The sequence below is a fragment of the Amantichitinum ursilacus genome (assembly GCF_001294205.1).
In the GTDB taxonomy this organism is placed as follows: domain Bacteria; phylum Pseudomonadota; class Gammaproteobacteria; order Burkholderiales; family Chitinibacteraceae; genus Amantichitinum; species Amantichitinum ursilacus.
This window is the reverse complement of the sequence record NZ_LAQT01000028.1, coordinates 1-57671: the sequence shown is the minus strand read 5'-3', so window position 1 is coordinate 57671 and position 57671 is coordinate 1. Positions and strand designations below refer to the sequence as shown.

Below are 57671 nucleotides of genomic sequence, written 5' to 3'. Positions count from 1 at the left end.
AGCGCCACCTGGCGCATATACGTCGATTTACCGCCCATATTGGGGCCGGTAATCAATAGCAATTTGCGCGTGGCGCTAAAGTCCACGCCATTGGGAATAAAGTCGTCAATCTGCGCTTCCACCACGGGATGACGACCCGCTTCGATACGCACGCACATCTCGTCCACAAATCGTGGCGCTACATAATTCTGTTCCACCGCACGGCTTGCCAGACACGCCAGGGTATCGGCCGTCGCTACCGCATGCGCCGCCAGACGCAATGCGCCCAGATATTGCTGCAGCGATTCCAGCAAAGCTTCGTACAGTTGTTTTTCCAACGCCAATGCGCGATCTTGCGCCGACAACGCTTTGTCTTCGAATATCTTCAGTTCGGGCGTGATATAGCGCTCGCAATTCTTCATGGTCTGGCGGCGGCGATATTCCGGCGGCACCTGTCCCACATAAGAATTACTGATCTCGATAAAGAAACCTGCAACGCGGTTATATTCCACGCGCAAATTGGGAATACCGGTGCGCGCGCGCTCAGCAATCTCCAGTTGCGTTAAAAACTCGCCGCCGCCCTTTTGTATCTGGCGTAATTCGTCGAGTTCCGCATGGTACCCATCGGCAATGACGCCCCCTTCGCGCAATACCACCGAGGGTTCCGGCAATACCGCGGCCGTCAGCAATTGATGCAACGCGGGATCGGGTTGCAACGCGTGCGCCAGCCCGGCAAAGAATTCGGTCTGAGGCAACGCAGGCGGTAATGCGGTTAACGCGCCCAGACTATCGCGCAAACTGGCCAGATCACGCGGACGTGCGCTGCGTAATGCAATACGCGCCGAAATCCGCTCGATATCGGCGACATCATTCAATACCCGATGGATATCGACATAAGCGCCGCCTTCAATCAATGCGCCAATGGCGCTTTGGCGTTCCAGAATCGCGCCATGCTGGCGCAAGGGGTGATGCAGCCAGTGCCGCAGCAATCGCGAGCCCATCCCGGTGGCGCAGCGGTCTAACAACGAGAACAAAGTGGGCGACGCTTCGCCGCGTATGGTCTCGGTCAGCTCCAGATTGCGGCGGGTGGCGGCATCCAGCTCGATATATTGGGTATGGCTTTCAACGCGCAGGCCCGCCAGTTGCGGCACAGTGCCGCCTTGCGTGGCGCGCACGTATTCAAACAAGGCGCCAGCCGGGCCCAGCGCCAGCGTCTGTGCGGTCACGCCATAGCCTGCCAGATCGTGCACATTAAAATGCCGGCCCAGATTGCGTTCAGCACTGGCGCGATCAAATTGCCATGCGGCCAGGCGGCGCACCGGAATACTGATGGCGTCAATCAACGCCAGTTGCACGCCATCGGGCACCAGCACTTCGGCGGGGCGCAGGCGTTCCAGTTCGGAGTGCAGTTTTTCCGCGGTGCTGTCCATCAAGGCAAAATCGCCCGACGCCAACGACAGCCACGCCATGCCCAGCACGCCTTTTTCCAGCGTCAGCGCCAGGATGCGGTTTTCCTGCTTGTCGTCCAGCAAAGCGGCATCGCTGAGCGTACCCGGCGTCACCACGCGCACCACCCGGCGCTCGACCGGGCCTTTGCTGGTGGCGGGGTCGCCAAACTGTTCGCACAACGCCACGGATTCGCCCAGCTTGACCAGCCGCGCCAGATATTGCTCCACCGCGTGATACGGCACGCCACACATGCGGATAGGCTCGCCGGCCGACTGGCCCCGCGTGGTCAAGGTGATATCGAGCAAACGCGCGGCCTTGGCGGCATCGTCATAAAACAGCTCGTAAAAATCCCCCATGCGGTAGAACACAAACTTGTCGGGATGCTCAGCTTTGATCCGCAAGTATTGCGCCATCATCGGCGTATGGGTTAAGGCTTTGTTTTCACTGGATACTTTACTCAACGTCGCATTCCGTCCTGACCAATATTGGGCGGTATTGTAACGCGAGCTTATGCATTCGCCTGAACAACACGCAACGATGCGCGCAGCGCGCCGTTATAAAGCCGCTGCCCGCATTGTGCGCAATGGCTGCAGACGTTTATTACGCGGGCTGCACATTAAACCGATCAACCCGGTCGGGGTAAAACGCCATATGACTCTGGATTGCGGCCACGGCCGGATACGGTGTCTCGTAAGTCCAGATGGCATTTACCGCGCGACCGCCGCCCGCTGGAATACTGTAATAACTGCAGTCGCCTTTATAAGGGCAATAGGTATGGTGATCCGTACGCTGCAATGCGCCGACATCCACATCGGCACGCGGTATGTAATACACCGGGGGATAGCTGGCTTCTTGCAATACCAGCGCGCGCCGGGTATCGGCAATGATTTTCCCCGCCACTTCGACCACGATGTGGTCAGCGCTTTGCGTAATGTGAATGGGGTGGTCAGGCCCCGGTGTTTTGATTGCGCGATCAGTCATGCTGTTTACTCCTGAGGGTGGCGTCACCAGTATAGATAGCCGCGCGGCAACATTGCCGCCGTATATACCGATGCGGCAATTGGCCCGCCACATGTAACTCATTTGTTACGGCAATTAATTTGCGATTAATTGGAAGCCTTACGCTTTGCAGGCCGCCCGCGACTAAAGGCGCAATCAAGTCTGTTACGGCGCAACTATTACCGCCAGTGCGGTTCGCTGCAGGATTGCCCGGCTTAAAGCGTGTATTGGCAATGGATTAGCGGGCCGTCATTTGCAGCAAATGCTGATTAAGCGACCCCATTCAATCCGGAAAAATGCAAATCGGGCTTTCTAATTAGCGCTTTATCATGCATATTGACTACCTCGCACCCGTCTTGCTTATTGCAAATACAGCAGGACAGCGCAGCACACACAACAGACCCAACACATCAGGAGAATCAAGCAATGGCAGATTTTGATTTTAGCGGCTATACCTTGCCCCAACTGTTTCAACTGCAAAAAGATGTCGAAGCGCAGATCAACCATCGCAAAGTCAGCGAGCGTACCGATACGCTGGCGCAATTGCGCGAACTGGCGCAAGCGCGCGGTTTCAATCTTGATGAACTGGTAGGCGCGACCGGCGGCAAAGTAAAAGCCGTTAAAGCCGACAAAAAACCCAGCGAACCCAAATATCGCAATCCGGCTGACCATAGCGCTACCTGGTCGGGCCGTGGTCGTAAACCGCAATGGATTCTGGATGCAGTGGCCAAGGGCGGCAAACTGGAAGACTTCCTGATCTAAGGCCTGGCCTGATCAAGAACGCATTAAAACAGCAATAAAAAAATCCGACGCTTCAGTCGGATTTTTTTTGCGCTGCGTTTTACTGCGACAAGTGCAGGGTTAGGCCGCCAGTGCTACCACACCCGTGCTGGCACGCACAATACGCGTCAACGAAGATTCCAGCGCTTGCGCACGCGCTTTCAGCATCTCGTCCACGGGTCGGCCCTGCATTTGCGCCAGCGCCATGGCCGCCTGCATCGTGCGCAACAAGGCGGCAGATTCTTTGACGGATGGATTGGGCAGCGCAGTTTCTGGCAGGCGGCGCGACATGATGGTGATTCCCTAAGCGTGTTATTGAGCGCAAGAATAGGTAGGCATCAGAATATTCTCAACGTGCCTGCCTCACCCCTGTGAGCTGGCGCACTCGCCGCTGAAACCGCTTGCAGTGTGCACCGATCGCCCTCCAAGCGTTGATTGCCGTTTATCACACGCCAAACACCACCACTGGTCAGCGTGCGCGGTCAGCTGCACACGTGTGCAGAGCACCGCAGCATGATCGCGCGCCCCGAAGACCGCCAAGCGCAGCAGCGGCAATGGCGCGCTGCAGCAAGCGTCGCCGCTTGGCGCCACGTTGACGCGATACAAAACGGTACATAGGTTGAAATCGCTTTCAAGCTGGCGTTCTGCATAACTTGCTCAACCGCACACCGACCAAAACCCCGACCGGCATCACCGCTGGCGCCGCAGTCATCACCCACGCGGCAATTGGCCTGCAAGGCGCGCAACGTTACGCCACCGCCTGCCACAGAGCCAGGCAGGCCATGCCGGCCCGCCTGTTCCCGACTGTGTTGGAGGACAACGTGAAGCAATCCACCATCCGTAGATTTGGCCAGACGCTGGCCAATCTGGCGCTCGCCAGCGCCTTTTGCCTGGTGTTACCGATCGAGGCGGACGCCGCGCCCGTGGTTGGTTCTACAGTGCGCATCGTTAACCGCTGGCAAAGCAACTATCTGTATGACGCCGGCACCAACGCCGGCTATGGCACCGGTACCAGCGGGCTGTATAGCTGGGTCGTCGAAAAGACCAGCGACGGCTATTACGAATTCAGAAATACCCAGACTGGCGAATATCTGAATATTGAAAGCAATAACGGTCTGGTACAGGCCTCGCCGCGCCAACCCAGCTGGGAAAGCGCGATGTGGATCGTCGAAGACACCGGCGACGGTTATGTGCGCCTGCAAAGCCGCTGGCACCAAGGTCAATACATTCATATTCAGGATCTGGTGGGCTCGGCGCAGATTGGCGGGATTTATCCAGTGTGGGCCAGCGCGCAGTGGCAGTTGCAGACGGTCAGCGGACCGGCACCCACGCCAACACCAACGCCGGCCCCAACCCCCGCGCCGACACCGGTCCCCACGCCCGCACCGACTCCGGCGCCTACGCCCGTCCCCACACCGGCGCCGACGCCTGTACCGACACCCGTCCCTACCCCCGCGCCCACACCGGCTCCCACACCAGCCCCAACGCCGACCCCAACGCCGACGCCCACCAGCGGCCGCGGCATGGATGCGCCGTGGGTTGAATTCCAGGCCGAAGCCGCCGCCACCAATGCGCAAATCCTGCCGCCCAACCGCACCAAGTGGGATGCCGCTTATATCCAGGCCGAAGCCATCGGCCGCAGCGCGGTGCAATTAAACCGCACCGGCGATTACGTGGCGTTTCACACCAATGCCGCTGCCAATTCAATTGTGGTGCGTTATTCGATTCCCGATGCGCCCAGTGGCGGCGGCATCAACGCATCGCTCGGTTTGTATATCAATGGGCAACGCGTCAAATCGCTGGCGCTGACGTCGCATTACGCCTGGTCTTATCAAGGCGGATTAATTGGCGATCCCGTGGTCGATACCCCCGCCGCCCAACCGCATACGTTTTTTGATGAAGTGCGTTTATTGCTCGACACCCCGATTCCGGTGGGCGCTGAAGTCAAATTGCAACGCGACGCGCAAGACAACGCCGGTTTTTACGCGATCGATCTGGTTGATTTCGAAAACGTGCCTGCGCCATTAACCATGCCCGCGGGCTTTACTTCGGTGACCGCATTCGGCATTCAGCCCAATGACGGGATTGACCATGCCGACGATATTTTGCGGGCCATGCGCTCCACGCAAAAATTGTGGTTTCCGCCCGGCACTTATCTGGCCAACAAAATTACCGGCGGCAACGTGGGCCTCGATAATCCCGGCATTGAAATTCGCGGGGCCGGCATGTGGTATACCGTGCTGAAAGGCCCTAAAGCGATGTTCTTTTGCTATGGCGCCACGGCGAAATGCGTATTTGGTGATTTCTCGATTTATGGCGAAGCCACCGCACGCGCCGAAGAAACCCAAGGCGTACAAAAAGCCTTCGCCGGACCCATGGGGCTTAACTCGCTCATCGAAAACGTCTGGATCGAGCATGAAGTGGGCGCAATCTGGGTGGGCAATGACCCGCCGTATCAAACCCAACCTACCAGCGGTCTGACCATTCGCAATTGCCGTATCCGCAATACCTACGCGGACGGCATCAATCTCGATAACGGCACCTCCAATACGCTGGTCGAGAATTGCCATATGCGTAATACCGGTGATGATGCGGCCGTGGTGTGGTCGATTAAATGGACCAATTGGGTGCGTGATAAAACCTACCAGCTGGGTTCCGGCTTTATTGACCCCGCTGCGGTTAATGCGCCAGACCAGGGCATCGGGCATAACAACACGTTCCGCAAAATCACGGTGCAAATGCCGTGGCGCGCCAATTGTTTTGCCGCCTATGGCGGACAGGACAATACGTTTGAGGACAGCGTCTGCGAAGACGTGCTGACCTATCCGGGCATCCTGGTGGATAACGAGTTCTCGTCGTATCCATTCCAGGGCATGACCACCTTCCGCAATATTTCGCTGATCCGGGCGGGCGGGCAGATGTTCCTCGAAAACACGGCCAATCCGTGGAAGCACGGCGCGCTCAAGTTTTATATGCGCGAAGGCAGCGTGGCCAATGTGCTGGTGGATACCGTCGACATTATCGATCCGACTTACGCCGGTATCGAATTCCGCGGTTTTGGCACGGCGTATGTGCCGCCAGGCGAGAAGTTTTCGCCGCAATTGCTGCAAGCGGCGGACAGCGCCAGCTTCAGCAATGTCACGCTGCGCAATGTGCACGTGACCAATGCGGGCACCTACGGCATTCAGGTGCTGGATAACGGTGGGCGGGGCCAGGTTAATTTTGATGGCGTCACGGTATCGGGCTCGGCCATTGCACCGCTGGATAGTGGCGGCGCACCGGCCAGCTTCTTTAACAAGGTGCAAGGTAATAGCGGCTGGTAAGGCGGATGCAATAAGGCGCGCTCTCGCGGCACGCCTTGTTTGTTTTCAAGCACTTAAGCGTAAGCACGCCACCCAGGAGTCGCCCTGGCTGTTAGCTTTATCAGAAAAGCGCAATATTCTTTTCAACGCGCAGGCAGGCGCGTTGACTCCGTGGTTGGATTTGGCCCGCCCTCTTTGGCGGGCTTTTCTTTGCCCGCCACGAAATCCGATTAGACAGCGCAGGCTTTCTTTGCGCGCCGCGATCTCGATCAAACCGACGCGTGCGCACACATACTGGACACCTGCTGACAGCCCGGCGGCAACGCCTCAATCCACGATAAACAGCTTGGCCCCGGTCAGCGTCATCGAGCGATGCGGCTCCGCGCCATCGGCCACCTGGTAGCTCATCCCCGGCCGCAACACAAACTCGCGCCCGTCCGCCAGTTCGGTATGCAATTCGCCTTGCAGGCACAGCAACACGTGGCCTTTCTCGCACCAGTGGTCGGCCACATAGCCCGGCGTGTATTCCACCATGCGTACGCGCATCGCACCCATCTGCTGCGTGCGCCACAGCGCCTTGCCAAACTTGCCCGCGTGCTCGGTCGCGGCGACCTTGCTCCAGTCGGTGGTGCCAAACGGAATATGTTCGATCTGCATCGGTGCGCCCTCGCGTTAACAGGCGACCAGGATACCGCGCCCCGGCGTGCGGCCACAGATACAGGCACGACCGCAAATGCGCAAAAACTGCTGCGCATGGGTGGAGCTGGACGGGGGACGCCCAGTCCCACCGATCAATGCCATAGCAATGGGCTGTGATTTTGGCGTGCCACTTTGAGTGGTGGGGCTGGGCGTCGCCGTCCAGACCCACCCTATCTCAGCTGATCACCAACAAGCGTTGGCCAGCCACCACGCCAGTTCCCGCCTGGCACAGCACCTGCTGCACGGTACCGGCGCGCGGGGCAACGATGTTGATCTCCATCTTCATCGATTCAACAATGGCCACCACCTGCCCGGCCGTCACGGCCGCGCCCGCCTCCACGTTGATCTTCCACACATTGCCGGCCACCTGCGTGGCCACGGCGCTATGGCCTGCGGGCAGTTCGACTTCTTCAGCCGCGTTATCGGCCACGGCGGGTTCGCTGTTGTAGACATTGGCGCCAGTGGCTTCCCAATGCGCGCGTTCCGCCGCAAATGCGGCTTGTTGCGTGCGCTGGAATGCAGCAATCGATGCCGCATGCTCCGCCAGAAACGCCTGGTAATCGCCCAGCCGGAACACGCCTTCTTCAATGCGCAATTTAAAGCGGCCCTCAATAAAGTCCTCGCGCATTTGCAGCAGTTCGTCCGCGCTCACCGGATAAAAGCGGATCTGATCAAAAAAGCGCAGCAACCATGGCTTGCCTGCGGTGAAATCGGCAGTGGTTTTATGCCGGTTCCACATCTGCACAGTACGGCCAACAAACTGATACCCGCCCGGCCCTTCCATGCCATACACGCACAGATAAGCGCCACCGATGCCAACCGCATTCTCGGGCGTCCAGGTACGCGCCGGATTGTATTTGGTGGTTACCAGCCGGTGGCGCGGGTCCAGCGGCGTGGCCACCGGCGCGCCCAGGTACACATCACCCAGCCCCATCACCAGATAGCTGGCCTCAAACAAGATGCGCTGCACCGCGTCGAGATCGGGCAGGCCGTTAATGCGCCGGATAAATTCAATATTGCTGGGGCACCACGGCGCATCCGGTCGCACCGATTGCATGTATTTATCAATGGCCAGCCGCGTGGCCGCATCGTCCCAACTCAGCGGTAGCCACACCGTGCGCGACGGGATTTCCATGCTGGCGATATCCACCAACCCGGCTTGGGCGCGCTCGATGGCGGCCAGCAAACGCGGCAAGGGCAAAACGCGCGGATCAAAGTGGATTTGCAGGGAGCGGATGCCCGGCGTCAGATCAATAACACCCGCCAGCGCGGTATCGACAAACCATTGATACAGCGCCTGCACGCGCAAACGCAGTTCCAGATCGAGCACCAGCGGGCCGTATTCCACCAGCAGATAACGATCGCCCGCCTGGCGGCACACAATCTCGGGCTGGTCGGCCTGCGCCGCGATGCGGTGCACGATGGGCGAGGCGCGTTCCGCGCTGGGCAAAGGCAAGCGCGCATCGCCTTGCAGGCTAGCCACGCGTTGATCGAGCGCACTTTGCATCGCGGCCGCCTGCGTCCGATCCACGCATTTAAAGCGCACGGTATTGCCAGGCCGCAGCTGGCCCAGCTTCCACAATTCGGCATCCACCACCACAGCCGGGCAAACAAAGCCGCCAAGGCTGGGGCCGTCCGGGCCCAGTATCACCGGCATATCGCCGGTAAAGTCGATCGCGCCGATAGCATAGGCGTTGTCGTGGATATTGGACGGATGCAGCCCGGCCTCGCCGCCATCGCGCCGCGCCCACTCCGGCTTGGGGCCGATCAACCGCACGCCGGTACGGCTGGAGTTGTAATGCACCTGCCATTCGGCGTTAAAGAACGCGTCGATATCGGCATCGGTAAAAAAATCGGGCGCACCGTGCGGGCCGTACAGCACGCCAATATCCCAATGCGTGGGGTAAGCGGGGATGGCCGCGCTGGCCAGCTCGTTGACCACACAGGCGCTATCGTCACCCAGATGCAGTACATCGCCCACGCGCAAGGTGCGGCCGCCGTGCCCACCAAACTGGCCCAACGTAAAGGTGGCTTTGCTACCCAGATAATCGGGCACGGCAAAGCCGCCGCTGACGGCCAGATAACTGCGACAACCGCCGCCTTCAATCGCGCCGACACGTAACACGCTGCCCGCCGCCACCGGCACCGCGCGCCACAAAGGCATCGGCACATCGTCCAGCGTTGCCGCCATTGCCGCGCCGGTCAGCGCAATCACGCTGACGCGATTAAAGCGCAATGACGGGCCGGTGACGGTCAGTTCCAGCGCCGCGGCGCCTTCGGCATTGCCCACCAGTCGATTGGCCAGCCGCAACGCCTGGCTGTCCATCGGGCCGGACGGCGGCACGCCCACGCCCCAATAGCCCACTCGACCGGGCCAGTCCTGGATACTCGATTGCACACCCGCTTCCAGCACATCCACGGTGGCCGGACGATAGTTAAAGCCAGCCAGCGAACGCGTAATCTGGCGGCCACTGGCAAACACATCATCGGCCAGAATCTGGCGCAGATAATCCAGATTGGTCTCGATGCCAGCCAGGTCGGTCTGGGTCAGCGCCTGCTGCATACGGCGAAGCGCTTCGTCCCGATCCACGCCATGGGTGAGGATTTTGGCCACCAGCGGATCATAAAATGCGGGCACTTCGGTGCCGCTGCTCACCCAGCTATCCACCCGCGCCTCGACGGGCAGTTGCACATGCGTCAGCAAGCCCGCGGCGGGCTGGAATTGTTTGTTGGGGTCTTCGGCATACACGCGCACCTGCATCGCCGCGCCCTGCGGCTGCCACTGCCAGGCATTCAGATCCGGGCCCTCGCCTGCGGCGGCCAGCAGCATCCATTCCACCAGATCGACCTCGTTCACCAACTCGGTTACGCCGTGCTCCACCTGCAGCCGCGTGTTTACTTCCAGAAAATAAAACTGCTGGCTGCGCACATCGAACACAAACTCCACCGTGCCGGCCGACTGATAGCCCACTGCACGCACCAGCCGCACCGCGGTGTCGCACAATTGCTGGCGCTGCGTGGCGCTTAAATGCGGCGCGGGCGTTTCTTCAATCACTTTCTGGTTGCGCCGCTGCGTGGAGCAATCGCGTTCGCCCAGATGCACAATCTGCCCGTCGGACGCGCCAAAAATCTGCACTTCGATATGGCGCGCGTCTTCGACAAATTTCTCCAGATAGATGCCGCCGTTCTTGAAGTTGTTTTGCGACAAACGCTGCACGCCGGCCCACGCCTGTGTCAGGCCGTCGGCGTCGCGACACAACTGCATGCCGATGCCGCCCCCGCCCGCCGTGCTTTTCAGCATCACCGGATAGCCGATGCGTTCGGCCTGAATGCGCGCATCCGCCACATCCGCCAGCAAACCGCTGCCCGGCAACAGCGGCACGTTGTTCAGCTGCGCCAGTTCGCGCGCGGTGTGCTTCAGGCCAAAGGCGCGCATATGTTCCGGTCTGGGGCCGATAAACACGATGCCCGCGTCGGCGCAGGCTGCGGCAAAGTCGGCGTTTTCGCTCAGAAAACCGTAGCCCGGATGGATGGCTTGCGCGCCGGTATCCAGCGCGGCCTGCAGGATGGTTTCACTACGCAAATAGCTGAGTGCGGCTGCGGCCGGGCCGACGCAAACGGCCTCATCGGCCAGCGCCACATGCGCCGCATGGCGGTCCGCTTCGGAATACACCGCCACCGCGGCGATGCCCATGCGTTGGAGTGTTTTGATAATGCGGCAGGCAATCTCGCCGCGATTGGCGATCAGGACTTTGCTAAACATGGCTATGCACCAGCGGGTCGTCCCGCACGATTGCAACACCCAGCGGGCCGTCCCGCATGGGCTGGAATGCTTGAGGGGGATACAGCGCGCCGGCTAGTCCCAGATCAACAACCGCACCGGCGTCGGGTTCCAGCCATTGCACGGGTTGTTAAGTTGCGGGCAGTTGGAGATCAACACCCACACATCCATCTCGGCGCGCATTTCCACGTATTTGCCGGGACCGGACACGCCATCGTCAAACTTCAGATCGCCCGTGTGCGTTACCGGCACATTCATAAAGAAATTCACATTGGGCACCAGATCGCGCTTGGTGATGCCGACATCGGCGTGCTGGATGGCCAGCAGATAGTTGTCGCGGCACGAATGCATGTATTTCTTTTGCAAGGCGTAGCGCACGGTGTTGCTCTCGGCCGCGCAAGCGCCGCCCAGGGTGTCGTGGCGGCCGCAGGTGTCGGCCACGATGGTGAGCATGGCGTTGCCATCATTGCTGACCAGCACACTGTCGGTGGTCAGATAAATGCCGCCTTGCTGCAGCATGGTTTGTGTGGCGCTGTAGTGCTCGCTGATGTCGTGCTGGTTATAGAAGATGACATCGGCTGCCTGGTTGCCTTGCAGGTCTTCGATGCGCAGCGTCTGGCCCTGTTTGACGGCATGCAGCCACGGTTCGCCCGCAGGTTGATAGCGGTCGAGTACGGCGTGCGCGGGATTAAGCGCACTGGTTTTGAGGCGGATGGCCGTTGCGGTCATGGCGGGTTCCTCACATCAGATACAGTTGATCGGCGTTATGGATGGCCCGGGCGTTTTCCGGGCGGAACTGGCGGCAATAATCGTCGGCTGCCGCCACGCCCGAACGCCATGCCGCCAGGCCGATCTTGCCCGGCGCGTAGTCGGGGCGCGGATCGAGCGGATGCGGCGCGCTGCTATAGGCGACGAGCGTGTCCATATCAAAGCGCAACTCGACGTAATCCCCCGGTTGGGCGTGATTGGGCACAAAGGCAAAGCGGCCTTCGTCATCCACGGTGATCTTGCTGAACAGATTGACCGGCGCGGTCAGATCGCGCTTGCCCAGGCCGTATTTGCCAATTTCAATCAGCAAACCATCACGGCCGTTGCGGTACATGGCATTGCGCGCCGTCTCAAAATTGCGCTCGCCGTATTTGCGCGCCAGCGTCGGCGCATCCAGCAGCGCGCCCAAGGGATCGTGCCAGCCCAGCGTATCGGCGGTGAATGACGCCAGCGAGCGGCCCATATCGCTCATCAACACATGGCCGCGCGTGTAATGCGCGGTGTGCTGGGCTTTCAGGCTGTCGGGCATGCTGTAGCGCTCCAGCTTTTCGCGCGCTGAAAACAGCATTAGCGACAGATTGACGCCTGCATCCAGCGCCACAAAACGCAGCGTACTGCCGCGCGGCATCAGCGCAGACCAATGCGCGCCGCCGGGCAGGATGTCGGACCAGAGCACGCGGTCGGCAGCCAGGTCGGGCGCAAAGCGCTTCCAGAATTCGGGCACATCCACCGGCGCGTGCGCGGGCGGGTTATCCAGCGTTGCGGCAAAGTCGGTCATGGATTGGGTCTCCTGCTAAGCGTGCAACGCGGCCAGACCGGACAGCTTTTGCAGCTGTTCCAGATCGGTTTTCATGCCTGCGGTGTCACGGATGCGGTTAAGGATTTCGCGTTTGAGGCCGGTAAATGCCGGCGCCAGTTTCATGTCCTGATCGCGCGCGGCGGGCAACGGCACCGGGTAAATGGTGTCGATGCGGCCGGGGCGCGGCGCCATCAGCACCACGCGGTCGCCGAGGTAAATCGCCTCTTCGACGTCATGCGTGACGAAGACGATGGTGACTTGCTCCAGCCGCCGCACATGGCAGATCAGGTCGTGCATCACTTCGCGGGTTTGCGCATCGAGCGCGCCGAACGGCTCGTCCATCAGCAATACGCGCGGCTTGCTCATCAAGGCCCGCGCAATCGCGACGCGTTGCTGCATGCCGCCCGACAATTGCGCCGGATATTTATGCGCTGCGGCGGTCAGGCCCATCAGGCTGAGCAAGGCGTCGGCGCGACCGCTGGCGCGTTCCACATCGACCGAAGTGCGGTCTTTCTGGTTAACCGCCAACTGGCGGCTGAACTTGATGTTGTCCAGCACGGTAAGCCACGGGTACAGGCTGTAATGCTGAAACACCATGGCCCGATCCGCGCCCGGCCCGGTGACTGGCGCGCCGTCGAGCAAGACCTGGCCGCTGCTTTGCGTTTCCAGCCCGCCGATAATGCGCAGCAGCGTGGATTTGCCGCAGCCCGAAGCGCCGACAAAGGTGATGAATTCGTTGTCGGCCACATCCAGACTGGCGTGCTGCAGCGCCTGGACCGCTTGCGCGCCCTGGCCAAACTGCTTGTTGACGTCGCGGATGGCAATTTTGGGGGTCATCGTCAGGCTCCTCGATTAATGCCGCGCCAGCCACGGAAACGCTTTGCGGTGTAACAGGCGGAACAACTGGTCGATGACCAGGCCCATCGCGCCGATCAGCAAAATGCCGGCAAAGATCTTGTCGGTTTGCAAAAAGCGCTGCGCTTTCAGGATGGCGAAGCCGACGCCCGAATTGGCGGCCACCAGTTCGGCCACCACCAGATAAGTCCAGGCCCAGCCCATGGTGATGCGCAGCGTATCCAGCAAGGCGGGCCGCGCCGACGGCACGATCACCAGCTTGATGATTTCACCGCGCGTCGCGCCCATGGTTTGCGCGGCTTCGATCTGCATGGCCGGCACGCGGCGCACGTCTTCGGCCACCATCAACACCATCTGGAAAAACGTGCCGATAAAGATGACGGCCACTTTGGCGCCCTCATCGATACCCACCCACAACATCACCAGCGGTACAAACGCCACCGCGGGCATGTAGCGGATAAAGTCCGTCAGCGGTTCCAGCAACGCTTGCACCGGGCGGAACGTGCCGATCAGCAATCCCAGCGGCAACGCAACCACCACCGACAGTGCCCAGCCGGCGATGACGCGATAGCCACTGATGGCCATATCGCCACCCAGGTTGTCTTCGCTCCACCACTGCACCAGCCGTTGCAGCACGGTATATGGCCCTGGCAAAAACACTGGCGACACCCACTGGCTGGCCGAGAGCGCCCACCACAGCAGCAAGGGCAACAGCAGGCCCGCCAACGCAATCGCCAGATAAGCGCGCGTCGACAGCTCGCCACGGATGGCCCACACGCTGCGCCGGGGTGGCGCAACGTGGGCGGGAGCAATCATTTCAGGTGCGGACATGCGGTTCTCCGGCGTGCAGATCGGTGGAATGTAGCGCGCGCTTATTTGGCGGCTTCTTGTACCAGCGAACCATCAAGGCCCTTGGCGACATCGGGCTTGCCTTCCACCAGTTTGTTGTCCAGCAGAAAGCGGTTGATGGTGGGCGCGACGGCGCTAAGCGAGGTGTTGCTCTTGGGGTTGAAGGCGTCAGCGTTGTCTTTGGCGTTAAAGAAACGCGTGCCCGGCAAAAAGGCCTTGTATTCGTCCGGTTTAAGGCTGACCACCTTGCTCATGATTCTGGCGGCGTCGTCCGGATGCGCGGCGATAAAGGCTTGCGCGTCATACCAGGCCTTGATTATCCCCACCAGGTCTTTGCGCTTGCTCTGGATGGCTTTGTCTTGCGCCACCAGCAGATCGGGAATCAGCCCGGGCATATCGCGCGAGGTAAACAGCGCATGGCCCTTGCCCGAGGTCTGGATGGTGTTGACCCACGGGTTCCACACCACGGCGGCATCCACGCGGCCGGCCATAAACGCGGCGGCGGCGTCGCCTGCGGCCAGGTTGGTGACCTTGACGTCCTTGAGCGTCATGCCGTGCTTTTCCAGCGCGTTAACCAGCACGAAATGCGAAATGCTGTATTGCTCCAGCGCGATGGTTTTGCCTTTGAGATCGGCAAAGGTCTTGATTTTGGGGCCGACCATCAGCGCATCGTTGCCGGCCGAGTTGTCATTAACCAGCACCGCTTTAACCGGCACGCCTTTGGCCAGCGGGGCCATGGTGTCGGACCAGGTTTGCGAATTGGCGTCCAGCTGCCCGCTGCTCAGCGCCGCAATCGAATCGGTGTAGTTGGCAAACCAGACCAGCTTGACGTCGGCGCCGTATTTTTTGAAATAGCCGTTCTGATCGGCCACATACCAGGCAACCCAACCGGGCCAGTCCGAAACGCCCACTTTGACTTCGGCCTGGGCCAGCGGCGACCACGCGGACAATGCGGTAAGGGCGACGGCGGAGACGACGGCGAGCGTACGACGACAGCACAGCGATGCAGCGGAAGAAAGGACAGACATGGCATTGCTCCTGAGATGGGAATCCGGGCACGAGAGGCGGGCAGACCTTTCATTGCACTTGCAATGACTGACTGTCGCGACCTCCCGGGCTTTTGTCCCGCCGTGGAGCTGCCAAATGGATGGCGGCCGGAACGCTCTCGGACCAGACGTTTCATGTAATGAAAATTACAAATGAAACCGGAACCCTAGCTTTCCTGAAAGACGATGCGACTTCAGCCGCACCTCTCGTACTTCCATCTAGAGCAAAAGCGATGCCAGGCTGACATCGAGCGTGGGTTTTACCTCAGATTAATGGCGCAGAAGCCTGATTTGGATGGGTTTTTTGTTTTGCGGATTGCAGTGGTCAGTCAGGATGGCATTGCCAGCCCGAGTTAAACGCGCGTAACTCTGGTGCAAGACCGTAATATTTGGGCGTAAATGGTGCACTGCACATAACTATATAATTATTAAAGGATATTGCGTTAGCGATTGAGGCGGAATGCGGGTTGTGGCGCTGAATACCGTCTGTGAGCTGCCTCACAAACTGACGTTCGTCGGATACCTTCGCCAAAACGGGCGAAATCTTAAATTCGGCTTAAATGGCATTTGCTTACAGTCAATGTACCAATTAATATTGCGTTGCGTCAGGACATTCCTTACGCAAAACCGCAAAACAGTTTTCACCGACTTGCCATTTCGGAGACTTGCCAACATGCGTTCCTTTACTTCTTTTGCTGTCGCAGCCCTGCTATCCGCTGGTGTTGCCCAATTCGCTCAAGCTGACGTCACGTCCTTCTGGGGCACACTGGACGTTGATCACCCGAAAGTCGCCGCGGGCACGGGCCTGAGCGGCACCTTCACTGACATTTACAATTTCACCCTGGGCAGCGAATACGAACTCTCCACCTCCGCTGTCGTGCTGAACCTGAAAAACATCTTTGATATCAAAGATGGCACCGGCGTGGTTAGCCTGTACTCGAAGACCGCTCCGACCACTTCGCTGCTGACTTATGACTTTGACGCAACGACTGGCGACGCAACCTTCTTCAAGAAACTGGCTGGCGGCGACTACTTCTTCACCGTGGCCGGTGATGCTGATGGCGCTTACGGTGGCAGCTATCTGTTTGACGTGGCCATCAAGCCGGTTGTGGGCGTGCCTGAGCCGGAAACCTATGCCCTGATGGGTCTGGGCCTGGTGGCGCTGGTTGCTGCACGTAGCCGCAAGGTTACTGCGCGCAAGCAAGCTCAACTGGCTTAAGTCAGTCAAGTAGTTGCAAGTGCATGCCCCCGCTTCGGCGGGGGCATTTCTATTGGCGGCGCGGATTATTCTTCAGACGGGACGATCAGATTGCCCAGCTCCTGCAGCGGCGGCAATGCGCTGAGCGCGTTCAGGCCCAGGTCGTCCAGAAACTGGCGCGTGGTGGCCAGCAGTTCTGGCCTACCCGGCACTTCTTTGTGGCCGACGACTTCAAGCCAACCACGTTCTTTCAGCGTCTGGATAATCTGGCTGGAGACCGTGACGCCGCGAATCTCTTCAATATCGCCGCGCGTGACGGGTTGCCGATACGCCACGATGGCCAGCGTTTCCATTACCGCGCGCGAATACCGCGGTGGTTTTTCGGGATTAAGCCGCTCCAGATACGGCTGCATTTCCAGCCGCGCCCGAAAGCGCCAGCCCGACGCCAGTTTGACCAACTCAATGCCCCGCCCTGCCCAATCCTGCTGGATCGCTTCTAACAAACCATTCAGCAACACCGCGTTGGTTTCTTCGGCAAACAGGCTTTTTAACGCATGCAAGGAGAGCGGTTCGCTGGCCACCAGCAAGGCCGTTTCCAGCACTTTCTGCATATGGGCGCGGTCGTACAGCGAGGTCTGATCCGGGTTATTCATCATTCACGTCCTCGGCCGCGGCGGCTGCGCCACCCTGAAACAGATCGGGCACGCTGGCCAGGCACACATAGATAGGCGCAAAGCCTTCGTCCTGGCTAACGCGGATGTACTTTTCCTTGACCAGTTCCAGCACGGCAATAAACGTCACCACCAACAAGGGCACGCCGCGTGTGGTATCAAACAGATCTTCGAAGCGCGCGTAGCGGCCGTCCTGCAACAGCTTGAGGATATGCGTCATCTGCTCACGCACCGATAATTCGTCGGGCTGCACTTTGTGATGCTGATTGCGTTTGGCGCGCGCCAGAATGTTGAGCCACGCGGTTTTCAGATCGATCGCGCTGACTTCGGGCAGACGCACCACCAGGTCTTTTTCAAACAGCACCGTGACTAGCTGGAAATCGCGACCCGCTTGCGGCAACTGGTCCAGCTCGTACGCGGCCAGTTTGATTTGCTCGTATTCCAGCAAGCGGCGCACCAGTTCGGCGCGCGGATCATTGGCTTCCGCGTCTTCGCTGGCGCTGGGTTTGGGCAGCAAAAGGCGCGATTTGATTTCGATCAGCATGGCGGCCATCAGCAAATATTCGGCGGCCAACTCCAACCGATCCACCTGCATCGCGTTGACGTATTCCATATATTGCGCAGTCACACGCGCCATCGGGATATCGAGAATGTCGATGTTCTGCTTGCGGATTAGATACAGCAGCAGATCGAGCGGGCCTTCAAACGAATCAAGCAGTACGCGCAAAGCGTCGGGCGGAATATATAAATCGAGCGGCAGTTCGGTGACGGCTTCACCAAACACCAATGCCAGCGTCGGCAGCGCGGCCGCCGGTTCTACGCTGGCAAGGGTGGTTGGATCAGACACCATCAAACTCCGCTGCATAAGTGACTGCGCCTGGCTGGATGCGCGCCAGTGCATCAGGCGCGAGTGGGCAGGCCAGGAAATGCGCTGGCTTCAGCGCCTGGGCGCAACTCAAGCCCCATTGCGACGCGGGCACAAAGCCAAACCGCGCGTAGTAAGCCGGGTCGCCCACGACCACCACGCCATCAAAACCGGCATCTCGCAACATCGGCCAGGCGTAAAACACCAGCGCCGCGCCGATGCCATTCTGTTGCGCCGAGGGGGCGACCGCCAATGGCGCGAGGCCCACCAGGCGCGCGCCTTCTGGCGCTTGCACCAACGTAAACAACACGTGCCCCACGACCTGTTGATCGAGCAAGGCCACCAGATTGCATACCGCATGGCCAGAGCTGAGCAATGCAGCCACCAAGTCGGCTTCTTGCTCACGCCCGAACGCGGCGCGTTGTACCGCCAGAATGGCGTCGAGATCACGATGTATGGCGGGTCGCACAAACGGATCAACCGGCGCGGGCTGAGCCGGCGTCGACAAAGAACGATGATCGGCTTTCAATCGTACGCAAGCCCCATCGCTTCGCGCACATCGCGCATGGTTTCGCGTGCCAGTTCGCGCGCGCGTTCACAGCCATCGGCCACCAGGTTGCGCACCAGCGTGGGGTCTTCGAGGAACGGCTGTGCGCGCTCGAACATCGGCTTTTGTTCGGCCAGCACGCCGTCAATCACCGGCTGTTTGCACTGAATACAGCCGATGCCTGCGGTGGTACAGCCTTCCACCACCCATTTGCGCGTGTCCTCGGTCGAGTACACCTGATGCAGCTGCCATACCGGACATTTTTCCGGGTCGCCCGGATCGGTGCGGCGGCCGCGCGCGGGGTCGGTGGGCATCTGCTTGATTTTGCGCGCCACCGAATCAGCGTCTTCACGCAAGCTGATGGTATTGCCGTATGACTTGCTCATCTTGGCGCCGTCCAGACCGGGCATGCGCGACGCGGCGGTCAGCAGTGGGCGCGATTCCGGCAATATCATTTTGCCGCCGCCTTCCAGAAAGCCGAACAGCCGCTCGCGATCACCGTGACTGAGGTTTTGCGTATCGGCCAGCAAAGCGCGCGCGGCGTCGAGCGCTTCCACATCGCCTTCTTGCTGAAAGCGCGTGCGCAGTTCTTCGTACAACTTGCCTTTTTTGCCACCCATTTTCTTGATGGCGTTCTCGGCTTTTTCTTCAAAGCCGGCTTCTTTGCCAAACACGTGGTTAAAGCGACGCGCGATTTCGCGCGTGATTTCCACGTGCGGCACCTGATCTTCCCCCACCGGCACCAGGGTACCGCGGTACAGCAGGATGTCGGCGGCCTGCAACAGCGGGTAGCCAAGGAAACCGTAGGTGCCCAGATCCTTGTTCGACAACTTGTCGATCTGGTCTTTATAGGTGGGCACGCGCTCCAGCCAGCTGAGCGGCGTGATCATCGATAGCAGCAGATGCAGCTCGGCGTGCTCGGGCACGCGGCTCTGGATAAAGATAGTGGCCTGCGACGGATCGACGCCCGCGGCAATCCAGTCAATCACCATATCCCACACGCTTTTTTCGATGACCGAAACATCGTCATACGCGGTGGTCAGCGCGTGCAGATCGGCCACCATAAACAGGCATTCGTATTCGCTTTGCAATTGCACCCAGTTTTTGAGCACACCATGGTAATGACCCAGGTGCAGCTTGCCAGTGGGGCGCATGCCCGAGAGAACGCGGTCGGGAAACATGTTTTATTCCTTGCGACTATGCGTCGTGTATTCGATTACAAAATCAGTGTGTACAGCAATTGATAGAGAACGCCGACAATGGGCAACAACACCTTGGCCAGCACGCCTGTAATCAATAGCAAGATCAACAAACCATTCAGATAAGGTTCGGCGCGTTGCAGTTGGTCAGCTTTGGCGGGCGGCAAAACAAGGAGTAGCATCCGGCCGCCATCCATTGGCGGCAAGGGCACGAGGTTGAGGACCAACAACATCAGGTTGAAACCGATACCGGCCTGTCCCATCAGCATCATCGGCACTTGCAGACTGAAGTTGGGTAACACGATCGCCAGCTTCCAGACCAATGCCCATCCAATGGCCATCACCAGATGCGATGCCGGGCCTGCGGCGAACACCCAGAACAGATCGCGCTGCGGATTGCGCAAATTGCGTGCGTCCACGGGCGTAGGCCGCGCCCAGCCGAACAGAAAACTGGCGCCGCTCAGCATGCAGACCAACGGGATCAGCAATGTGCCAAGTGGGTCAATATGGCGGATCGGATTAAGCGAAACCCGACCCGCCAATGCGGCGGTCGAGTCGCCAAAGCGTTTTGCGACGTATGCATGTGCAGCTTCGTGCAACGTCAAGGCAAACAGGATAGGTAGCGACCAGATGCAAATCTTCTGGATCAGGTTCAGGTCCATCGAGCGGAATTTCCCGGGGCGTATTGCGCTGCATGATCGCATGGATCAGGGCAGCGGCGAAAATCGGAATGGCGCGTCTGGCGGGCGTCGGCGGCATTGTACCAAGCAGGAAGCGCGCCAGCCGTCGCAATCTGCAAAGGATAGCGCGCATGGGCAGCGTTAAGGCATCAGCCTCCGAACAAGGATGGATCGCCCTTGCCCACGCGGATGATCTCGGGCGCGCCATTGGACAGGTCGACCACGGTAGTGGGTTCCAGCCCGCAATAACCGCCTTCGATGACCAGATCCACATCGTGCTCAAGCCGGTCGCGGATTTCCCAGGCATCGGTGAGCGGATCCTCATCGCCGGGTAACAGCAGCGTGGACGACAGCAATGGTTCGCCCAGTTCTTCCAGCAGGGCCAGCGCCACTGGATGATGCGGCACGCGCAAACCAATGGTTTGCTTTTTGGGATGCCAGACCCGGCGCGGCGTTTCTTTAGTGGCCTGCAAAATAAAGGTGTAGCTGCCCGGTGTGGCCACTTTCAGCGCGCGATACGTGCTGTTGTCGACTTTGGCATAGGTGCCGATCTGCGACAGATCGCGGCACACCAGCGTGAAATGATGCTTGTCGTCCAGGCGGCGGATATGGCGGATGCGGTCAAGCGAATCTTTCGATTCGAGGCTACAGCCAATCGCATAACACGAATCGGTGGGATAAACGATCACGCCGCCTTTGCGGACGACGTCCACCGCTTGCTTGATCAAGCGCGGCTGGGGGGTTTCGGGGTGTACTGAAAAGAATTGGGCCATACCCGCCTAAATAAGGTCGAAAACAGGGCGCGTCAAGCCATGCCGCGCGCCCGCTCGCAATATCAATCGCACCAACGGCTCAGGCATCCAGCCAGTCTTGCCACACCGGCACGCAACCGATCGGCAAATCCGGATTCAGCCCGGGCTCGCGCGCGCCTTCGCCGGTGGCGTGGTAATCGGTACCGGAAGACGCTTCCAGTTCGAATTCTTGCGCCAGCCGGCCAAAACGGCCGATCTCTGCGGCGCCGTGGCACCCCGAAACCACTTCGATGCCCTCGCCGCCCAGACGGCGGAATTCGGTCAGCAACACGCGCATGGTTTCGTTGCCCATCTCATAGCGGCCCGGATGCGCCAATACCGCTTTGCCGCCCGCCGCGCGCACCCATTCGATGGCTTCGTGCAGCCGCGCCCATTCGTGTTCTACATAGCCAGGCTTGCCGCGCACCATAAAGCGCTTGAACACGGTTTTGGTATCTTTGCACGCGCCGATTTCAACCAGATAACGGGCAAAGTGGGTGCGGCTGATCATCTCGGGGTTATCGGCAAATTTGCGGGCGCCTTCCATCATGTTGTCGAGGCCCACTTTGGCCAGCGAGGCGCTCATGCGCTCGGCCCGCTCGGTACGGCCCGCGCGCACGCTGGCCAGACCCTGCTGCAACACATCGTTATCGCGATCGACATTCAGGCCCAGCATGTGCAGCGTGTGCTTGCCCCAGCTGACCGAAATCTCGACGCCATTAATCAGCTTAAGACCGTGCAGATCGGCCTCGATCTGCGCCTCGGGCAAGCCGCGCAAATCATCGTGGTCGGTAAGCGCAAACAGTTTGCAACCGCGCGCGGCGGCTTTGCGGACCACTTCCGCCGGCGGCAACAAGCCGTCGGAGACATTGGAGTGACAATGCAGATCAACCGGTGTCATGCAGGGAATACGCCTGTAGAAAGATAACGGTCACCCCGATCCGCGATGATCGAGACGATGACGGCATTTTCGACCTCAGCCGACAATTTGAGTGCCGCCGCCAAAGCGCCACCTGACGAGATGCCGGCAAAGATGCCTTCTTCACGCGCCAGGCGGCGGGTGGTGTCTTCGGCTTCTTGTTGGGTCACTTCCATCACGCGATCAATCTTGTTCCAGTCGCAAATATCGGGCACGTATTCTTGCGGCCATTTGCGAATACCCGGAATCGACGCGCCGTCACAGGGCTGCACGCCGACAATCTGGATGGCGCTGTTCTTTTCTTTAAGAAAGCGTTGCGTGCCCATGATGGTGCCGGTGGTGCCCATGCTGGAGACAAAATGGGTGACGCCGCCTTCAGTATCGCGCCAGATTTCCGGGCCGGTGGTCTGGTAGTGCGCGAGCGGATTATCGGGATTGGCAAACTGGTCGAGCATCAGACCTTTGCCTTGTCCACTCATGCTGACAGCCAGATCGCGCGCCGCTTCCATGCCGTCGGTAAGGATGACTTCGGCGCCAAACGCCTTCATGGTCTGTACACGTTCGATGCTGGAATTTTTGGGCATGATCAGCACCATGCGATAGCCCATCATGGCCGCGGCCATGGCCAGCGCGATGCCGGTATTGCCCGAGGTGGCTTCGACCAGCGTGTCGCCGGGTTTGATGTCGCCACGCGCCTGGGCTTGGCGGATCATCGACAGTGCGGGCCGGTCTTTGACCGAGCCAGCAGGATTATTGCCTTCGAGTTTAACCAGCACGACATTGCTGGTGTCGCCAGGCAAGCGCTTCAGCCGCACCAGCGGCGTGTTGCCGACGAAATCTTCGATGAATTTGTACATGGGCACTCCAATGGAGCCCCGATTATATAGGCTGTTGAGCCGTTGCAGCGCAGCCATCGCGCGACCCGGCAGTACTCGAAATCCTCATGGGCAATAGAGCCCACTCCGGTTTCTGCGTGCTGGCGGTCCGCACGCTGACTACACTGCAACGGCTCCGAGGCATTGCGGGGTAAACCGTCTGTGTGCAAGGACGTGCAGTATGAGGTTGGCTTTGCTGGGGCATACGGTGGGTCTGGACCCACCACTCAAAGTGGTGTGCGAGCGCTGCAATCGTGGCAATGGCTTTGAATGGTGGGTCCAGACCCACCCTATGCGATCACGCTAGCGGACGCTGGCTTGCTCTTGCGATCCATGTAGACGGCAGTCACAGCACGGCGTAGCGCGCGGCGATGGATTCGGGGACGGTCAGCGTAAGGCCGTCATGAACATCGAGTTCAAGTTCGGCGTAGTCATTGATGGCGCCAATGACGCCGCGCTCGGTAGATTGCAGCCCGCCGACCAGTACCACGCGGCAGCCGGCGGCAAGCGCCGATTCCATGCCGGCCGGGGCGTCTTCGAACACGATGCAATCGCGTGGATGAATGCCGAGTTTTTCAGCGGCTTGCAGGTACGGCTCGGGCGACGGTTTGCCACGGCTGACGGTCTCGGAGGTAACGATGGCGCGCGGCAACGCCAAACCGCATGCTTCGAAGCGCGCTTCCAGCACCGGGCGCGATGCCGAGGTAACCACAGCCCAATATTCCTGCGGCACGCGCGCCAGAAAATGGTCCGCGTTCGGCACCAGCTTGATGCCACCGGTGGTATCGGTTTCGATCTCTTCCATCCACGCGACTTCTGAAGCGACATCGAGATGCGGCGCAATCATGCGCAATGTGTCTTCGGTGCGTACGCCGTGCGTGTACGGCCGGATTTCTTCCAGATCGAAACCACGGCGTGCGCACCAGGCCGACCACGTACGATCCACCAGCACGTGCGAGTCGATCAGCGTGCCATCCATATCAAACAAAAAGGCCTGGGCTTGGTGACGGGGCATGATGCTTCCTGCAATTGAGCTTTGAATACACCGGAATATCGCGCACCGCCAGTCTTGTCGGGTTCGCTTATGGTGCATTTTTCTCTACAATCAGCTCACCCGGACCCCTAAGGTGTAACCCGTATGTTGACACGAGAAATGGTGGCTTATAGCCACGGCCAGCGCTGGCACTATCAGCGGCTCGATGTGGAACAGGTTCCCTTTATCTGGCATTACCACCCCGAATTCGAGTTAACGCTAACGCGTCGCGCGCGCGGGATGCGCTATGTGGGCGGCGATGTCGCGCCCTTTGGCGAGCTGGATCTGATGCTGGTGGGGCCCAACCAGGCGCATACGTGGCAGGCGCCGCGGCGCGTGGATGGCGCGCTGCATCAGGTGGAGGTGATCTTTTTTACGCGCGAATGGATAGAAGAACTGGCCGCTGGCGCGCTACCCGAAATGACCGGGCTGGCGCAGTGGCTGCGTGGCGCGCAAAACGGCGTGGAATTCAGCCTGCCTTGCGCCGAACGCATGACTGCCTTGTTTGACCGGCTTAAAAACGCGCGCGGATTGACCAAACTGGGCTGTTTGCTGGAAATCCTTGATGGTTTGCCACGCGATCATGGCGCGCGTTTTCTGGCCGGAGCGCGCAATCCGGATGTGCTGGATCAGCGCATCGAGCTCGCGTTGGCCTGGCTGCATCAGCATTATCGCGAGCCGGTCACACTGGCAGATCTGGCCGCCGTGGCGCGCACCAGCGAGGCGACACTCAAGCGGCTTTTGCGTGAGCAATTACGCGACAATATGTCGGGCTTGCTGGGCCAATTGCGCATCGGCCACGCCTGCAATCTGCTGATTACGACGCAACTGCAAGTGCAACTGGTGGGCGAACAAAGTGGCTTTCCTAGCCCCAGCCATTTCTACAAACAATTTGCGGCGGCTAAAGGGCTGTCGCCGGGCGATTTTCGCCGACGCTACCACTTAAGCCACCGCCAGAATGCGGCGCGCGACAATCTCGATACACCGGGGCTGCGCTTTCGCTATCGCATCGGCGAGCCCTCGGCCTCGTAATCGTCAGCGCGCCGCGCCGTTCTTATTTACGCAGCAATTCCTGCACGTACGATTGCACGCCCTGCTCCACCGTCAGGAACGGCTCGTCGTAGCCGGCTTCACGCAACAGCGTCAGGTCGGCCTCGGTAAAACTCTGATACTTGCCTTTGAGCGCATCAGGGAATTCGGTGTATTCCAGTACGCCTTCAGCCAGCGCCTCGGCCAGCGTTAACGTGCTTTTGCCCTCGGCAGCGCGACACGTGTTGATGACGGTCAGCGCCACGTCGTTAAACGGCTGCGCCTTGCCGGTGCCGACGTTATAGACACCGCAGATTTCCGCGTTATCAAGAAACCACAGGTTGACCTTGACCACGTCGTCCACCGAGATGAAATCGCGCGTGTGGCCACCGGCCGGGTAACCGCCGTATTCGCCAAACAGTTTGACCTTGCCCGTGGCGCGGTACTGGTTGAAGTTGTGAAACGCGACGGACGCCATGCGTTCTTTATGTTGCTCGCGCGGACCGTACACATTGAAATAGCGAAAGCCGACTGCCTGCGCGCTGAGATCATCCCAGCGTTGGCGCAGCACCTGATCGAACAACAGCTTGGAATAGCCATAGACGTTGAGCGGGGCTTCGCATTCCGGGTCTTCATGAAAGCCATTGCTGCCCGCGCCGTAGGTGGCCGCGCTGGAGGCATAGATAAACTGTACTTCTTCCGACTGGCACCATTCAAACAAACCCAAGGTGTACTGATAGTTGTTTTCCATCATGTACTTGCCGTTGTGCTCCATGGTGTCGGAGCACGCGCCTTGATGCAGCACGGCGGAAATCTGGCCGTCCCAGCGCCCGCTGGCCAGCTCGGCCAGAAAATCAGTCTTGTCGATGTAATGCGAAATCTGCAGATCCACCAGATTGCGGAATTTGTCACCGCGCGTGAGGTTATCCACCGCAATGATGTCAGTGTCGCCACGCTCGTTCAGCGCGCGTATCAGGTTGGAGCCGATCATGCCGGCCGCGCCGGTCACAACGATAGTCATAGCGGATGTCCTTGCCGTTAGGGCACTGAGGGTGTGCCTGCGATGGCGCGATTGTCGCTAAAAGCCCGCGCGGCGGCAATGTTTGTGCGGCCTGGCTCGGCTTCGCCGGCATCGACTTACCCGCCTTCCCGTCTTGGCATAAACCGCCGTTCGTCGCCGCAATGCCCTCGTCATAAAACTATACCTTGCATCACAAGGTACTGAATCGCTACTATCCATTCATCGTACTGTGCATTGCATGGTACTGAAAAGGAAACACCATGAAGATACAGCTCAAGAAAGGAACGCTGGATATGTGTGTGCTGGCGCTGCTGGCCCGCAAAGACAGTTATTCGTACGAAATTGCCAGCAATCTGGCGCAAGGCATGGATGTCAGTGAAGGCACGATCTATCCGCTGATGCGGCGGCTGCAAAACGAATCCTGGGTGAGTACCTACCTGGTCGAGTCGAGCAGCGGCCCGGCACGCAAGTACTACCGGTTAACACCGGAGGGGCAGCGCGAGCTGGCCAGCATGCGGCAGGAATGGCGCGAATTTGTCACTGAAGTTGAGAGCGTTCTAAACGCACAGACCACCGGATCAGCCACCGGTCTCGATGAGGAAGTACAAAAATGAATCAGAAATCTTTTCTCGACCAGCTTGAACGCGGTCTGCAAGACCTGCCCCGTGATGCCATCAGCGAAATCCTCTCGGATTACACCGAGTACTTTCACGATGCCCTGAGCGATGGCCGCTCCGAACAGGAAATCGCCGCCGCGCTGGGCGACCCGCGCCGCCTGGCGCGTGAGCTGAAAGTGCAGATGCACTATCGCACGTGGGAGCGCGAACGCAATGTATCCAGCCTGATGCGCACCATCGGTGCAATTGCGGGCCTGGGCGTGCTCAATTTCATTCTGGCCGTACCGTTCATGTTTTATTTGTGCCTGCTGACCTGCTTTATGGCGGTGAGCGTCATTTGCTCGATTACCGGGCTAATCATGGTGCTGATGTGGGGATCGCACACCGCCACTGGCTGGCCCAGTCTGCAAACGGCCAATCTGGGACCCGACGACGGCTACGTGAATATCACAGCGTTCCAGCCCGACAGTGACGACAGCAGCAAAACCGCCAAAGAAGCCGCCGATGCGCGGCGCAAGGAAATGGGCAGCGCCACTTCCGCACTGCATTACCACATGCCGGATATCGAGGTGGAATTGCGCGATGGCGATCAGATCAAGCTAACGAGCCGCAAAGGCGAAGTGGTGGCGCTTAAAAGTGAACACGGCCATCTGCAGCGCGCAGATGGCGGCAAGCTGGAAGACGATGACAGCTATAGCATGCGCCGCCGAGAAATCGGCAAGCTGAACGTGGTAACGGCCGATGGCGATACGGTGCAGATTGAGCGCGACGCCAAAACCGGCCACATTGACTGGTTCAGCATGGACCACGCCGGGGTCGCTTCCGCCATCGTCGTGCCCAAGCGTGCGGACGACACGGTACAACTAGTCATGGATGACGACGATGATTTCCACGTCATGACGCGCGCCAGCACGCCGAAAAAGGTGCTTGGATTTGGCCTGGCCCTGCTGGTGGGCGGTGTGGTGTGCTTTATCTTGCTGCTTTGGCTGGTGCGTATTACCTGGCGCGGCACGGTGAGTTTTGTGCGCTGGCAGTTTGGCCGGATTCAGGATGCGCGCACCGCCTGACGGCAAAAATACCTGGAAAGCGCGGTGAAAGGTCGCTGCGCGCTTTAAGGCAAAACCGGCATCATGGCAGGTGTTCCAAACCGGAGTACCGCCATGAACCGAAATCTGATCCAGGCGGCCCGCGCTATCTACACCACCGGCGCTGGCGCCATCAAACGCAAACTGACCACGCGTAGTCGCAGCGCCACGCAATCCAGCCCCCTGCCTTTATATAAAGGCAGCGCCGCCAGCGGCACCGATACAGCTACCGAAGCGCCCTATCTACTGGTGGCCGCCGAATTGCCGGAACAAAGTACGGCAGACTGGCTGGCCACGCTCAGTGCGCAACAACGCGTCAGTACCGAAGCGCCCGCCGTGAGCGGCAGCCACGTCGCCCCCACCCCGGCCAGCGTCTACGCGATCCCTGAACCCACTCCAACGACGTTTACTACCTCGGGCTAAGGCACCCTCGACAGTCTTAAAGCGGTAGCCGCATACCCGGTTGGGCATCAGCATACCAGGCCATCAACGCCGCAACGCCTTCCTCACCCTCGGCTGGGGTGCCCGGCAAATAGTCGGCCGGATCGATTGCCATATACGGCCCGTGCTTCACTTCAAAAATGACCCCGCCTGCATCCAGTGATAACACCGCGTGCCATGTGCCCGCTGGCGTTTCCAGCGTAGCCGCGCCTTCGCCCAGCACCGCGCGATCAATCACTACACCGGCATCATCAAAATGCAGCACCACAAAGCGACCGCGCAAGGGGTACAGCAATTCCCACGTATGCGGATGGCGATGCGGGCGTACGAAGGTGGCGGGCTCCATGGCGATGGCCAGACGCTGGATGGGGTCGTCCAGCTCTGGGTGCAGATTCAGGTTGGCGCGCTGACGCGGCGAGGCCGCGGCCTTGGCGGCGAGTTGATCGATATCGGACTGGCTGATCTGTTTCATGGGCACCTGAGCCTGGATGACGAAGGATGATGTGGCAATCAATAAAAAAACGGGCACATGATGCCCGTTTTTATGCCTACCCGCTTAGCGATGTATTAATGCTTTGCGTCGGTATTGGCCGGTTTGAAATAACGGCCGCCCGGCGCCCATTGGCCGTGCTGCAATTTTTGCGACATATCGGCCTCTTGCCCTGCCTTGCGCCCGGCCATGTCCAACGCGCTCATTTCCGGCGCCGGCGTCTGGCGCAGACCGCCCGACACCTCTTTGCCGCCAGCACGGGCACGACGCCGGGTCGGATTTTCCGGATGCGCTTTCATATAGCGACGCACTTTGGGACCATCATTGCCCAGTTTGTCCGGATCCAACGTATAGCCGTCGCCGCTGCGCGCATGCAACCCATCCCATACGCTGCTGATTTTCTGGCTGAGATCAAACTTGCCGATGTCGCTCCACACGCTGGTCTGTTGCCTGGTCATGCGGCGCGGTTTGGCGGGCTTGGTACTGGTCCACGCGGTCTGTTTAGGCGCGACGTCAATATCACCCTGCTGGGTTTTCAGCGTGGTGCCGCCCGCGTTAACCGTGTGATAAGTGCCGGGCTCTAATCCCGGCTGGCTGTTGTCGGTAACCACATCAACATCGTAATCGGTGCCGCGGATACCAATGGTGGCCGTGGGCGTTACCAGCTTGTAGCTGTCTTTGTTCATGCGCCCGATGGCCCCGGTAATCGAACGCAGCGCGCCTTGCGTCAGCGTCAGCCAACTGCGGCCGTTTTTCGGATTGTCGACATCAAACACATAGTCATCGATGCGCAGTTTGGCATTGGGGCGCAGCGTAAGGCTGGCGCCATCCTGCATGCTCAACACGGCCCAGCTATTGGGGCCCGCACTCACGGTGTCGCCCTTGTCGACGGCATCGCCCACTTTGACGGCCTGCGCCACACCCGAGGCATGCGCAACAGTGATCTGGCCATTCACTGCGGCCACCTTGCCAGCCACCGCAAAAGCAGCACTCGGGGCCAGCAAACTCAGGCCCAGCAACAACATACGTAATAGATTCCGCATCAGCACGGGGGCGCTCCGCATCGCAAGGGCATTATTATGATTCATTCCGTCAGACAGCATGGCAGTGTGCCTGTTTGTACACTGCCTGATCCATTCAGTTCCCACCCTGCGGTCGACAGCAGGAGCCTTACGGCAACAGAACTATATAAGAAATTGCTGTTATCTACCCATCAGGCACTTTCCCATCAGCTTTTTTCTTACAACATGTAGGCGATTCATACGGTGCCGCTGGCGGGACTGACATGGTCACCTTTTCAGATTGCAGCGTGCCCACATAGAATGCGCGGATGCTGAAAGACCTGATCGCCTCGTTCACCGACATCGCCTTCTTGCGCGATCTGTTTGCTTCGATTGCTTATGTGGCCGCGCTGGTCACCGTGCGCTCGCTGTTTGCCCGCGCCATCCTGCGACGCGAAGGCACCAAGCCCGAGGCGCGCCGACGTATGCTGGTCTATACCCGCAACGCCGGCCTGGTGCTGTTTGTGTTGGGCATGGTCATCATCTGGGGCCATGAGATCGAGGCGTTCGCAGTATCGCTGGTGGCCATCGCTGCCGCCATCGTGCTCGCCACCAAAGAAATGCTGATGTGCATCCTTGGCTCGGTTTATCGCACCACCGGCCGCGTGTTTGATATTGGCGATCGCATCGAAATCGCCAATCTGCGTGGGCGAGTCATTGATATCACCATCTTGTCGAGCACACTGATCGAATCCAGCGCCGCGTCGCCGCACAAAGGCACGGTTGGACGGGTGATTGTTTTTCCCAATTCGCTGCTGCTATCCAATCCGGTATTCAACGAGACCATGCTGGGCGCATATGTATTGCAGACCGTACACGTGGCCATCAGCCGCAGTGAGGACTGGCAGCGCGCCGAAACCGCCCTGCTGACCGCCGCCAATAATGTGATTGCTGATTATGCCGAGGACCTGGCCGCGCATGTGCGCGAGCTGGAGCGCACTTATGCGCTGGAACCCACACCCACCGAGCCGCGCGTACGCGTTGCGCTGGATGATCGCGAGGCAATTACGCTGCAGTTACAACTGCCGGTGCCGCTGGGCCGACGCGCGCGTATCGAGCAAATTGTGTTGCATGAATACCTGAAGAGCGTCGCTGCGGCTGACGACCTCCGCGCCGCCAGTAACCGCGCCGGTCAGATTAACGAATAATCAGAATATTGATATAACAATTCGGCAAGGGCCTTGCCCTTTTTCTCAATACCCCGTATAGTCCGTCCTTTCGCCCAGAGCTGGCAACGCTACTGATAGCGCCAACTCTCTGATATTCATCGCCCCTGACCTCTTCACCGCCCCTGCGTTTGTTCGTGATTGCGGTTCATATGTTGGTTAGGTCGATGCTTCGCCGGACACTTTGATTGATCCGGCTCACTTAACCAGGACTACAGCATGACGCTCGCTGCCCATGATCAGGCTTCAGATCAGGATATCACTTTCTCTTCGCTCGGCCTCGACGAAGACCTCTCCAAAGAACTGGCCTCGCAAGGCCTTGTAAACCCCACCCCGATTCAAGCTCATGCGATCCCCGTGCTGCTGCGCGGCGAAGATCTGATGGCTTCTGCACAAACCGGTACCGGCAAGACCGCCGCCTTCCTGTTGCCTGCAATCACCCGTCTGGCACGTCCCCCGGTTCACCACGGCAAAGGCCCGCGTGTTCTGGTGCTGACCCCGACGCGTGAACTGGCAGAACAGGTTTCCAAGGTTGCCGTTGCTTTTGCCCGTCGCATTCCGCGTTGCAAAGTGGTGAGCGTGGTCGGTGGCGTGCCTTACCCGGTTCAACACAAACAACTGGCGCAACCGGTTGAAGTGCTGGTTGCTACCCCGGGCCGTCTGATGGACCTGATGCGTAGCGGTCGTATCGACTTCCGTCGCCTCGAAATGCTGGTGCTGGACGAAGCCGACCGCATGCTGGACATGGGTTTCATCGACGACATCGAAGAAATCGTCGGCCAACTGCCGCCGGAACGCCAGACCGCCCTGTTCTCCGCCACGCTGTCGCAAACCGTGCAAACGTTTGCCGCACCGATGCTGCGCAATCCGCAGAAAGTGGAACTGGCTCCGCAAGGTCTGCCGACCGCTAACGTGGAACAATCGGTGCATTACGCCGATGGTTACGAACACAAACTGAAACTGACCGCTGCACTGGCTCAAGCCCTGCCGGACACCCAGTCGATCGTGTTTGTCGCCACCAAGGTCGACGCTGACAGCATCTCCGACTGGCTGAAGCTGGAAGGCCTGCGCGCTGATGCCATGCACGGCGATCTGCCGCAACGCACCCGCCGTAAAGTGCTGGACAAGCTGCGCCGTGGCGAGATCGACATGCTGATCGCCACCGACGTTGCCGCCCGTGGTATTGACGTGGCCGGCATCGGCCAGGTGATCAACTTTGATCTGCCGCGTTTCTCGGAAGATTACATTCACCGTATCGGTCGTACCGGTCGTGCCGGTCGTTCGGGCCGCGCTGTATCGCTGGTCACCAAAAACGACTTCATGCTGCTGACGCGTATCCGTAAACGCTATCAGATCGACTTCGGCACCATGGCCATGGAAGGTCTGGAAGCGCGCTTCCAGCCGGCAGCCCGCGGTGAGCGTGGCGGCGATCGCGGCAATGACCGCGGTGGTCGTGGCTTTGGCGGCGGTGGTCGTCCGCAAGGTGGTAACGGTGGCCGCGGTGGTTACGCTGGCAAGCCGCGCGAAGGCGGTTACAACCGTGATTCCGCACCGCGTGAAGGTGGCTACAACCGTGACTCGGCACCGCGCGAAGGTGGTTTTAACCGCGCTGATGACAACGGCGAACGCACTTTCAGCCGTGCGCCGCGTGAAGGCGGTTACAACCGCGAAGGTGGTTTCAACCGTGATTCCGCACCGCGTGAAGGTGGTTTCAAGCGCGAAGGTGGCTTCAATCGTGATTCCGCTCCGCGTGAAGGCGGCTTCAAGCGCGAAGGTGGCTTCAACCGTGACTCCGCACCGCGTGAAGGTGGTTTCAAGCGCGAAGGTGGTTTCAGCCGCGATGCAGCTGCACCGCGTGAAGGTGGCTTCAAACGTGAAGGCGGTTTCAACTCCGCTCCGCGTGAAGGCGGTTTCAAGCGTGAAGGCGCTCGTGATGGCGCTCCGCGTAGCGACCGTGCTATCCGTGGCGAATTTGCCCGTCGCAACAACCGCGGCGAGTAATTAGCAAGACAGCCGGGCTCGCCCGGCTAAATACAAATGCCTCCTTTTTGGGGGCATTTGTATTTTCAGCTTTCAAAACCGCATCAAACCATGACCGCAGTCCATATTCGCCTCGTTACACTGGCCGACTTACCCGCCATCGACGCCATTCAGCAAGCGTGTTATCCGGCTGGTTTTCATGAACCGATCGCCGCATTTGCCAGCAAACTGCAGACGTCCCCGCATTCCAGCTGGCTGGCGGAGCACGCCGGCCGCATAGTCGGCTACTTTTTTACCCATCCATGGAGTGGCGCGCAGCCGCCCAAACTGGGCCAGCCCCTGCCCACTCCCGCCGCAGCCGCCGATACCCATTTCTGGCACGATCTCGCCGTACTGCCGCAATCACGCGGCAACGGTGTCGCGCCCGCACTGGTCCAACACGCCTTGGCATGGGGCCGCGCCCACGGCTTTCGTCACACGCGTCTGGTAGCGGTGCTGCAGGCCGAAGGCTTCTGGCAGCGCTGGGGTTTCGAGGCCGAACGCAATATCGAAGGCTATGGCGATGCGGCCGTCTTGATGCGACTGGCCGCAAACGTCGAGGCCTGAGAACGCGCAGCAATCGCGCCGGGGCTAGCCACATTCGCTAGAATGACAAGATTACCGACCGGAGCCTACTCATGATCAAACGCAATCGCCCTTCCCGCCGTGGTCGCAGTCCGGCGGATGAAGTGGATCTGATCCGGCTTTCTGAAGGCATGGCCAGCTCCACCAGCCGCCTTGAAGACCAGTTCTGGCAAACCCGCCTGTCGACGCTCGTCGAACGCCTGCTTAAAGATAAAGAAGAAGACACGCTAAACGGCGCGCTCGACCAGTTGAGCGAAAACGACGTCGAAGCCTACAACGCCCTGGCCGACACCATCGAAAGCGTGTGCGAATCGACCACGATCACCCTCGACGGCGACACCTACGATGTCCTGATGTTTAGCGCCCCGTTACTGACGTGGTCGCGCTGGCAAATCGCCTCGGGCAATATCCCGGCCGAAACGCTGCGTAATCTGCGTACCCAATTGGGCGCACATGTTTTTGCGCGCAATGCGCGAATTGGCATTGGCGACTTTTTATATAGCCCCGATCAGTTGCCGCGCGGTTTTGTGCCGACGCTGGAATTGCTGCAATCGCTGACGCAAGCTGCATTCAGCAGCGGCGTATTTGCCGTGCCTGCGGGCCTGCCTGAAACCCGGCCATTTTTGTCGGATACACGTTATGTGATCGGTGTGGTGGTCGTGCCGCAAGGCGGCGCGCTATTTCGCTGGCAAGAAGAAGACGGTGATAGCGATGAATCCATTGATCAGTGGCAACGCCAGGGTGGCGCAGCCTTGACGCCGCTGCTGCCCGGCGCGGCCTTCGAAGCGTTATTGCCCGGCGCCTATCACACCACCTGGCGCGAAGCCGACCGCGCCTCGCGCGCGTATTCCTTGCGTGCCACTGTGGCCTTTTTGATGCTGACGCTCAATCTGGGCGCACGCGAATTGCAAGCGGTCATCGGCCCCTTCCAGGGCAAACGACTGGAAGAATATCGTGTCGGTTTCTTGCGCCGCGGCGAAGACAAAGTGCTGCATGGCGTGGTCTGGCCGCTACTGGATGGCGAAGACGAACACACCGATTGCGTGGCCGAAATCGAAGCCGTGCTAAAAGAAATTGGCATCGTCGATATCATGGTGCACGAGCATGATTTTCCGCTCGATTATTGCGATGATTGTGGCTCGCCGCTATACCCGACGCCCGAAGGCGAATTGCTGCATACCGAAATGCCCGAAGAAGTGGAAACAGTTGATACGCCGCGCCATTTGCATTAACAGTTAATCCAGCGCGCAATCAAAAAGGGGCATCCATGTGGACGCCCCTTTTAATTAAACTTGATCCGGCAACTGCTACACGAGCCCACGCGCCGACAATTCGCTCTTTAGATAAGCATAAAACACCGGGGCTGCGGCCAATCCGGCAATGCCAAATAGCGACTCCATCAAGAGCATCGCCAGCAAAATCTCCCAGGCACTGGCCCGAATCCGCGTGCCAACAATCTTGGCGTTCAAAAAATATTCCAGCTTATGAATCAGCACCAGAAACACCAGGGAGCCACCGGCAATCTGCAATGAATGCGACAGGCTCACCACAATGATCACCGTATTTGAAATCAGGTTACCGATCACCGGCAATAAGCCGACAATGAATGACACCAGAATCATGGTTTTAACCAGCGGCAAGTGCACGCCGCAAGCAGGCAAAATAACTGCCAGATAAATCGCGGTAAACACAGTATTGATGGCAGAAATACGGACCTGCGCAAACACCACTTGCCTGAACGAATAAGTAAACAAGCGCACGCGACGCATTAGAGCGGCCGATAACGGCTTGATATGCGAATCCAGCAGAACATCATGCACCGCAACCATCACGCCAATTACCAACCCGATTAATCCATGCACAAAAGCCATGCCGGCTTCGGTGCCAAAGATGCGCATTTCAGTGGAATGGGCGCGCAGCCAATCCACGCTCATGTTACGGATTTCATCGCTGCTATTGGGCAGATTGTCGGCAATCCAGGGCGGCAAGGTATTGCTGGCGTCATCGATAATCACGGCCATGCGGCCGAACAAAGCGGACAAGCCTGCCTCACTGCGTACAAACGCGGCCGTGGCAATGCCCAGCGCCACAAACAACCCGATCACCACCGCCACGAGCAGAATAGCCACCAGCAGGCGCCCGCGCATGCCTTTGGCCAGGCGAGAAACCACCGGTGCGAGGGAATGAATCAGCGTAAAAGCAATCAGACCGGTAAATAGCGCGGGCACCAGATGCAACAGCAGCACGCCGAGCAAGATTACAAAAGCGATGATCCACGCGGCGGTATCCAGCTTGAAATTGCCGGGCATTACACACGGGGGTTCTTGCAGCGGGGCTTTTTTAGCAGTCACATCCAGACCAGAAAAAATAAAGAAGTTGCCAAGAATAGCGGACATTAGCGGCAATGCGAATACGGCCTGCCACGCCCAGTGGCAGCGAACCGTGACAACGCCGCACGGGTTCCGCGCGTTTCTACTAACATCAGCAGCACAAAACAATTTGCCCTACCACGGAGAACATCATGCACATCACCCGCTTAATGCGCCTTGCCCTTCCCGCTGCGCTGGCCGCAACGCTGGCGACCACCACTTACGCTGCCCTGCCGGTGGGCAGCACCGCGCCCGCGTTTACCACGCAGGCTTCGCTGGGCGGCAAGGTTTACAACTTCTCGCTCGGCGATGCGCTGAAAAAAGGCCCGGTGGTGCTGTATTTTTATCCGGCCGCGTTTACCAAAGGCTGCACGATTGAAGCACACGACTTTGCCGCCGCAATTGATAAATATCAGGTACTGGGCGCCACCGTCATTGGCGTATCGGCCGATGATATTGAAACGTTGAACAAATTTTCAGTATCGGAATGCCGCAGCAAATTTGCAGTCGCATCCGATGCCGACAAGAAAATCATGGGTGCATATGACGCGGTACTTGGCTTTAAATACGCCAATCGCACTTCGTATGTGATTAGCCAGGACGGCAAAATCGCCTACGAATACACCGCGCTTAATCCGGATAAACACGTCGAAAACACCTTGGCCGCAGTGCGCGCGCTGGTGACCACCAAAGGTTCGGGCAGCAGCACGGCCGACTAGAACTGGCCGCGGCCGCCCACACCGGTTTACTCAACTTCGTGGTGGCTGCGGAAATTTTCCAAAGCCTCTTTGCCTTCGGGCGAGAGGCGAAACAAACCCAGCTCGTTTTCGGTGACATAACCCAGTTGCATTAACTGGCGTTTTTCCTGCTCGCCCACAGTTAATTGCAATAACGGCGATTCATCCAGCGTCTTTAGCGCGTTGTAGACCGCCAAGGTCATAGGCGCGGTCGATGCAGTGGTAAGGATCGGTTCCATGGCTAGCTCCTGGCCGATGCGGCAAATGCCGCGACCCTGCTATCTTGCGCCGATCGCGTTTCGATTCCCGTCCGCAGCGCACGCAGATTGTTGTAGGCCGCCCTGCCACTGGGCTGCACACCCAGTCGATGCGCCGCGCCACATATCACATCGTGATATATTTCGCCCCCTTTCCAGATCAAACAACAGGCACGTTGCGCATGCATGCATTTCTCCACTGGCTGCATGGCTTTAGGCCCGCGCCCACCACCGCCAGCCGACGCGAACGGATTCTGGGCTGTGTCGGCGCAGCGCTGGGTCTATGGGCGACCGAAGTGGTGGCGCGCCATGCCTTGGGCGAACTCAATCCATGGTTTATCGCCCCGATGGGCGCTTCGGCGGTCCTGCTGTTTGCCGTGCCCGCCAGCCCACTTGCGCAACCGTGGTCCATCGTCGGCGGTAATTTGATCGCCGCCTGCGTGGGCGTGGCGGCTGGCTTGCTGCTCGGCCACACCGGCTTCGCCGCGGCGGTGGCGGCCGCCATCGCGATCGCCTTGATGTTTGAAGCGCGCTGCATCCACCCACCCAGCGGCGCAGTCGCCTTGACGGCCGTGCTCGGCGGGCCCGCCGTGTACCGGCTCGGATTCGGCTTTGTGCTGTGGCCAGTGCTGCTCGATTCGCTGTTATTGCTCGCCTACGCCTTACTGTTCAACAACGCGCTGCAACGGCGCTATCCGCATCGCATCAGCGACCGCGCCAACGTCAACCATCAAGTCAGCCCACCCCTGCCTGCGGGCGGCGGCGTCACGCGGGATGATTTACGCGCAGTGTTGTCTGCGCGCGGCGAGCTGGTCGATATCAGCGAAGAAGACCTTGAAGAAATCATCTACGCCGCAGAAATGCGTGCCCTGTTTCGCGCCAGCCGCACCACTGCGAACCCGCCTGCGGCATGAAACTTGCATATAACAAAGGTATATTCCTCGCACGCCACCGTCTGGAGCACCTTGCCGTGCCTGTTTTAACCCAATTCATTTTTAACCGGGCCTGACTGCCATGCTGCGCGTGTTGCTGGTCACCGACACTGCCAAAGCCATCGGCGAATTGCGCGCCACGCTGTTACAGCAAGATTATGACGTACTGCCCGATGCGGTCAGTTCCACTGCGCTGTTATGGGCCGTAGAGCAGCAGCGCCCTGATGTGGTGATCATCGATACCGAAAGCCCGTCGCGCGACACGCTGGAACAACTGGCCGTGATGAACGCAACCGCACCCCGACCCGTGGTGATGTTTACCCCCGACGCCAACCAGCAACTGATCCGTGCCGCCGTCGGTGCAGGCGTCACCACCTATGTCGTTGACGGTCTGGCCGCAGAGAAACTCTCCCCCATTATCGAGGTTGCGCTGGTGCGTTTTGCCGAGGACGACCGGCTGCGACAACGCCTGGCCAAGGTGGAACAACAGCTGTCAGATCGTAAATTGATCGATCGCGCCAAAGGCGTGCTGATGGACAAGCGCGGCCTGACTGAAGCCGCTGCCTATGAACTCTTGCGCACGCAAGCCATGAAGCAAGGCCAGAAGCTGGCCGATGTGGCGCGCCAACTGATTAATATGTCCGATCTGCTCGGCTAAGGAAATCCAGCAATGCACGCCTCCCTGCCCGCATCTGGCGCCCCGGAAAAAGCCACGCTACGGCTGGGCTTTGTCGCGCTGACCGACTGCGCGCCGCTGCTCGTGGCCCAACGTTTTGCCGCCAGCGCCGGGCTGGAACTGCAATTGCTGCGTCAGCCGTCCTGGGCGGCGTTGCGCGATAAACTGCTCAGTGGCGAACTCGATGCCGCGCATGCGCTATACGGCCTGGCCTACGGTGTGCAACTGGGGATAGGTGGGCCGCAAGCGGATATGGCGGCATTGATGACGCTGAACCAGAATGGCCAGGCCATCACCCTGTCGCCGGCGCTCGCCCAGCAATTGCGCAGTGGCCAGAGCCTGCGCCAGATTGTCGCCACCAGCCCGCGCGAGTTGGTGTTTGCGCAGACCTTTCCGACTGGCACCCATGCGATGTGGCTGTATTACTGGCTGGCGGCGCAGGGCGTGCATCCCTTGAACGATGTGCAGTCGGTGGTGATCGCACCGTCCGAAATGAGCGCCACACTGGCCAGCGGGCGCCTTGACGGGTTCTGCGCCGGCGAGCCATGGCACGCTGTGGCAGCACAAGCCGGCGCTGGCGTCACCTGGATCGTCAGCAGCGAAATCTGGCCCGAGCATCCAGAAAAAATCCTTGCCTGCCGCCGCGACTTTGCCGCGCTTTACCCCAACAGTGCGCGTGCACTGATCCGCTGCGTGCTGCAGGCTTGCCGCTGGCTTGATGCCGACAGCATGCATCGGGCCGAAGCCGCACGTATGCTGGCCCAGCCGCAATATCTGAACCAGCCGGAAGCACTGATCTTGCCGCGTCTGCTCGGCCAGTTTCCGCCGCGCACGGATACACCGGAGCCGGTGCGCTTCTTTGGCAACGGCACGGTCACCTATCCGTGGTTATCCGATGGCGCATGGTTTGTCAGCCAATACCAGCGCTGGGGCTATATCAAACGCGACATCGAGCCGATGACCATAGCCGCAGGCATCAACCAGACTGCCTTGTATCGCCAGGCCGCCGCTGAACTCGGCATCGCCTGCCCGGACGGCGACGTGCGCCAAAGCGTATTAATGGACGGCACGCACTGGCCTTGATGGCACCGGGGCCGGGCCCACGGTCTGCTGTCGCGCCCCAAAAAGGTTAATGCAGCGGCATAACGGGCCATGGTTGTGCACGCTGTGCCGCGCCCCTGCCCGCCAGCCCGCATAAAGCCTCAACAAGGCGGGCTGGCACAGCATTTGCTCCAGACAAACAAGTCTGGCGCAACGGCGTGCCAGATCGGCAAGACCCTTGCACTAGCGCAACACCCGATTTACCGGACAACGGCGTCCCTTCCTCACCTCGCGGTGACGGAACGGACGCCGTTTTTGTTTTTACGCCCCCGAGAAACATCGCACTCACTGCCACGGAGTACTCACTATGGACCGTAGTTTCTGGCGTTCCGGCCACACCCCCACCTTGCTGGCGGCATTTTTGTATTTCGATCTCAGTTTTATGGTCTGGTATCTGCTTGGACCGCTGCAGGTGCAGATTGCCAGCAGCCTGCACCTGAACACACAACAACGTGGCCTGATGGTCGCCACCCCCATCCTGGCGGGCGCGATTCTGCGCGTGGTGATGGGCGTATTGAGTGATCGCATCGGCGCCCGGCGCACCGGATTGCTGGGCCAGCTGATCGTCATCGGCGCTTTGCTGGCGGCGTGGCAACTGGGCATTAACAGCATGGGCGCGGCGCTGTTGCTGGGCTTGTTTCTCGGCGTAGCCGGGGCGTCGTTTGCCGTGGCCTTGCCGCTGGCGTCGCGCTGGTATCCCAGCCAGCATCAGGGCACGGCCATGGGCATTGCCGGCGCGGGTAACTCCGGCACGGTGCTGGCGGCGCTGTTTGCCCCGGTTTTGGCCGCGGCGTTTGGCTGGCAGAGCGTGTTTGGCTTTGCCTGCATCCCCTTGCTGCTGGTGCTGGGCTATTTCTGGGGCTTTGCCAAAGAAGCACCGACGCACAGCAAACCCAAAGCCTTCAAAGACTACGCGGCCATGCTGGGCCACAAGGATGCGTGGTGGTTCATGTTCTTTTACTCGCTCACCTTTGGCGGCTTCTCCGGCTTTGCCAGCGCGCTGCCCGGCTTTTTTCATGATCAGTTCGGCTTTGATCCCAAACTGGCCGGATATTGCACCGCCGCCTGCGTGTTTGCCGGTTCGGCCATGCGCCCGGTAGGCGGGTTGGTGGCGGATCGCGTTGGCGGCACGCGCTCACTGCTGACTGTCTATGCCGCGGTCACGCTGTTGATCGCGGCTGCCGGTTTCAACATGGGCGGACAGTATGGCGTGGTGGCGCTGTTTATCGGCGCGATGCTGTGCCTGGGCGCCGGCAATGGCGCGGTATTCCAGTTGGTGCCGCAACGCTTTGGCGCGGAGATCGGCGTAATGACGGGTCTGATCGGCATGGCCGGTGGCGTCGGCGGCTTTGCCCTGACCGCCAGCCTGGGCGCCATCAAACAAGGCACCGGCAGTTATGCCACGGGCCTGTGGCTGTTTGCCTGCCTGACCGCACTAGGCTGGCTCAGCCTGAGCAACGTCAAGGCACGCTGGCGCAGTGGCTGGACCATGGCCAGTGCCCGCGTTTGATACGCCCATCCCCGAGGTAAACATCGTATGAGCAAACCCAAATTAGTCGTGATCGGTAACGGCATGGCCGGGATCCGCACGCTGGAAGAATTGTTGCAACTCGCGCCTGACCAGTACGACATCACCGTCTTCGGCGCCGAGCCCCACCCCAACTACAACCGGATTCTGCTGTCGCCGGTGCTGGCTGGTGAGCAAGCGTTTGACGACATTATCCTGAACCCCTTGAGCTGGTACGCCGACCACGGCATTACGCTGCATCTGGGCAAAACGGTAACGCAGATTGATCGCCGTAACCGCGTCGTGCGTGCCGCCGATGGCACGGAGGCGGCTTATGACCGCCTGTTGCTGGCCACCGGTTCCAGCCCGTTTATCCTGCCGGTGCCGGGCAAGGATTTGCGTGGCGTCATCAGCTACCGCGACATCTTCGACACCGAAACCATGATAGCCACGGCCCAGCTTAAACAACACGCGGTGGTCATCGGCGGAGGATTGTTGGGGCTGGAAGCCGCCAACGGCCTCAAGCTGCGTGGCATGAGCGTGACGGTGGTGCATCTGGGCGACTGGCTGCTGGACAAGCAACTCGACATCCCCGCCGGCAAGCTGTTGCAAGCCTCGCTGGAACAACGCGGCCTGCAGTTTTTGCTGGCGCACCAGACCGCCGAGATCGCCGGCAATGCTGCGGGTGAAGCGGTGGCCGTGCGCTTCAAGAACGGGACCGAAATCCCGGCTGATCTGGTGGTTATGGCGGTGGGCATCCGCCCCAACCAAGCGTTGGCCGAGAGCGCGGGCCTGTATTGCAATCGCGGCATTGTGGTCAGCGACGCCTTGCAAACCTTCGACCCGCGCATTTATGCCGTGGGCGAATGCGTAAACCATCGCGGCACCGCGTATGGCCTGGTGGCGCCTTTGTTCGAGATGGCCAAAGTCTGCGCCAACCATCTGGCCCATCTCGGCATCGGCCAATACAAAGGCTCGGTGTTATCCACCAAGCTCAAGGTCACCGGCATCGATCTGTTCAGCGCCGGTGATTTTATGGGCTGCGCCGACAGCGAAGACATCGTGTTGTCGGATCCGGCCGGCGGGGTTTACAAAAAGCTGGTGATCAAGGACGACCAACTGGTCGGCGCCTGTCTGTATGGCGACACCACCGACGGCGCATGGTATTTCAAATTGCTGAAGGAAGGCCGCAAGATCAACGACTTGCGTGACCATCTGATGTTTGGCGAGTCATCCATCGGCGACGCGGGCACCCAAGGCCAGAACCGCGCCATGGCCATGCAGGACAGCGACGAAGTCTGCGGCTGCAATGGGGTATGCAAAGGCAATATCGTCAAGGCGATCAAGGACAAAGGCTTGTTCACGGTTGATGACGTCAAGAAACACACCAAGGCCGCCAGCTCTTGCGGTTCGTGTACCGGCCTGGTGGAGCAGATCTTGATGAATACGCTCGGCTCCAGCTTCCAGGAAACGCCCAAGACCAAAGCGGTGTGCGGTTGCACCGACCACAACCATGGCGACGTGCGCAGAGTGATCCGCGAGCACCACTTGCTGACGCATCAGGCGGTCTACCAGTTTATGGAGTGGCGCACCCCCAATGGCTGCGCCACCTGCCGCCCCGCGATCAACTATTACCTGCTGTCGACCTGGCCCAAAGAAGCCATTGATGATCCGCAAAGCCGTTTTATCAACGAACGCGCACACGCCAATATTCAGAAAGACGGCACCTTTTCGGTGATTCCGCAAATGAAAGGCGGCGTCACCAATGCCTCGGAACTACGCCGGATTGCCGATGTGGCCGACAAATATGCCATCCCTATGGTCAAGGTCACCGGCGGCCAGCGTATCGATTTACTCGGCGTTAAAAAAGAAGACCTGGTCAACGTCTGGGCCGACCTCGGCATGCAGTCCGGTCATGCCTATGGCAAATCCATACGCACCGTCAAAACCTGCGTCGGTAGTGAGTTCTGCCGTTTTGGCACACAAAACAGCACGCAGATGGGCATAGACCTGGAAACCATGCTCGCCAATATGTGGAGCCCACACAAAGTAAAGCTGGCGGTGTCGGGCTGCCCGCGCAACTGCGCGGAATCCGGCATCAAGGACGTCGGGATTATCGCGGTGGATAGCGGCTGGGAGCTGTATGTGGGCGGCAACGGCGGCATCAAGACCGAGGTGGCGCAGTTTCTGTGCAAGGTCAAAACGGCGGAAGAGGTCAAGGAATACAGCGGCGCATTTTTGCAGTTGTATCGCGAGGAAGCCTATTACCTCGACCGCACCGTGCATTACATCGCGCGCGTGGGCCTGGATTACATCAAAGCGCGGGTGGTCGATGACTCCGCCAACCGCAAAGCCCTGCACGAACGCTTGTTGTTCTCACTGGAAGGCTTGCGCGATCCATGGGCGGAACGCATCGCGGGCAAACAAAAACACGAATTCATTCCTCTGAAGGTGCTGGCATGAATGCAATCACCACGCCCAACTGGGTACAGATCTGCGCGCTGGACGACATTCCGCCGCTGGGTAGCCGCGTGTTGCAACGCGAGAGCGGCAATGTGGCGATATTCCGCACCGCTGACGACAGCGTGTTTGCCCTGCTCGACCGTTGCCCGCACAAGGGCGGGCCGCTGAGCCAGGGCATCGTCCATGGCGCGGCGGTGACCTGCCCCTTACACAGCTGGAATATCGACCTTGCCAGCGGCGAGGCGCGCGCAACCGACGTCGGCTGTGCGCGCCGGTTTGCGGCCAAGGTAGAAGCCGGCCTTGTGTTTGTGGCTTTGCATTGACTGACCACGCGGGAGCGCATGCGATGAACCAGCCCCTAACCCCACCCCCGATCACGCAGACGCGTTCGACCTGCTGTTATTGCGGCGTTGGCTGCGGCGTGCTGATCGACAGTGATGGCACGCGCATCACCGGCATACAGGGCGACCCGGACCACCCCGCCAACCGTGGTCGCTTGTGTACCAAAGGCCTGACCTTACCGCTCACCGCGCAACAACAGACCGGCCGCGCGCTCTACCCGGAACTGCGGCTCAACCGGCACATGCCGCGGCAACGGGTGGATTGGGATACTGCACTCGATACGGTGGCGCAGCGCTTTGCCGACATCATCCAGCGCCATGGGCCGGATGCGGTGGCCTTGTATGTGTCCGGCCAGTTGCTGACCGAGGATTACTACGTTTTTAACAAGCTGGCCAAAGGCCTGATCGGCACCAACAACATCGATACCAATTCGCGCCTGTGCATGTCGAGCGCGGTGGCGGCATACAAGCTGGCACTGGGCGCGGACGGCCCGCCCACTTGCTATGACGATCTGGAACTGGCCGATTGCGTGCTGTTTGCCGGATCGAACATGGCCTGGGCGCACCCGGTGCTGTATCGGCGGCTGGAGGCGGCCAAAGCTGCCGACGCCCAGATCAAATGGATCGTGGTCGACCCGCGTCGCACCGATACCGCTGCCCAAGCCGATCTGCATCTGCAAATCCAGCCCGGCACGGATGTGGCCTTGTTCAATGGCATGCTGCATCACCTGATCTGGGAAGGACTGATCGACCCGGCCTATATCGATGCGCATACCGCCGGGTTTGCCGAACTCAAACGACTGGTGCGCGACTACACCCCGCGCATGGCCGCCGAAATTTGCGGAGTACTCGAAGCCGACCTGATTACGGCCGCCGAATGGATGGGCCGCAGCAGTGCCGCGCTGTCCCTGTATTGCATGGGGCTGAACCAATCGGCGCACGGCACCGATAAAAACCTGGCGCTGATCAATCTGCATCTGGCCACGGGCCAGATCGGCAAACCGGGCGCGGGGCCGTTTTCACTGACCGGCCAACCGAACGCCATGGGCGGCCGTGAGGTCGGTGGCATGGCCAATATGCTGGCGGCGCATCGTGATATCACCAATGCAGAGCATCGCGCCGAAGTCGCCGCGCTGTGGGGCATCGCCCCAGCGCAGCTCTCGCCCAACCCCGGCCTTCCCGCCGTGGCGTTGTTCGAAGCGGTGCGGGCTGGACAGATCAAGGCCATCTGGGTGGTCTGTACCAATCCAGTCCATTCCATGCCCGATATCGATAAAGTGCGCGCCGCCTTGCAACAAGCCGAGTTTGTGGTGGTGCAAGAGGCCTACGGCAATACCGACACCGTGCCGTTTGCCGACGTGTTGCTACCCGCCACCAGCTGGGGCGAAAAATCCGGCACGGTCACCAATTCCGAACGCCGCATCTCGCGCGTGCGCCCCGCCATCGCCGCGCCGGGCGAAGCGCGGGCAGATTGGCAGATCGCTGACGCCGTGGCGCAACGCCTGCAAAATTTGCTGCCGTCACGCCCGCAAGGTCTGTTCGGTTTTGCCGATGCGGAAACCATATTCAATGAACACCGCAGCCTGACAACAGACCGCGATCTGGACATCAGTGGGCTGGATTATCCGCTGCTGGAGCAACTTGGCCCGCAACAATGGCCTTGGCCCAGTGGCGCAAGCGGCGGTCAGGCGCGGCGCTACAGCGACGGCGTATTTGCCACCGCCGATGGCCGCGCGCGCTTTCATGCCACGCCCTACCGGCCGGTGGCCGAGCCGACCAATTCGCGCTATCCCTTCCATTTGTTGACAGGCCGCCTGCGCGACCAATGGCACGGCATGAGCCGCACCGGGCGCGTGCCGGCGTTATGGGCACATACGCCGCAAGCCACGCTAAGCATGCATCCGATGGATGCCGAACGCCGTGGGCTGCAGGCCGGGCAACTGGTCAAAATCAGCAGCAAACGCGGCCAGCTGATCTTGCCGCTGGCGTTTAGTGACGAGGTCACCACCGGCACGGTGTTTGCGGCGATGCACTGGAACGCACAGTTTCTACACTGCGGCGGCATCAACGAAACCACGCTGGGCTCAGTCGACCCCCAATCGGCTCAACCCGAACTAAAACACGCCGCCGTGCGCATCGAAGCCGCCAACCTGCCCTGGCGTGTCACCGCCGCCCGCCGCGGCAACGTGCTGGCGCTGCACGCCGCGCTGCAACCGCTATTGGCGGAATGCGCCTATGCCGCCATCAGCATGGCGGGCGATGACGTCATCCAGCTCACAGCCGCCGCCACCCAACCGCCCGCCGGCTGGCTGGAGCGCTTGTTTGATGCACTCGATCTACATCCGGGCGCTGACGTCCTCGAATACCGTGACGCACGCCGCGGCTTGCTCAAACGCGCCGCGTGGCACGACGGCACCCTGGCCGGCCTGATCTGGGCCGGCGATGTCACCGGGGCGGACGGACTGGTGCAGCAACTGGTGCAAGCACAAGCATGGCAAGGCCCGCGCATCAAAGTATTCAACAGTCAGGCAGGCGCGGTCGCCGACCGCGTGGTGTGCAATTGCAAGCAAGTCAAAGAATCCGCCATCCGCCAGCTGAGCGCGCAAGGTGCCGATCTGGCCCGGCTCAAAAACGACCTCGGCTGCGGCACCGTCTGCGGCTCCTGCGTCCCCGAAATCAAACGCATGTGCGCCACTCCGGCGCTGGCCTGATCCCTGGAGTACACCATGAAACACGGCAAAGTCATCTTGATGGGCGCTGGACCCGGCGATCTGGATTTGTTAACGCTCAAAGCGGTGAAGGCACTGGCGGGGGCCGACATTCTGCTGCTGGACGATCTGGCCAATCCCGACATCGTCAGCCTGGCGCCACAAGCGCGCGTGATCCGCGTGGGCAAGCGCGGCGGCTGTAAATCCACGCCACAGGACTTTATCCAGCGCCTGATGCGACGTTACGCATGGCAAGGCCTGAATGTGCTGCGCGTGAAAGGCGGCGAGGCGCTGCTGTTTGGTCGCGCTGGCGAAGAAATGGCCTGGCTGAAAACCCACGGCATTGCGGTCGAAGTCATCAATGGCATCAGCGCCGGCCTGGCCGCCGCGGCGAGCTTGGGCATGTCTCTGACGCATCGTGAGCATTGTCGCGGCGTAACGTTCGTGACCGCGCATGCGCAAGACCATAGCGAACCGGACTGGCAAACCCTGGCCGCAAGCGGCACCACCTTGGTGATTTATATGGGCATGAGCAGAATTGACACGCTAACCCAGGCATTGCTGCAGCACCTCCCCGCATCAACCCCCAGCGCCATTGTGCAGTGGGCGAGTACCCCGCAAGAACGGCGCCTGGTATGCCGGCTGAATGGATTGGCACAGAAGGCAACTGCGGCAGGGTTTGGCAGCCCGGGGATTATTCTGGTGGGGGATGCAGTGGGCGAAGCGGATGCAGATGGCGCCACCTCGGCCAGTGCCGAAAACGAAAGCATGACCGTCGACGCTGCACGCGTTGATGCGGATGGCTTGCTCAACGGTATGTTGCGCCTGGCTTGAATGCCGGAGGTGCAAATTGGCTGGGGAGGGAGAAGAGTGGCGCCAGGATTCTGTGATTCCTGTGCTCTTGCTCGCGGCGTTCATGATCCGTCACGCCGGGCCTGTTAACGATTGTTTTCATAGTATTGATCCAGGCTTGAGCCCTTCTCTATCCAATTAAAAATTCGTGATCATTCCAACACAACAGATCATCGACAAATTCATTAGTCAAAAAACAGGAGAAACCGAAAGCTCATCGATAATGATCGCGACATCTTTCATTGATTCAAGCTAAGATGCGAAATATCTAACCTTTTTTCTGGATATCTACATCATCCGCCGACCAAACCAAGTGCAATATATCTTCCGGGACGAATTTCTCAACTGAAAGCATTCGCGTTGCGTACATATTAATCATATTATTCCCGAAGTTATTGAGTGGTGAGTCGGTGATTATTGTTTTTCCTGTCTTGGAATTGTTCAGCAAACCCTAACGGCGCCAAGGAGTAAATTCAAGTACTCCGATCATGCTTTGCAGCTTCGAGCATGTTCGCGAACTGGCTCCGGTCGGAGCTTTCATGATTTCAAATTGCTCGCGTTCATTTGGGGATCGGTTCAATCGTTAGACGGCAAACCGGGCACTCCAGCTCTGCGCCTTCTTGAAAGAGTCGCAGTGCTTCGAGGCCGGATGCGCTTATTGCTGATATTCGGGTGATGGTTAACCTCCAAATGGGTATTTACCCTGTGTCGTATGTGGACAGAGGTACTGGATATTTTTATTTCTTGAAATCGGCGCAACGGACAATATGCATGCTGGCATCACCGATCGGCGTCTTATCTTTATTGCCGTCCGGGTTTTTTCTGCTCCCGTAAGTGGCGCATATGCTCCCGTATTTTTCCAAGTATCTCTCCGTCATCGGCGATGACTAAAAAGTGCTTTTGACTCGTAGGGCAGACTAGACCGTGCAAGGGAATTCCAGGCTTCCACCCTGCCGGTATCGTTTCTATCTTCTGTATGCAAATCGAGCATTCTAATTCGCTCCCTTCCTGTGTTAGTCGTAGGGCCTCAAGTCCACTGATACCTGCGGTCGACGTTCGAGTCATTGCGAACCTTCAAATGGGGTTTTTCCTTACGGCAAATGAGGGTAAAGGCTTTGGACTTGTCCCCAGATTTCATAGCGAGTTTCAATGGAAGGCCGTACCCCCAAGCATGCCGACCCTCCTCTGAAGTCGGAGCCGGCATAGCCTCAAATATAGCCCGGTAGTCGCACGCTTGATGAGGAAGAATCTCTGGTGGAAATTCCGCCTCAACACCATCGTTTCCTTTGATATCTAGTTTGATGATGTGCATAGCTGCAGAATCACTAGCCTAGACTAATAAAACGTGGATATAAGGAGCTTCAGGGGAGAAATTAAAATCCTTGTTTCTATATGGGATTTTCTGAAGAAATAAACCATCTTCCAGTTAATACCGGTGATCATCCAAAACAGCTTCGGGGCTTGGATCAGGAATGGCTTTACTGAAAGGGGGGCATCCTTCAAACGCCAGGCATCTTTTTACTAAAGGCGAGTTGAGCATTTTTGCCATTAAATATCCTGTCGCCTCCAATTTTCAATACTGACCACGCTGCACCACCTAAGACGCACTGTAGGCCTCTATCAGCAAACGAAAGCGCTTGCCATGTTAAATGATAGGCATTACGGCACATCCTCATCAATTAGATTCTGATCTTCGTAACAAGTAATGCCGAACGGCAATTCAAGTCTGGATAGTCTAAGTAGTATTTCCGGGGATAATTCAAAATTGCATTGATTTTTGTATGCGACGGTGATGTATATGATTTTTTTGTCTAATTCGACGTCAATCTCGTTTATTTTTTCTATAAAATCAAGCACTCTTAGCAGATCTCCTGTTAGGTGAAAGCTTGATTTTGGAAAGGGTTTGAATTTGTAACGCCCTCTACTGCCCAGCGCACCTTTTTTCCGGATATTTACATCATCCCCAGACTGAACTAAGTGCAATATATCTTCGGGAACGAACTTCTCACCCGAAAGCATTAGGGTTGCGTACATATTAATCATATTATTTCCTGTAGTTATCGAGTGGTATGTCAGTGATTATTGTCTTTCCTGTCTTAGGGTTTTTCAAGACGATATTTCCGTCCTTTGTGATTCCTATGTCTGGATTGTCAGCGCCTATTTTCCTCATTTCTGGGTCGAGATCCTCTTTAATGTCCTGCTTCACATTCTTATGAAAATCGTCGGCCGTCGTTCCTAGCTGGCGCGCAAGTTCCTCTTTAGAGGGGAACTTGACATTCAGAATCGCGGGATCAGTCAACACCGGCCCGTTGTTCGGGGTCGCAATAATCCCGTTTCCTACTGAAGTCTGCCCCGGATTCGCAAGAATCGTAGCCCCATTCTGCCCCGTCGCATTATTAACCAGTACGCCCTTGTTCTTGTCCGTCACCGGAACATTCTGCCCCGGTGGGCTGGTATTCCCCGGGTCATGAGCAGGTTGCACCAAGGCGTTTGTATACGCCTCAAGGTAAGCTCGCGCCATTGCGGGCAGGTTGAATTGCGACATGATCGACTGGACGGTCACATCGGTCGAGAAGCTCTTGGACAGCAGCGCGATGATGCCGGACTGCATGGCGTTGATTTGCTGGCTCAGGCCCGGTGTGGCAGGCAGAGTCAGCCTCGGCGCCCCGGTGCCGTCCAGGCCGTCAGAGCCTTTCACAAGATCAAGCCAGGTCTGTTGCGCCTGGATCGCGCCCGAGACAATACCTGCGCCGGTCGGACCGGGGATCGCGACCGCGTTATTCTCGGATTCCGTGCGCGCTGCCGTGCTGGCGGCGACGGTGCCCGAGCCCATGCCCGACGCTGCCGCAATGCCCGTGATCAGGGTCTGGACCGTGTTGATGCGATCTTCTTTTTCGGCGGGCGAGAGTGTGGTTGCATCGACGTTGTTGGCGATGTCGAGCAGCTTGTTCAACAGCACGCTGGACGAAGCGCCCAGCGCACCTGCTGAACAACTCTGGCTGGTTGCCGCCGCGCCTGCGCAACCGACGATGCCTTGCAATGCGGCGCGTGCCGTATCGTCATGCAACTGGTCGGCGATACCTTTGACCTGATTGGTGGCAAGGCTCTGCAGATAGTTGATGGCGCCGTTCTGGACCAGCGCAGCGGAACTGCCGGTCACGTTGCCCGCCAACGCGGCGGTCAATGCGCCCACGATCTGGCGTTCTGTGCCGTCAGGTCCCCACGCTTTTTGTAGCGCTGCGGAATCAGCCAGCAAGCTGGCGCGTTCTTCCAGCGTAAGCGGTTTGCCATCTGTGCTCTTCGCGTCGGGGTCGAGGCCTTGGTTTTTTTTCTGCTCAGCCTCCGCAATACGATTGCCGACGTAGGTGTTCGTCTCGTTGATCAGCGACTTCGCCACCGTAAACCCGGCTTCGATCTGGGTCTTGTCGAAGATGGGTTTCAGTGCGCCGGTGGTGTCTTTGTCGGTCGAGGCGGTGGTGTCGAGTGACGCCAGCGTTTCGGCGGCCGTCATGCCGGTTTTGGCCAGTTGCCCCGCTTCGTCGGTGATGGTCAGGCTGCCCGCGCTGATCCCGCTGCGGGTAATGCTGCCGCTGTCCCCACTGGCCGCCATCACGATCGGCGTACCCGTCGAGAAGCCGCTCTTGTTGCCGCTGCCCGGCACCTTGGTACCGGCGGATGCCACATCGCCGTTCTGGTCTTTACCGACACCGCCATTGTTCGAACTAGAAGAGCCGCTACCGCCATCTCCCTGCGACAGCGACTTCATCCCGCCGCCGCCCTGGCTGTAGCCGCCGCCAATCCCGACGCTGGTTGCGCTGTAATGCGCGTGGTTCTCGATATCGGAGTAGGTGAGGGTGCCGGTCGTAAATGAATTCGCCTTGCTGTCGATGGCCGCCTGGCTGCTTTCGATAACGCCGCCTTTCAGGTCGGTATTGCCCTTCACATTCACCTGGAAGCCGCCATCGCCCGCCTTGATGCCCGATTGTTCGGTCACGCTGGCGTAGTCGCTGTTCATCTTCTGCTGGCTGGCGTTGGCACTGGCGCTGAAGCCATAGCCGACGGTCACGCTACCGCTGACCTGCTGGTCCTTGCTGTCGTACTTGTGCGTGTCCTGCAGGCTTTCAATATTCAGGTTGCCGCCGACATCGGCGACGACCTGGTTGCCGCTGACCACGGCGCCCTTGATGTTGGCGTCGCCGCCGGAATCAATGCCGACCGTCTTGCCGGCGCTGATGTGGCTGTTGGTCCAGCTCTGGTCGGTGCCGTCGCTGCCGCCGCGGCCGACGGCGGCGTTGGCAGTAACGCCAAAGGCGGCGCCATTTTTGCCGTAGCTAAGGGTCACGCCGACGCCGGCGCTCTGGTTGCGGCTGTCGCTGTGCTGTTCGTTGGTGTTACTGGCCGCCAGCAGATTGACGCTGCCATCAGCTTTGAGCAGCACATTGCCGCCGCCCTTAATGTCACTGTCCTGCACGGTCAGCTTGCTGTCCGCGCCTGCGCCGGTGGCCTTGATGATGACGTCACCGCCTGCGGCCACTTTTGAGCCTGCGGCAGTGCTGCCGCTTTGCGTGGTTTTGCTCTCGCTTTTCGATTGGCCATAAGCAATAGAGACATTAATGCCGCCCGCATTGCCCGGGTCGGCTTTTACCGCGTCGTAACTGTTAATGGCAGCCAGTGCGGTGGCCGCACCGGCCAGGGTTTGCACGCGTGCGTTGCCGCTTTGTTTGGCCGCGCCTGCCATTTGCTGTGCGGTCTGCGCAGCGGCGAGCACCGGGTTATTGATCGCGACGGTCAGACCTGATTGTTTGAATTCCGTTTGCTGGCTGGCTTTGCTGGCTTCGCGCGCTGCGCCGATATCGACTTTTCGGGCATAAATACCTATGTCGCCTTGGGGCGCGAGTACATTGCCCCCTTCTTGCCGATATGCGTTGCCCCCGCTGATGATCACGTCGCCGTGGCTGGCGCCGACCATCGAAGCATTGGCGGCTTGCTCGGCGCTCGTCCCGTCCACGTTTTGTGTTTGCTTGCCATAAGTCAGGCTCAGACCGCCGTTGCTGAAAAAGCCGGAGCGCCTGGTTTTGCTGGTGTGCTGCTCGGAAGAGCTGTCGATACTGCTGACGATATTGACGTCATGGCCCGCGCGTATGGTTGTGCCGTTATCCGACACCGCATTGCTGCCCGTGATGTTCAGGTCATTGCCCGCCCGCAGATCCAGCGTGTCGCCATTGAAGGTGGTGCCGCTCTGGGTGGTGCGGTCAAGGGCGTCGTAATGGGTGGTTGAACCCTTGGAAAAGCGCATGCGCTCTTTGATTTTGGAGCCGGTATCAAACTGCGTGGTGTTTTCGGCCGCACCCAGATTGATATCGTGCCCGGCGGTCGCTTGCAGCTGGCCCTTGCTGCTGCTGACTTCCGCAGCGCGGGCGTTGATATCGTGGCCCGCGCGCAGCTGCAGATCGCCGTGCCCGCTAACCGTGCTACCCAAGGCTTGGGTATCACTCTGGTTGCGCCAGGCGTCGGGGCTATAGCGTGCGCTGTGACTGCTGCCAGTGGTCTGCGCGTTCAGATTCAAATCGTGACCGGCGCTGATCAAGGTCTGGCCACCTGCTCCCCGGTTCGCGATCTGGCCCGCCAGCAGGGCAACGTCGCGGCCCGCGCTGGCGACCTGCGTCGCGCTGCCTTGGACATTGCTGCCGCTACGCATGGTGGTGGTGATATTGATATCGCGCCCCGCCATCACGCCCAGCTGGTTGGCCGCATCGATCATGCCACCCAGGTTGTTAAGGTCATTGGCTGCGCGCACGCCCACACGGTCGGCTGAAATGCGGCCGTTCAGGTTCTGCACATTCTGAGCAGTCAGCGTCAGCACATCGCGGCCTGCGATGGTGCCGGAATTCATCACGTCGGCGCTGGCAGTCAGATTGACGTTATTGCCGCCAATCAGCGCGCCGTTGCCATCAATGTCACCTTGTTTGACGCGCACATACACCTGCGGCACCAGCGCCCTCGTAATGCTGCCATCGGGCAACGTCACGTCTTGCGTCACCAGCCACACCACGTCTGCGGTTAGTTGCGCAATTTGCGCCGGCGATAGCGCAATACCGGGCGCCAGGTTCCAGCTTTTGGCCATGGCGACGCCATTGTTCAGCAGCGCCTGGTATTGCGCCTGGTCGTCGTTATAGCCGTCCAGGAAGCGGCGACCTGTTAGCTGGGCGATCTGCTCGCGCACCAGTTTCTGTTCATAAAAGCCATCACCCAGCCGTTTTTGAGTGAGTGCCGGGTCGTACTGCAGTTGCTGCAGCAAATAATCGGATGACAGCCAGGTTTTGTAACTGGCGAAACGCGGGTCAGTTTCGATCAGGTAGCCGCGTTGGCCTTGCGGATTGAGTCTGAACAAGGCGTTGTCCGGCACCTTGGTGTCGGGGCCGATGGTGCGTATCACCGTTGGTGTACCGGGCGCGGCACTGGGGATTTCAGTGGCGGACGTGCGCGTTGCTGCGGCACTGGCGCGATCTTGCACAGTTACCGTGCCGACACCGGCCACTGCGGCGGCGGCCGGGGCGGTGGTTTGCACGGCCGGTTGGCCCGCGGCGGAAATTACCGCGTGTTCTTGCTGTTGCCATGCCACCAACGGGACGTCGCTGATAATGGCGGGCGGCGCGTAATGCAGCGCGGGGTCGCGCACCTGGTCGTCGTCTTTGGGCAGCACAAAGCGATAAAAATGCTGCTCAGTCCCGTCATCCACGATAATTTTATGGCCGAGCGTGGCGTTGTTGTGCACGCTGCCGACGGTGCCTTCCAGCGTGTTACCGGCCAGCAAACGGCTTTGGTTGTTCTGCAACGAGGCGGTATTCAGCTTGATATTACCGCCAGCGCTGATTACGCCGGGGTCACTCCCCAGAATGCGGTCTTCAGAAACACTCCGGATAAACAGATACTGAATGAAGTCGTCATAATTACCCGTGCTTTTTTTGATGCAGGGCTCACCACAGTTGATCGGGTGAATGATGTCTACCTGATCGTGTTTTTTATAAACCTCACTGACGTCGTAGCGCCGGGGATCGACGCGGATCAGGTATTCCTCGTGCGCAGACACATCCACGACCACCGGCGCGATGTCCAGGTGCAGGTTGTCGTTGATGATGCCGCCCGCAGCCAGCCTTAGGTTGCCCATGGCCTGGATTTGCGCGCTGCCGTTATAGATGTCGCGGGCCTGTCCGGTGGCATGGCCGGCCGCACTCAGCGCGCCGCCGATATCGAGATTGCCGTCGGCGAAGATCAACGCGTGGTCCCGGTTGATCAGGCTACCCACGCCCAGATCCATGCTGCTGCGCGCGGCGATGACGGCGGCGGCCTCAGCCTCGGCCTGGTTGACCAGCGCATCCGCGCCCAGTGCGATATGGTCGCCATAGATACGACCCGCGCCGATATTGTCGATGCGTACGGCGTTAACGCGCACCGCCCCGCCATCGATCAGCCCACGGTTGCTCAGCGCACCCTGCACATCGAGGGTATTTTGCGCACCATCCAGTTCGCCGCTGTACTGGTTATCAAGGCTGGCGGCCCGTATATGCAGCGCCTTGCCCGCGCTAACGCTACCGCTGTTTCTCAGGCGCCCCGTCACGCGCAAATCAACGTTATGTTGCACGCTTACAGTGCCGTCGCTGACAAAGTCCTGCATTAAATCAAGCACAAGATCACCATTGCTGGCCAGCGTGCCGGCACCCGCCAGACTGGCGCTGCGGATGTCGATGCGTTGCGCGGCCACCATCGAGCCGCCCGCGTTCGCGATGGTCAGCTGCACGCTGCCGCTATCGCGATCGGCGATGAACAGATGTTGGCCCGACAAGACGCCAGAGCGGTTATCCAGCACACCGTGGCTGGCGATATCAAGGTCAGTGTCGGCATAGATTGCGCCCGACTGATTGTCGATCTGGTCGGCGACGATCTGGATGGCGCGTGCCTGTATGCCCTGGTCTTTGCCCCGTGTTTCGTGGTTGCGCAACGCTGCGGCCGTCAGGCGCAAAGTGCCGCCTGCGTTGATCAGGCCGCCGCCGCTGTTATCGATGTGGCCGTCGCGGGCGGCAAGGTCGAGGTCGGCCGCTGCCTGCAGCTGGCCGCCCTGGTTATCGATCTGGTCCGCGCCGAGGTGCAAGGCGCCGTTGGCGCTCACGGTGCCGCCAGCGCGATTATCGAGGGCGGTTGCATGGATGGTGGCGATCTGTTCGGCCCCGACAAAACCGGCTTGATTATCTAGCCAGCCCGTGTTTAAGGTCAGCGCGGCGCGGCTGATGATGCCGCGTTCAGTGCCTGATTGCTGGTTGATCAGCGCTTGGCCTTGCGTGTCGATGTTTAACGCCTGGTCTGCCTGGATCAGGCCCGTTGTGTTATCGAGTGCACCACTGTGTAGATCAAGCCTGCCGCGCGCACCCAGCGTGCCGCCACGGTTATCCAGCATATGCGTGGCTGCGCTGCGCACAGCCAGATCACGGCCGATAATCTGGCCATTCTGGTTGTTAAGCGTCGTGGCCTGCAGCGCGATGTTTTGCGCGGCATTGATCTGGCCCGCACCGTTGTCGATCTCCGCGACGCTGTCGAGGTGGATGCCTGCCCGCACCGAACCGATACGGCCAGCCCCGTTATCAAGGCTGCCCACAGTCAAGCCCAGTGCGCCATTGGCCGCGACCACGCCAGCGTTGTTATCCAGCAAGCCTTGCACCCGCAGTTGGGTGGTATCGGCGGCGGTAATCTGGCCATTCTGGTTTTGCAGGCTACCGCTGGTTAGCACCAGCTGGCCGGCGGTATTGATCAGTCCGTGCGGGTTACCCAATGCATCAAGCGCAGAAATAGCCATGGTGCCCTGACCACTTTGCACGATCTTGCCGTTGGCGTTGCTCAGGCTGGCGGCGTTGATGGCGATCTGGTCCGCGCCGGTCTGGCCGCCGGATATGTCGATCTGACCGCCGTGCAGATTCAGCGCATGGGCGCTCAGGATGCTGCCGCCCTGGCCATTCAGCGTTTGTGCGCTCACATCCAGCGTGCCGCTGCCGCTGTGTTCGAGGCGGCCATTCTGGTTGCTCAGCGTGGCGGCCTGCACGGTCAGATTGGTGCTGTTGCTGCCGATGCGGCCTTGCGTGTTGTCGATATCGCCGGCGGTGGTCAGCGTCAGGTCGCTGCTGCCGGTTTGCAGCAGCTGGCCGCTGACGTTGGACAGGTCATGCGCGCTCAGCGTCAATTGCGGCGCGTTGACGGTGGCGGCGTCGGTGCGCAGCAAACCGCTGCTGCGGGCTTGCAGTTGCGCGGTGGCGGCCAGCGTGGCCCCCGTGGCGTTCAGATCACCGTTTTGCGCTTGCAGATTCAGCGTTTGCGCGCCGGTCTGGCTGTGGCTCAGGTCCAGCTTGCTGCCGCTCAAGGCGACGGCGGAGCCCGCCAGGTTCTGCCCTTGTGCGGTCAGCGCGCCGCTGGCGGATACCGTGAGGACGCCATCACCGGCCAGCGTGCCATCGCTGTTCAAACCGGCCGCCAGCACCGATCCGCTTTGGCTGTTGACCTGGGCGGCGGTCAAGGTGGTGTTGCCGCGCGCGGCCAGCGTGCCGCTGTTATTCAGCGTGCCGGCCGTGCTCAGGCGAGTTTCGGCTTGCGCGTACACACTGCCGTTGTTGACCACGCCCGCGTGGGTGTCGGTCTGGATATTGCCGCTGGCGCTGATGTGGCCCGCGTTTTCCAGACGGCCGTCGGCGGTAACGATGACATCGCCCGCGCTGGCCCCGATCGTGCCCAGGTTGCGCACGCCCACCCCGGCCTCGGTGCCCACCAGCGTGATCTTGCCGGCGTACATGCCGCCCAGCGCGGCGGTGTCGATGCCGTACACGGGTGCGCTGCCGCTGGCGACGGTGGTGGTGACGGTTGATTGATCCAGGCTGACGTCGTTCGCACCCGTCGTCACCTTCAGCGTATTGGCCCACAGCCCGGCGTTGACCTGCACCGCGCGCGCGATCAGATCGGTGTAATCGGCCTGGCTGCTGTCCATGCCCGCGCCCGAGATGTCGATCACGCCGCGTTGCACTCTAAAGCCATCCAGATTGCCGTTGTTCATCAACGCCGTGCCCGTGGTCAGCGTCACGCGGTTGACGTTT

Annotated in this window: 46 protein-coding genes and 1 riboswitch (1 of these 47 running past the window's edge); of the genes, 20 read left to right on the top strand and 26 right to left on the bottom strand. The window is 59.7% G+C overall.

What is annotated here, in order from left to right:
* Together mutS and WG78_RS16900 are read right to left on the bottom strand one after the other, a co-directional pair.
* Positions 1-1844, bottom strand: partial view of a DNA mismatch repair protein MutS gene (gene mutS / locus WG78_RS16905; protein ID WP_053939016.1) — the 5' portion only. Its footprint begins 676 nt before the window's first position; only the first 1844 of its 2520 coding nucleotides appear in the window; its start codon is at positions 1842-1844; the stop codon falls past the left edge of the window.
* A 184-nt stretch (positions 1845-2028) separates the two neighbouring features.
* The gene (locus WG78_RS16900; RefSeq protein ID WP_053939015.1) at positions 2029-2409 is read right to left on the bottom strand and encodes a DUF427 domain-containing protein; all 381 of its coding nucleotides are present in this window, start codon (positions 2407-2409) and stop codon (positions 2029-2031) included.
* A 444-nt stretch (positions 2410-2853) separates the two neighbouring features.
* On the opposite strand from WG78_RS16900, the gene WG78_RS16895 reads away from it, so the two are divergent.
* Complete coding sequence (locus WG78_RS16895) at positions 2854-3189, top strand: H-NS histone family protein (protein ID WP_053939014.1); 336 nt, start codon at positions 2854-2856, stop codon at positions 3187-3189.
* Between the two features lie 99 nt (positions 3190-3288).
* Here WG78_RS16895 and WG78_RS16890 read toward each other — a convergent pair whose 3' ends face one another.
* Positions 3289-3498 (bottom strand): hypothetical protein, encoded by a 210-nt coding sequence (locus WG78_RS16890; protein ID WP_053939013.1) that lies wholly within the window; start codon positions 3496-3498, stop codon positions 3289-3291.
* Between the two features lie 362 nt (positions 3499-3860).
* Here WG78_RS16890 and WG78_RS16885 point away from each other — a divergent pair, with 362 nt between their 5' ends.
* Positions 3861-6530 carry an RICIN domain-containing protein gene (locus WG78_RS16885; protein ID WP_053939012.1) on the top strand — a complete coding sequence of 890 codons (2670 nt, stop codon included), beginning with the start codon at positions 3861-3863 and terminating at the stop codon, positions 6528-6530.
* A 306-nt stretch (positions 6531-6836) separates the two neighbouring features.
* Here WG78_RS16885 and WG78_RS16880 read toward each other — a convergent pair whose 3' ends face one another.
* From WG78_RS16880 to WG78_RS16850, 7 genes are all read right to left on the bottom strand, one after another.
* Positions 6837-7166, bottom strand: coding sequence for a DHCW motif cupin fold protein (locus tag WG78_RS16880; RefSeq protein ID WP_053939011.1), 330 nt, complete (start codon positions 7164-7166; stop codon positions 6837-6839).
* A gap of 217 nt (positions 7167-7383) precedes the next feature.
* The gene (gene uca / locus WG78_RS16875) at positions 7384-10971 is read right to left on the bottom strand and encodes an urea carboxylase (protein WP_053939010.1); all 3588 of its coding nucleotides are present in this window, start codon (positions 10969-10971) and stop codon (positions 7384-7386) included.
* 93 nt (positions 10972-11064) lie between these two features.
* On the bottom strand, positions 11065-11718 hold the full coding sequence (locus WG78_RS16870; protein ID WP_053939009.1) for an urea amidolyase associated protein UAAP2: 654 nt from the start codon (positions 11716-11718) through the stop codon (positions 11065-11067).
* A gap of 10 nt (positions 11719-11728) precedes the next feature.
* Positions 11729-12535, bottom strand: a complete 807-nt coding sequence (locus tag WG78_RS16865) for an urea amidolyase associated protein UAAP1 (protein ID WP_083459279.1) — start codon at positions 12533-12535, stop codon at positions 11729-11731.
* Between the two features lie 15 nt (positions 12536-12550).
* The gene (locus WG78_RS16860) at positions 12551-13393 is read right to left on the bottom strand and encodes an ABC transporter ATP-binding protein (protein ID WP_053939008.1); all 843 of its coding nucleotides are present in this window, start codon (positions 13391-13393) and stop codon (positions 12551-12553) included.
* Positions 13394-13408: 15 nt separating this feature from the next.
* Positions 13409-14242 (bottom strand): ABC transporter permease, encoded by an 834-nt coding sequence (locus WG78_RS16855; RefSeq protein ID WP_053939007.1) that lies wholly within the window; start codon positions 14240-14242, stop codon positions 13409-13411.
* Positions 14243-14283: 41 nt separating this feature from the next.
* Positions 14284-15288 carry an ABC transporter substrate-binding protein gene (locus WG78_RS16850; RefSeq protein WP_053939006.1) on the bottom strand — a complete coding sequence of 335 codons (1005 nt, stop codon included), beginning with the start codon at positions 15286-15288 and terminating at the stop codon, positions 14284-14286.
* A gap of 79 nt (positions 15289-15367) precedes the next feature.
* Positions 15368-15488, bottom strand: a riboswitch (guanidine-I (ykkC/yxkD leader).
* Positions 15489-15775: 287 nt separating this feature from the next.
* On the opposite strand from WG78_RS16850, the gene WG78_RS16845 reads away from it, so the two are divergent.
* A complete protein-coding gene (locus WG78_RS16845) occupies positions 15776-16525 on the top strand; it encodes an FxDxF family PEP-CTERM protein (protein WP_161805142.1) in 750 nt (249 codons plus the stop codon).
* Between the two features lie 65 nt (positions 16526-16590).
* Here the strand turns inward: WG78_RS16845 and scpB are convergent, their stop codons facing one another.
* The 9 genes from scpB to WG78_RS16800 form a co-directional block, all read right to left on the bottom strand.
* A complete protein-coding gene (gene scpB / locus WG78_RS16840; RefSeq protein WP_053939054.1) occupies positions 16591-17157 on the bottom strand; it encodes an SMC-Scp complex subunit ScpB in 567 nt (188 codons plus the stop codon).
* Entirely contained in the window at positions 17150-18022 is an 873-nt protein-coding gene (locus WG78_RS16835; protein ID WP_236692066.1) for a segregation and condensation protein A, read from the bottom strand. Before WG78_RS16835 ends, scpB begins: the two co-directional genes overlap by 8 nt.
* A complete protein-coding gene (locus WG78_RS16830; protein ID WP_083459273.1) occupies positions 18015-18569 on the bottom strand; it encodes a GNAT family N-acetyltransferase in 555 nt (184 codons plus the stop codon). The genes WG78_RS16835 and WG78_RS16830 overlap by 8 nt, the downstream gene beginning before the upstream one ends.
* On the bottom strand, positions 18566-19768 hold the full coding sequence (locus WG78_RS16825) for a tryptophan--tRNA ligase (RefSeq protein WP_053939003.1): 1203 nt from the start codon (positions 19766-19768) through the stop codon (positions 18566-18568). Before WG78_RS16825 ends, WG78_RS16830 begins: the two co-directional genes overlap by 4 nt.
* A gap of 35 nt (positions 19769-19803) precedes the next feature.
* Positions 19804-20448: a site-2 protease family protein gene (locus WG78_RS16820; RefSeq protein WP_053939002.1), complete on the bottom strand. Its 645-nt coding sequence runs from the start codon at positions 20446-20448 to the stop codon at positions 19804-19806.
* A gap of 167 nt (positions 20449-20615) precedes the next feature.
* Positions 20616-21239 carry an L-threonylcarbamoyladenylate synthase gene (locus WG78_RS16815; RefSeq protein WP_053939001.1) on the bottom strand — a complete coding sequence of 208 codons (624 nt, stop codon included), beginning with the start codon at positions 21237-21239 and terminating at the stop codon, positions 20616-20618.
* A gap of 79 nt (positions 21240-21318) precedes the next feature.
* Positions 21319-22158 carry a 3',5'-nucleoside bisphosphate phosphatase gene (locus tag WG78_RS16810; RefSeq protein ID WP_053939000.1) on the bottom strand — a complete coding sequence of 280 codons (840 nt, stop codon included), beginning with the start codon at positions 22156-22158 and terminating at the stop codon, positions 21319-21321.
* Positions 22155-23033, bottom strand: a complete 879-nt coding sequence (cysM, locus tag WG78_RS16805; protein WP_053939052.1) for a cysteine synthase CysM — start codon at positions 23031-23033, stop codon at positions 22155-22157. The genes WG78_RS16810 and cysM overlap by 4 nt, the downstream gene beginning before the upstream one ends.
* Before the next feature lie 364 nt (positions 23034-23397).
* A complete protein-coding gene (locus WG78_RS16800) occupies positions 23398-24066 on the bottom strand; it encodes an HAD-IA family hydrolase (protein ID WP_053938999.1) in 669 nt (222 codons plus the stop codon).
* A 123-nt stretch (positions 24067-24189) separates the two neighbouring features.
* On the opposite strand from WG78_RS16800, the gene WG78_RS16795 reads away from it, so the two are divergent.
* A complete protein-coding gene (locus tag WG78_RS16795) occupies positions 24190-25116 on the top strand; it encodes a helix-turn-helix domain-containing protein (protein ID WP_083459271.1) in 927 nt (308 codons plus the stop codon).
* Between the two features lie 22 nt (positions 25117-25138).
* Here WG78_RS16795 and rfaD read toward each other — a convergent pair whose 3' ends face one another.
* On the bottom strand, positions 25139-26134 hold the full coding sequence (rfaD, locus tag WG78_RS16790) for an ADP-glyceromanno-heptose 6-epimerase (protein ID WP_053938997.1): 996 nt from the start codon (positions 26132-26134) through the stop codon (positions 25139-25141).
* Between the two features lie 260 nt (positions 26135-26394).
* On the opposite strand from rfaD, the gene WG78_RS16785 reads away from it, so the two are divergent.
* The 3 genes from WG78_RS16785 to WG78_RS16775 all read left to right on the top strand — a co-directional run bounded on the left by WG78_RS16785 (position 26395) and on the right by WG78_RS16775 (position 28259).
* Positions 26395-26748, top strand: coding sequence for a PadR family transcriptional regulator (locus tag WG78_RS16785; protein WP_053938996.1), 354 nt, complete (start codon positions 26395-26397; stop codon positions 26746-26748).
* Positions 26745-27818, top strand: a complete 1074-nt coding sequence (locus WG78_RS16780; RefSeq protein WP_053938995.1) for a DUF1700 domain-containing protein — start codon at positions 26745-26747, stop codon at positions 27816-27818. The genes WG78_RS16785 and WG78_RS16780 overlap by 4 nt, the downstream gene beginning before the upstream one ends.
* A 93-nt stretch (positions 27819-27911) precedes the next feature.
* Positions 27912-28259 carry a hypothetical protein gene (locus WG78_RS16775; protein WP_053938994.1) on the top strand — a complete coding sequence of 116 codons (348 nt, stop codon included), beginning with the start codon at positions 27912-27914 and terminating at the stop codon, positions 28257-28259.
* 16 nt (positions 28260-28275) lie between these two features.
* Here the strand turns inward: WG78_RS16775 and WG78_RS16770 are convergent, their stop codons facing one another.
* Positions 28276-28749: a WbuC family cupin fold metalloprotein gene (locus WG78_RS16770; protein ID WP_053938993.1), complete on the bottom strand. Its 474-nt coding sequence runs from the start codon at positions 28747-28749 to the stop codon at positions 28276-28278.
* A 95-nt stretch (positions 28750-28844) separates the two neighbouring features.
* The gene (locus tag WG78_RS16765) at positions 28845-29810 is read right to left on the bottom strand and encodes a FecR family protein (RefSeq protein ID WP_236692067.1); all 966 of its coding nucleotides are present in this window, start codon (positions 29808-29810) and stop codon (positions 28845-28847) included.
* Between the two features lie 287 nt (positions 29811-30097).
* Between WG78_RS16765 and WG78_RS16760 the strand changes: the two genes are divergently transcribed.
* The 4 genes from WG78_RS16760 to WG78_RS16745 all read left to right on the top strand — a co-directional run bounded on the left by WG78_RS16760 (position 30098) and on the right by WG78_RS16745 (position 34830).
* Positions 30098-30976, top strand: coding sequence for a mechanosensitive ion channel family protein (locus tag WG78_RS16760; RefSeq protein ID WP_053938991.1), 879 nt, complete (start codon positions 30098-30100; stop codon positions 30974-30976).
* A 237-nt stretch (positions 30977-31213) separates the two neighbouring features.
* Positions 31214-32995 (top strand): DEAD/DEAH box helicase, encoded by a 1782-nt coding sequence (locus tag WG78_RS16755; RefSeq protein ID WP_083459267.1) that lies wholly within the window; start codon positions 31214-31216, stop codon positions 32993-32995.
* Positions 32996-33085: 90 nt separating this feature from the next.
* Entirely contained in the window at positions 33086-33580 is a 495-nt protein-coding gene (locus WG78_RS16750) for a GNAT family N-acetyltransferase (protein WP_053938990.1), read from the top strand.
* 71 nt (positions 33581-33651) lie between these two features.
* Complete coding sequence (locus tag WG78_RS16745) at positions 33652-34830, top strand: DUF2863 family protein (protein WP_053938989.1); 1179 nt, start codon at positions 33652-33654, stop codon at positions 34828-34830.
* A gap of 75 nt (positions 34831-34905) precedes the next feature.
* Here the strand turns inward: WG78_RS16745 and WG78_RS16740 are convergent, their stop codons facing one another.
* The gene (locus WG78_RS16740; protein WP_201782472.1) at positions 34906-35994 is read right to left on the bottom strand and encodes an AI-2E family transporter; all 1089 of its coding nucleotides are present in this window, start codon (positions 35992-35994) and stop codon (positions 34906-34908) included.
* 125 nt (positions 35995-36119) lie between these two features.
* Between WG78_RS16740 and WG78_RS16735 the strand changes: the two genes are divergently transcribed.
* A complete protein-coding gene (locus tag WG78_RS16735) occupies positions 36120-36686 on the top strand; it encodes a peroxiredoxin (protein WP_053938988.1) in 567 nt (188 codons plus the stop codon).
* A 26-nt stretch (positions 36687-36712) separates the two neighbouring features.
* On the opposite strand, the gene WG78_RS16730 is transcribed toward WG78_RS16735, so the two are convergent.
* Entirely contained in the window at positions 36713-36943 is a 231-nt protein-coding gene (locus tag WG78_RS16730; RefSeq protein ID WP_053938987.1) for a hypothetical protein, read from the bottom strand.
* A gap of 200 nt (positions 36944-37143) precedes the next feature.
* Here WG78_RS16730 and WG78_RS16725 point away from each other — a divergent pair, with 200 nt between their 5' ends.
* The 8 genes from WG78_RS16725 to cobA all read left to right on the top strand — a co-directional run bounded on the left by WG78_RS16725 (position 37144) and on the right by cobA (position 47523).
* Positions 37144-37875: an HPP family protein gene (locus WG78_RS16725; RefSeq protein ID WP_053938986.1), complete on the top strand. Its 732-nt coding sequence runs from the start codon at positions 37144-37146 to the stop codon at positions 37873-37875.
* 100 nt (positions 37876-37975) lie between these two features.
* On the top strand, positions 37976-38551 hold the full coding sequence (locus WG78_RS16720) for an ANTAR domain-containing response regulator (protein WP_053938985.1): 576 nt from the start codon (positions 37976-37978) through the stop codon (positions 38549-38551).
* Positions 38552-38563: 12 nt separating this feature from the next.
* The gene (locus tag WG78_RS16715; protein ID WP_053938984.1) at positions 38564-39652 is read left to right on the top strand and encodes a CmpA/NrtA family ABC transporter substrate-binding protein; all 1089 of its coding nucleotides are present in this window, start codon (positions 38564-38566) and stop codon (positions 39650-39652) included.
* 325 nt (positions 39653-39977) lie between these two features.
* Positions 39978-41180, top strand: coding sequence for a nitrate/nitrite transporter (locus WG78_RS16710; protein WP_053938983.1), 1203 nt, complete (start codon positions 39978-39980; stop codon positions 41178-41180).
* Between the two features lie 27 nt (positions 41181-41207).
* Positions 41208-43640 carry a nitrite reductase large subunit NirB gene (gene nirB, locus WG78_RS16705; RefSeq protein ID WP_053938982.1) on the top strand — a complete coding sequence of 811 codons (2433 nt, stop codon included), beginning with the start codon at positions 41208-41210 and terminating at the stop codon, positions 43638-43640.
* The gene (gene nirD / locus WG78_RS16700; RefSeq protein ID WP_053938981.1) at positions 43637-43963 is read left to right on the top strand and encodes a nitrite reductase small subunit NirD; all 327 of its coding nucleotides are present in this window, start codon (positions 43637-43639) and stop codon (positions 43961-43963) included. The genes nirB and nirD overlap by 4 nt, the downstream gene beginning before the upstream one ends.
* A 23-nt stretch (positions 43964-43986) precedes the next feature.
* Positions 43987-46692: a nitrate reductase gene (locus WG78_RS16695; RefSeq protein ID WP_053938980.1), complete on the top strand. Its 2706-nt coding sequence runs from the start codon at positions 43987-43989 to the stop codon at positions 46690-46692.
* Positions 46693-46707: 15 nt separating this feature from the next.
* Positions 46708-47523, top strand: a complete 816-nt coding sequence (cobA, locus tag WG78_RS16690) for a uroporphyrinogen-III C-methyltransferase (RefSeq protein WP_083459263.1) — start codon at positions 46708-46710, stop codon at positions 47521-47523.
* 1677 nt (positions 47524-49200) lie between these two features.
* On the opposite strand, the gene WG78_RS16680 is transcribed toward cobA, so the two are convergent.
* Together WG78_RS16680 and WG78_RS16675 are read right to left on the bottom strand one after the other, a co-directional pair.
* Positions 49201-49584, bottom strand: a complete 384-nt coding sequence (locus WG78_RS16680; RefSeq protein WP_053938978.1) for a hypothetical protein — start codon at positions 49582-49584, stop codon at positions 49201-49203.
* Between the two features lies 1 nt (position 49585).
* Positions 49586-57658, bottom strand: coding sequence for a hemagglutinin repeat-containing protein (locus tag WG78_RS16675; protein ID WP_236692065.1), 8073 nt, complete (start codon positions 57656-57658; stop codon positions 49586-49588).
* Positions 57659-57671: the final 13 nt, after the last annotated feature.

What these genes read in the sequence shown, in the direction of transcription:
- WG78_RS16900 (WP_053939015.1), bottom strand. Translation starts at nt 2,409, where the DNA reads ATGACTGATCGCGCAATCAAAACACCGGGGCCTGACCACCCCATTCAC.
- WG78_RS16895 (WP_053939014.1), top strand. Translation starts at nt 2,854, where the DNA reads ATGGCAGATTTTGATTTTAGCGGCTATACCTTGCCCCAACTGTTTCAA.
- WG78_RS16890 (WP_053939013.1), bottom strand. Translation starts at nt 3,498, where the DNA reads ATGTCGCGCCGCCTGCCAGAAACTGCGCTGCCCAATCCATCCGTCAAA.
- WG78_RS16880 (WP_053939011.1), bottom strand. Translation starts at nt 7,166, where the DNA reads ATGCAGATCGAACATATTCCGTTTGGCACCACCGACTGGAGCAAGGTC.
- uca (WP_053939010.1), bottom strand. Translation starts at nt 10,971, where the DNA reads ATGTTTAGCAAAGTCCTGATCGCCAATCGCGGCGAGATTGCCTGCCGC.
- WG78_RS16870 (WP_053939009.1), bottom strand. Translation starts at nt 11,718, where the DNA reads ATGACCGCAACGGCCATCCGCCTCAAAACCAGTGCGCTTAATCCCGCG.
- WG78_RS16865 (WP_083459279.1), bottom strand. Translation starts at nt 12,535, where the DNA reads ATGACCGACTTTGCCGCAACGCTGGATAACCCGCCCGCGCACGCGCCG.
- WG78_RS16860 (WP_053939008.1), bottom strand. Translation starts at nt 13,393, where the DNA reads ATGACCCCCAAAATTGCCATCCGCGACGTCAACAAGCAGTTTGGCCAG.
- WG78_RS16855 (WP_053939007.1), bottom strand. Translation starts at nt 14,242, where the DNA reads ATGTCCGCACCTGAAATGATTGCTCCCGCCCACGTTGCGCCACCCCGG.
- WG78_RS16850 (WP_053939006.1), bottom strand. Translation starts at nt 15,288, where the DNA reads ATGTCTGTCCTTTCTTCCGCTGCATCGCTGTGCTGTCGTCGTACGCTC.
- scpB (WP_053939054.1), bottom strand. Translation starts at nt 17,157, where the DNA reads ATGAATAACCCGGATCAGACCTCGCTGTACGACCGCGCCCATATGCAG.
- WG78_RS16825 (WP_053939003.1), bottom strand. Translation starts at nt 19,768, where the DNA reads ATGTTTCCCGACCGCGTTCTCTCGGGCATGCGCCCCACTGGCAAGCTG.
- WG78_RS16820 (WP_053939002.1), bottom strand. Translation starts at nt 20,448, where the DNA reads ATGGACCTGAACCTGATCCAGAAGATTTGCATCTGGTCGCTACCTATC.
- WG78_RS16815 (WP_053939001.1), bottom strand. Translation starts at nt 21,239, where the DNA reads ATGGCCCAATTCTTTTCAGTACACCCCGAAACCCCCCAGCCGCGCTTG.
- WG78_RS16810 (WP_053939000.1), bottom strand. Translation starts at nt 22,158, where the DNA reads ATGACACCGGTTGATCTGCATTGTCACTCCAATGTCTCCGACGGCTTG.
- cysM (WP_053939052.1), bottom strand. Translation starts at nt 23,033, where the DNA reads ATGTACAAATTCATCGAAGATTTCGTCGGCAACACGCCGCTGGTGCGG.
- WG78_RS16800 (WP_053938999.1), bottom strand. Translation starts at nt 24,066, where the DNA reads ATGCCCCGTCACCAAGCCCAGGCCTTTTTGTTTGATATGGATGGCACG.
- WG78_RS16795 (WP_083459271.1), top strand. Translation starts at nt 24,190, where the DNA reads ATGTTGACACGAGAAATGGTGGCTTATAGCCACGGCCAGCGCTGGCAC.
- rfaD (WP_053938997.1), bottom strand. Translation starts at nt 26,134, where the DNA reads ATGACTATCGTTGTGACCGGCGCGGCCGGCATGATCGGCTCCAACCTG.
- WG78_RS16785 (WP_053938996.1), top strand. Translation starts at nt 26,395, where the DNA reads ATGAAGATACAGCTCAAGAAAGGAACGCTGGATATGTGTGTGCTGGCG.
- WG78_RS16780 (WP_053938995.1), top strand. Translation starts at nt 26,745, where the DNA reads ATGAATCAGAAATCTTTTCTCGACCAGCTTGAACGCGGTCTGCAAGAC.
- WG78_RS16775 (WP_053938994.1), top strand. Translation starts at nt 27,912, where the DNA reads ATGAACCGAAATCTGATCCAGGCGGCCCGCGCTATCTACACCACCGGC.
- WG78_RS16770 (WP_053938993.1), bottom strand. Translation starts at nt 28,749, where the DNA reads ATGAAACAGATCAGCCAGTCCGATATCGATCAACTCGCCGCCAAGGCC.
- WG78_RS16765 (WP_236692067.1), bottom strand. Translation starts at nt 29,810, where the DNA reads ATGCGGAATCTATTACGTATGTTGTTGCTGGGCCTGAGTTTGCTGGCC.
- WG78_RS16760 (WP_053938991.1), top strand. Translation starts at nt 30,098, where the DNA reads ATGCTGAAAGACCTGATCGCCTCGTTCACCGACATCGCCTTCTTGCGC.
- WG78_RS16755 (WP_083459267.1), top strand. Translation starts at nt 31,214, where the DNA reads ATGACGCTCGCTGCCCATGATCAGGCTTCAGATCAGGATATCACTTTC.
- WG78_RS16750 (WP_053938990.1), top strand. Translation starts at nt 33,086, where the DNA reads ATGACCGCAGTCCATATTCGCCTCGTTACACTGGCCGACTTACCCGCC.
- WG78_RS16745 (WP_053938989.1), top strand. Translation starts at nt 33,652, where the DNA reads ATGATCAAACGCAATCGCCCTTCCCGCCGTGGTCGCAGTCCGGCGGAT.
- WG78_RS16740 (WP_201782472.1), bottom strand. Translation starts at nt 35,994, where the DNA reads ATGTCCGCTATTCTTGGCAACTTCTTTATTTTTTCTGGTCTGGATGTG.
- WG78_RS16735 (WP_053938988.1), top strand. Translation starts at nt 36,120, where the DNA reads ATGCACATCACCCGCTTAATGCGCCTTGCCCTTCCCGCTGCGCTGGCC.
- WG78_RS16730 (WP_053938987.1), bottom strand. Translation starts at nt 36,943, where the DNA reads ATGGAACCGATCCTTACCACTGCATCGACCGCGCCTATGACCTTGGCG.
- WG78_RS16725 (WP_053938986.1), top strand. Translation starts at nt 37,144, where the DNA reads ATGCATGCATTTCTCCACTGGCTGCATGGCTTTAGGCCCGCGCCCACC.
- WG78_RS16720 (WP_053938985.1), top strand. Translation starts at nt 37,976, where the DNA reads ATGCTGCGCGTGTTGCTGGTCACCGACACTGCCAAAGCCATCGGCGAA.
- WG78_RS16715 (WP_053938984.1), top strand. Translation starts at nt 38,564, where the DNA reads ATGCACGCCTCCCTGCCCGCATCTGGCGCCCCGGAAAAAGCCACGCTA.
- WG78_RS16710 (WP_053938983.1), top strand. Translation starts at nt 39,978, where the DNA reads ATGGACCGTAGTTTCTGGCGTTCCGGCCACACCCCCACCTTGCTGGCG.
- nirB (WP_053938982.1), top strand. Translation starts at nt 41,208, where the DNA reads ATGAGCAAACCCAAATTAGTCGTGATCGGTAACGGCATGGCCGGGATC.
- nirD (WP_053938981.1), top strand. Translation starts at nt 43,637, where the DNA reads ATGAATGCAATCACCACGCCCAACTGGGTACAGATCTGCGCGCTGGAC.
- WG78_RS16695 (WP_053938980.1), top strand. Translation starts at nt 43,987, where the DNA reads ATGAACCAGCCCCTAACCCCACCCCCGATCACGCAGACGCGTTCGACC.
- cobA (WP_083459263.1), top strand. Translation starts at nt 46,708, where the DNA reads ATGAAACACGGCAAAGTCATCTTGATGGGCGCTGGACCCGGCGATCTG.
- WG78_RS16680 (WP_053938978.1), bottom strand. Translation starts at nt 49,584, where the DNA reads ATGATTAATATGTACGCAACCCTAATGCTTTCGGGTGAGAAGTTCGTT.